This window comes from Rhodocista pekingensis (genome assembly GCF_042665545.1).
Taxonomy (GTDB): Bacteria; Pseudomonadota; Alphaproteobacteria; order Azospirillales; family Azospirillaceae; genus Rhodocista; species Rhodocista pekingensis.
The window spans coordinates 1-54,843 of the sequence record NZ_JBHTCM010000014.1 but is presented as its reverse complement, the minus strand read 5'-3'; the positions used below and the strand labels follow the sequence as shown (position 1 = coordinate 54,843).

At 70.2% G+C, this 54,843-nt stretch carries 52 protein-coding genes, 1 tRNA gene and 1 riboswitch (1 of these 54 only partly in view); of the genes, 36 read left to right on the top strand and 17 right to left on the bottom strand.

What is annotated here, in order from left to right:
- Nucleotides 1-731 carry the 3' portion of a trypsin-like serine peptidase gene (locus tag ACFQPS_RS13945; protein WP_377359827.1) on the top strand. Its footprint begins 100 nt before the window's first position, so only the last 731 of its 831 coding nucleotides appear in the window; its start codon lies off the left edge, out of view; its stop codon occupies nucleotides 729-731.
- 9 nt (nucleotides 732-740) lie between these two features.
- On the opposite strand, the gene ACFQPS_RS13940 is transcribed toward ACFQPS_RS13945, so the two are convergent.
- Nucleotides 741-1,607: an HpcH/HpaI aldolase/citrate lyase family protein gene (locus ACFQPS_RS13940; protein WP_377359826.1), complete on the bottom strand. Its 867-nt coding sequence runs from the start codon at nucleotides 1,605-1,607 to the stop codon at nucleotides 741-743.
- 80 nt (nucleotides 1,608-1,687) lie between these two features.
- Here ACFQPS_RS13940 and pdxY point away from each other — a divergent pair, with 80 nt between their 5' ends.
- Complete coding sequence (gene pdxY, locus ACFQPS_RS13935; RefSeq protein ID WP_377359849.1) at nucleotides 1,688-2,548, top strand: pyridoxal kinase PdxY; 861 nt, start codon at nucleotides 1,688-1,690, stop codon at nucleotides 2,546-2,548.
- A 109-nt stretch (nucleotides 2,549-2,657) separates the two neighbouring features.
- Nucleotides 2,658-3,077, top strand: coding sequence for a hypothetical protein (locus ACFQPS_RS13930; protein ID WP_377359825.1), 420 nt, complete (start codon nucleotides 2,658-2,660; stop codon nucleotides 3,075-3,077).
- A gap of 93 nt (nucleotides 3,078-3,170) precedes the next feature.
- Here the strand turns inward: ACFQPS_RS13930 and ACFQPS_RS13925 are convergent, their stop codons facing one another.
- Nucleotides 3,171-4,187: an aspartate-semialdehyde dehydrogenase gene (locus tag ACFQPS_RS13925; RefSeq protein ID WP_377359824.1), complete on the bottom strand. Its 1,017-nt coding sequence runs from the start codon at nucleotides 4,185-4,187 to the stop codon at nucleotides 3,171-3,173.
- A 138-nt stretch (nucleotides 4,188-4,325) separates the two neighbouring features.
- Between ACFQPS_RS13925 and ACFQPS_RS13920 the strand changes: the two genes are divergently transcribed.
- The 4 genes from ACFQPS_RS13920 (at nucleotide 4,326) to ACFQPS_RS13905 (ending at nucleotide 8,720) form a co-directional block, all read left to right on the top strand.
- Nucleotides 4,326-4,667 (top strand): Mpo1-like protein, encoded by a 342-nt coding sequence (locus tag ACFQPS_RS13920; protein WP_377359823.1) that lies wholly within the window; start codon nucleotides 4,326-4,328, stop codon nucleotides 4,665-4,667.
- A gap of 21 nt (nucleotides 4,668-4,688) precedes the next feature.
- On the top strand, nucleotides 4,689-4,949 hold the full coding sequence (locus tag ACFQPS_RS13915) for a hypothetical protein (RefSeq protein ID WP_377359822.1): 261 nt from the start codon (nucleotides 4,689-4,691) through the stop codon (nucleotides 4,947-4,949).
- 179 nt (nucleotides 4,950-5,128) lie between these two features.
- Nucleotides 5,129-6,421 (top strand): pentapeptide repeat-containing protein, encoded by a 1,293-nt coding sequence (locus ACFQPS_RS13910; RefSeq protein WP_377359821.1) that lies wholly within the window; start codon nucleotides 5,129-5,131, stop codon nucleotides 6,419-6,421.
- A gap of 160 nt (nucleotides 6,422-6,581) precedes the next feature.
- Nucleotides 6,582-8,720 (top strand): TonB-dependent receptor, encoded by a 2,139-nt coding sequence (locus tag ACFQPS_RS13905; RefSeq protein ID WP_377359820.1) that lies wholly within the window; start codon nucleotides 6,582-6,584, stop codon nucleotides 8,718-8,720.
- On the opposite strand, the gene ACFQPS_RS13900 is transcribed toward ACFQPS_RS13905, so the two are convergent.
- Nucleotides 8,717-9,490, bottom strand: a complete 774-nt coding sequence (locus ACFQPS_RS13900) for a GNAT family N-acetyltransferase (RefSeq protein ID WP_377359819.1) — start codon at nucleotides 9,488-9,490, stop codon at nucleotides 8,717-8,719. The genes ACFQPS_RS13905 and ACFQPS_RS13900 overlap by 4 nt on opposite strands.
- A gap of 294 nt (nucleotides 9,491-9,784) precedes the next feature.
- Between ACFQPS_RS13900 and sdhC the strand changes: the two genes are divergently transcribed.
- From sdhC to ACFQPS_RS13880, 4 genes are all read left to right on the top strand, one after another.
- Nucleotides 9,785-10,201 (top strand): succinate dehydrogenase, cytochrome b556 subunit, encoded by a 417-nt coding sequence (gene sdhC / locus ACFQPS_RS13895; protein WP_377359818.1) that lies wholly within the window; start codon nucleotides 9,785-9,787, stop codon nucleotides 10,199-10,201.
- Nucleotides 10,202-10,214: 13 nt separating this feature from the next.
- Nucleotides 10,215-10,613, top strand: coding sequence for a succinate dehydrogenase, hydrophobic membrane anchor protein (sdhD, locus tag ACFQPS_RS13890; protein WP_377359817.1), 399 nt, complete (start codon nucleotides 10,215-10,217; stop codon nucleotides 10,611-10,613).
- Between the two features lie 11 nt (nucleotides 10,614-10,624).
- Nucleotides 10,625-12,415 carry a succinate dehydrogenase flavoprotein subunit gene (gene sdhA, locus ACFQPS_RS13885; protein ID WP_377359816.1) on the top strand — a complete coding sequence of 597 codons (1,791 nt, stop codon included), beginning with the start codon at nucleotides 10,625-10,627 and terminating at the stop codon, nucleotides 12,413-12,415.
- Nucleotides 12,416-12,541: 126 nt separating this feature from the next.
- Nucleotides 12,542-13,324, top strand: coding sequence for a succinate dehydrogenase iron-sulfur subunit (locus ACFQPS_RS13880; protein ID WP_012569057.1), 783 nt, complete (start codon nucleotides 12,542-12,544; stop codon nucleotides 13,322-13,324).
- A gap of 98 nt (nucleotides 13,325-13,422) precedes the next feature.
- Here the strand turns inward: ACFQPS_RS13880 and ACFQPS_RS13875 are convergent, their stop codons facing one another.
- The 3 genes from ACFQPS_RS13875 to ACFQPS_RS13865 form a co-directional block, all read right to left on the bottom strand.
- On the bottom strand, nucleotides 13,423-13,821 hold the full coding sequence (locus ACFQPS_RS13875; protein WP_377359815.1) for a hypothetical protein: 399 nt from the start codon (nucleotides 13,819-13,821) through the stop codon (nucleotides 13,423-13,425).
- Between the two features lie 168 nt (nucleotides 13,822-13,989).
- Nucleotides 13,990-14,781 carry an SDR family oxidoreductase gene (locus ACFQPS_RS13870; protein WP_377359814.1) on the bottom strand — a complete coding sequence of 264 codons (792 nt, stop codon included), beginning with the start codon at nucleotides 14,779-14,781 and terminating at the stop codon, nucleotides 13,990-13,992.
- Nucleotides 14,778-15,464: a septation protein A gene (locus ACFQPS_RS13865; RefSeq protein WP_377359813.1), complete on the bottom strand. Its 687-nt coding sequence runs from the start codon at nucleotides 15,462-15,464 to the stop codon at nucleotides 14,778-14,780. The genes ACFQPS_RS13870 and ACFQPS_RS13865 overlap by 4 nt, the downstream gene beginning before the upstream one ends.
- Before the next feature lie 254 nt (nucleotides 15,465-15,718).
- On the opposite strand from ACFQPS_RS13865, the gene typA reads away from it, so the two are divergent.
- The 6 genes from typA to yddG all read left to right on the top strand — a co-directional run bounded on the left by typA (nucleotide 15,719) and on the right by yddG (nucleotide 22,909).
- The gene (typA, locus tag ACFQPS_RS13860; RefSeq protein WP_377359812.1) at nucleotides 15,719-17,542 is read left to right on the top strand and encodes a translational GTPase TypA; all 1,824 of its coding nucleotides are present in this window, start codon (nucleotides 15,719-15,721) and stop codon (nucleotides 17,540-17,542) included.
- A gap of 236 nt (nucleotides 17,543-17,778) precedes the next feature.
- Entirely contained in the window at nucleotides 17,779-19,239 is a 1,461-nt protein-coding gene (locus tag ACFQPS_RS13855) for a sensor histidine kinase (protein ID WP_377359811.1), read from the top strand.
- Between the two features lie 149 nt (nucleotides 19,240-19,388).
- Nucleotides 19,389-20,564, top strand: a complete 1,176-nt coding sequence (locus ACFQPS_RS13850; protein WP_377359810.1) for an acetyl-CoA C-acetyltransferase — start codon at nucleotides 19,389-19,391, stop codon at nucleotides 20,562-20,564.
- Between the two features lie 78 nt (nucleotides 20,565-20,642).
- Complete coding sequence (phbB, locus tag ACFQPS_RS13845; protein ID WP_377359809.1) at nucleotides 20,643-21,365, top strand: acetoacetyl-CoA reductase; 723 nt, start codon at nucleotides 20,643-20,645, stop codon at nucleotides 21,363-21,365.
- Between the two features lie 107 nt (nucleotides 21,366-21,472).
- Nucleotides 21,473-21,931 carry an NUDIX hydrolase gene (locus tag ACFQPS_RS13840; protein ID WP_377359808.1) on the top strand — a complete coding sequence of 153 codons (459 nt, stop codon included), beginning with the start codon at nucleotides 21,473-21,475 and terminating at the stop codon, nucleotides 21,929-21,931.
- 72 nt (nucleotides 21,932-22,003) lie between these two features.
- Nucleotides 22,004-22,909: an aromatic amino acid exporter YddG gene (gene yddG, locus ACFQPS_RS13835; protein ID WP_377359807.1), complete on the top strand. Its 906-nt coding sequence runs from the start codon at nucleotides 22,004-22,006 to the stop codon at nucleotides 22,907-22,909.
- A 25-nt stretch (nucleotides 22,910-22,934) separates the two neighbouring features.
- Here yddG and ACFQPS_RS13830 read toward each other — a convergent pair whose 3' ends face one another.
- Nucleotides 22,935-23,690, bottom strand: a complete 756-nt coding sequence (locus tag ACFQPS_RS13830; RefSeq protein WP_377359806.1) for a class I SAM-dependent methyltransferase — start codon at nucleotides 23,688-23,690, stop codon at nucleotides 22,935-22,937.
- Nucleotides 23,691-23,802: 112 nt separating this feature from the next.
- Between ACFQPS_RS13830 and ACFQPS_RS13825 the strand changes: the two genes are divergently transcribed.
- Together ACFQPS_RS13825 and ACFQPS_RS13820 are read left to right on the top strand one after the other, a co-directional pair.
- The gene (locus tag ACFQPS_RS13825; protein ID WP_377359805.1) at nucleotides 23,803-24,777 is read left to right on the top strand and encodes a radical SAM protein; all 975 of its coding nucleotides are present in this window, start codon (nucleotides 23,803-23,805) and stop codon (nucleotides 24,775-24,777) included.
- 171 nt (nucleotides 24,778-24,948) lie between these two features.
- Nucleotides 24,949-26,355: a porin gene (locus ACFQPS_RS13820; protein WP_377359804.1), complete on the top strand. Its 1,407-nt coding sequence runs from the start codon at nucleotides 24,949-24,951 to the stop codon at nucleotides 26,353-26,355.
- Between the two features lie 144 nt (nucleotides 26,356-26,499).
- Here the strand turns inward: ACFQPS_RS13820 and ACFQPS_RS13815 are convergent, their stop codons facing one another.
- Nucleotides 26,500-27,246, bottom strand: coding sequence for a UdgX family uracil-DNA binding protein (locus ACFQPS_RS13815; protein ID WP_377359848.1), 747 nt, complete (start codon nucleotides 27,244-27,246; stop codon nucleotides 26,500-26,502).
- A 144-nt stretch (nucleotides 27,247-27,390) separates the two neighbouring features.
- On the opposite strand from ACFQPS_RS13815, the gene ACFQPS_RS13810 reads away from it, so the two are divergent.
- Nucleotides 27,391-28,368, top strand: coding sequence for an SDR family oxidoreductase (locus tag ACFQPS_RS13810; RefSeq protein ID WP_377359803.1), 978 nt, complete (start codon nucleotides 27,391-27,393; stop codon nucleotides 28,366-28,368).
- Nucleotides 28,369-28,462: 94 nt separating this feature from the next.
- On the opposite strand, the gene ACFQPS_RS13805 is transcribed toward ACFQPS_RS13810, so the two are convergent.
- Genes ACFQPS_RS13805 through ACFQPS_RS13795 form a run of 3 tightly spaced genes read right to left on the bottom strand, consistent with a single transcriptional unit; the run spans nucleotide 28,463 to nucleotide 31,444 of the window.
- Entirely contained in the window at nucleotides 28,463-29,449 is a 987-nt protein-coding gene (locus ACFQPS_RS13805; protein WP_377359802.1) for a tripartite tricarboxylate transporter substrate binding protein BugD, read from the bottom strand.
- Between the two features lie 40 nt (nucleotides 29,450-29,489).
- On the bottom strand, nucleotides 29,490-30,989 hold the full coding sequence (locus ACFQPS_RS13800) for a tripartite tricarboxylate transporter permease (protein WP_377359801.1): 1,500 nt from the start codon (nucleotides 30,987-30,989) through the stop codon (nucleotides 29,490-29,492).
- A complete protein-coding gene (locus ACFQPS_RS13795; protein WP_377359800.1) occupies nucleotides 30,989-31,444 on the bottom strand; it encodes a tripartite tricarboxylate transporter TctB family protein in 456 nt (151 codons plus the stop codon). Before ACFQPS_RS13795 ends, ACFQPS_RS13800 begins: the two co-directional genes overlap by 1 nt.
- Nucleotides 31,445-31,835: 391 nt before the next feature.
- On the opposite strand from ACFQPS_RS13795, the gene leuD reads away from it, so the two are divergent.
- The 4 genes from leuD (at nucleotide 31,836) to ACFQPS_RS13775 (ending at nucleotide 34,518) form a co-directional block, all read left to right on the top strand.
- The gene (gene leuD, locus ACFQPS_RS13790) at nucleotides 31,836-32,447 is read left to right on the top strand and encodes a 3-isopropylmalate dehydratase small subunit (RefSeq protein ID WP_377359847.1); all 612 of its coding nucleotides are present in this window, start codon (nucleotides 31,836-31,838) and stop codon (nucleotides 32,445-32,447) included.
- A 72-nt stretch (nucleotides 32,448-32,519) separates the two neighbouring features.
- Entirely contained in the window at nucleotides 32,520-33,632 is a 1,113-nt protein-coding gene (gene leuB, locus ACFQPS_RS13785; RefSeq protein ID WP_377359799.1) for a 3-isopropylmalate dehydrogenase, read from the top strand.
- Between the two features lie 97 nt (nucleotides 33,633-33,729).
- Complete coding sequence (locus tag ACFQPS_RS13780; RefSeq protein ID WP_377359798.1) at nucleotides 33,730-34,149, top strand: GNAT family N-acetyltransferase; 420 nt, start codon at nucleotides 33,730-33,732, stop codon at nucleotides 34,147-34,149.
- Nucleotides 34,150-34,197: 48 nt separating this feature from the next.
- Nucleotides 34,198-34,518, top strand: a complete 321-nt coding sequence (locus tag ACFQPS_RS13775; protein WP_377359797.1) for a helix-turn-helix domain-containing transcriptional regulator — start codon at nucleotides 34,198-34,200, stop codon at nucleotides 34,516-34,518.
- 68 nt (nucleotides 34,519-34,586) lie between these two features.
- On the opposite strand, the gene gpmA is transcribed toward ACFQPS_RS13775, so the two are convergent.
- Nucleotides 34,587-35,273: a 2,3-diphosphoglycerate-dependent phosphoglycerate mutase gene (gpmA, locus tag ACFQPS_RS13770; RefSeq protein ID WP_377359796.1), complete on the bottom strand. Its 687-nt coding sequence runs from the start codon at nucleotides 35,271-35,273 to the stop codon at nucleotides 34,587-34,589.
- 215 nt (nucleotides 35,274-35,488) lie between these two features.
- Between gpmA and ACFQPS_RS13765 the strand changes: the two genes are divergently transcribed.
- Entirely contained in the window at nucleotides 35,489-37,111 is a 1,623-nt protein-coding gene (locus ACFQPS_RS13765) for an alpha-amylase family protein (RefSeq protein ID WP_377359795.1), read from the top strand.
- A gap of 20 nt (nucleotides 37,112-37,131) precedes the next feature.
- On the opposite strand, the gene ACFQPS_RS13760 is transcribed toward ACFQPS_RS13765, so the two are convergent.
- Nucleotides 37,132-37,914 carry a substrate-binding periplasmic protein gene (locus tag ACFQPS_RS13760; RefSeq protein WP_377359794.1) on the bottom strand — a complete coding sequence of 261 codons (783 nt, stop codon included), beginning with the start codon at nucleotides 37,912-37,914 and terminating at the stop codon, nucleotides 37,132-37,134.
- Nucleotides 37,915-38,180: 266 nt separating this feature from the next.
- Between ACFQPS_RS13760 and zapE the strand changes: the two genes are divergently transcribed.
- Nucleotides 38,181-39,305, top strand: a complete 1,125-nt coding sequence (gene zapE / locus ACFQPS_RS13755; RefSeq protein WP_377359793.1) for a cell division protein ZapE — start codon at nucleotides 38,181-38,183, stop codon at nucleotides 39,303-39,305.
- 203 nt (nucleotides 39,306-39,508) lie between these two features.
- Here the strand turns inward: zapE and ACFQPS_RS13750 are convergent.
- Nucleotides 39,509-39,582, bottom strand: a tRNA-Gln gene (locus ACFQPS_RS13750).
- A 346-nt stretch (nucleotides 39,583-39,928) separates the two neighbouring features.
- On the opposite strand from ACFQPS_RS13750, the gene ACFQPS_RS13745 reads away from it, so the two are divergent.
- The 9 genes from ACFQPS_RS13745 to ACFQPS_RS13705 all read left to right on the top strand — a co-directional run bounded on the left by ACFQPS_RS13745 (nucleotide 39,929) and on the right by ACFQPS_RS13705 (nucleotide 52,276).
- Nucleotides 39,929-41,056 (top strand): Ppx/GppA phosphatase family protein, encoded by a 1,128-nt coding sequence (locus ACFQPS_RS13745; protein ID WP_377359792.1) that lies wholly within the window; start codon nucleotides 39,929-39,931, stop codon nucleotides 41,054-41,056.
- 82 nt (nucleotides 41,057-41,138) lie between these two features.
- Complete coding sequence (locus ACFQPS_RS13740; RefSeq protein WP_377359791.1) at nucleotides 41,139-41,912, top strand: RlmE family RNA methyltransferase; 774 nt, start codon at nucleotides 41,139-41,141, stop codon at nucleotides 41,910-41,912.
- Nucleotides 41,913-42,125: 213 nt separating this feature from the next.
- Nucleotides 42,126-43,616, top strand: a complete 1,491-nt coding sequence (guaB, locus tag ACFQPS_RS13735) for an IMP dehydrogenase (RefSeq protein WP_377359790.1) — start codon at nucleotides 42,126-42,128, stop codon at nucleotides 43,614-43,616.
- A gap of 148 nt (nucleotides 43,617-43,764) precedes the next feature.
- On the top strand, nucleotides 43,765-45,138 hold the full coding sequence (locus ACFQPS_RS13730; RefSeq protein ID WP_377359789.1) for an RsmB/NOP family class I SAM-dependent RNA methyltransferase: 1,374 nt from the start codon (nucleotides 43,765-43,767) through the stop codon (nucleotides 45,136-45,138).
- Nucleotides 45,139-45,393: 255 nt separating this feature from the next.
- Nucleotides 45,394-45,999 (top strand): GNAT family N-acetyltransferase, encoded by a 606-nt coding sequence (locus ACFQPS_RS13725; protein ID WP_012569083.1) that lies wholly within the window; start codon nucleotides 45,394-45,396, stop codon nucleotides 45,997-45,999.
- Nucleotides 46,000-46,114: 115 nt separating this feature from the next.
- Nucleotides 46,115-46,245, top strand: a riboswitch (TPP riboswitch).
- A 64-nt stretch (nucleotides 46,246-46,309) separates the two neighbouring features.
- Complete coding sequence (gene thiC, locus ACFQPS_RS13720) at nucleotides 46,310-48,181, top strand: phosphomethylpyrimidine synthase ThiC (protein ID WP_377359788.1); 1,872 nt, start codon at nucleotides 46,310-46,312, stop codon at nucleotides 48,179-48,181.
- A gap of 108 nt (nucleotides 48,182-48,289) precedes the next feature.
- Complete coding sequence (locus tag ACFQPS_RS13715; protein ID WP_377359787.1) at nucleotides 48,290-48,982, top strand: DUF2987 domain-containing protein; 693 nt, start codon at nucleotides 48,290-48,292, stop codon at nucleotides 48,980-48,982.
- A gap of 165 nt (nucleotides 48,983-49,147) precedes the next feature.
- Nucleotides 49,148-50,725, top strand: a complete 1,578-nt coding sequence (gene guaA / locus ACFQPS_RS13710; protein ID WP_377359786.1) for a glutamine-hydrolyzing GMP synthase — start codon at nucleotides 49,148-49,150, stop codon at nucleotides 50,723-50,725.
- Nucleotides 50,726-51,019: 294 nt separating this feature from the next.
- Complete coding sequence (locus ACFQPS_RS13705) at nucleotides 51,020-52,276, top strand: tyrosine-type recombinase/integrase (RefSeq protein WP_209351215.1); 1,257 nt, start codon at nucleotides 51,020-51,022, stop codon at nucleotides 52,274-52,276.
- Here the strand turns inward: ACFQPS_RS13705 and ACFQPS_RS13700 are convergent.
- Nucleotides 52,251-52,526, bottom strand: a complete 276-nt coding sequence (locus tag ACFQPS_RS13700) for a helix-turn-helix transcriptional regulator (protein WP_209351216.1) — start codon at nucleotides 52,524-52,526, stop codon at nucleotides 52,251-52,253. The two genes, ACFQPS_RS13705 and ACFQPS_RS13700, sit on opposite strands and share 26 nt — an antisense overlap.
- 412 nt (nucleotides 52,527-52,938) lie before the next feature.
- Here ACFQPS_RS13700 and ACFQPS_RS13695 point away from each other — a divergent pair, with 412 nt between their 5' ends.
- Entirely contained in the window at nucleotides 52,939-53,937 is a 999-nt protein-coding gene (locus ACFQPS_RS13695; RefSeq protein WP_377359785.1) for a LysR family transcriptional regulator, read from the top strand.
- Here the strand turns inward: ACFQPS_RS13695 and ACFQPS_RS13690 are convergent.
- Nucleotides 53,855-54,109, bottom strand: coding sequence for a DUF2274 domain-containing protein (locus tag ACFQPS_RS13690; RefSeq protein ID WP_011579845.1), 255 nt, complete (start codon nucleotides 54,107-54,109; stop codon nucleotides 53,855-53,857). The genes ACFQPS_RS13695 and ACFQPS_RS13690 overlap by 83 nt on opposite strands.
- Entirely contained in the window at nucleotides 54,109-54,717 is a 609-nt protein-coding gene (locus ACFQPS_RS13685) for a TraB/TrbI/VirB10 family type IV secretion system protein (protein WP_465269620.1), read from the bottom strand. The genes ACFQPS_RS13690 and ACFQPS_RS13685 overlap by 1 nt, the downstream gene beginning before the upstream one ends.
- Between the last annotated feature and the right edge of the window lie 126 nt (nucleotides 54,718-54,843).

Sequence of the window (54,843 nt, the reverse complement as noted above, 5' to 3'; positions counted from 1 at the left end):
TCGGGACCGACGACCGCCAGCCGTTCGAGCCCGACGTCTGGCCCTACACCGCGATCGGCCGGGTGAACCGGGAGGCCGGCGGCTTCTGCACCGGCACGCTGGTGGCGCCGCGGCTGGTGCTGACGGCGGCGCACTGCCTGCTGCACCCCCGCACGCGGCTGTTCGTGCCGCCCCACACCCTTCATTTCGTGGCCGGCTACCAGCGGGGGGAGTTCGCGGTACACGCCCGTGGCGCCTCCTACGAGGTGGGGCCGGGCTACCGGCCCGGGCGCGGCGCCAGCCTTGCCACCGTCTCCCACGACTGGGCGCTGCTGCTGCTGGACGCGCCGGTGGCGCTGCGGCCGGTGCCGGTGCGCCCGCTCTCCGCCGCGGCGGTGGAGGCGGCGCTGGGCCGGCATACCCTGTCGCGCATCGGCTACGGCCAGGACCGGGCGCACCTGCCGATGCGGGCCGCCGGTTGCGGCCTGACCGGGATCGGCAGCGGCATCGCCACGGCGCAGGGCCGGGCCGACCCGGACCTCTGGCTGCACGACTGCGACGCCGTGCCGGGGGACAGCGGCTCCGCCATCCTCAGCGGCAGCGGCGACGACCTTGCCGTGGTGGCGGTGCAGGTTGCCGTCACCAGTGCCGGCTACAACGCCGCCGTCTCCGCCGGCGCCTTCGCGGAGGCGCTGGCACGGCTGTCCGCGGGGGGCAGTCCGCTCCCGCCGCCGCCCGCGGCCCCGCCCTGACGGCAGCTGTCAGGCGTCGATGCCCACGGCCTCCGCCAGCGCGACCAGCCGGCGGGCCTGCTCCACATGCAGCGCCTCGACCAGCTTGCCGTCCACCACCGTGATGCCCTTGCCGGCGGCGGTCGCCTCGGCATGGGCGGCGATCAGACGGCGGGCGCGGGCGACCTCGTCGGGCGTCGGGGCGAAGGCGCGGTTCGCCGCCTCGATCTGGTTGGGGTGGATCAGGGTCTTGCCGTCGAAGCCCAGCTCCCGGCCCTGCCGGCAGGCGGCCGCCAGCCCCTCGGCATCGTCCAGGTCCAGATGCACCCCGTCCAGCACGGCCAGTCCGTTCGCCCGGCCGGCCAGCAGCACGAGGCCGAAGCTCGTCAGGAAGGGCAGCCGGTCGGGCGTGTGGGCACAGCGCAGGTCCTTCGCCAGATCGGAGGTGCCCATCACCAGGCAGGCGAGGCGGGGGGAACCGGCGGCGACCTCCGCCACGTTCAGGACGCCGCGCGGCGTCTCCACCATTACCCAGAGGGCGAGGCTCTCCGGCGCCCCGGCGGCGGCCAGCACCCGCTCCGCCTGACGCAGGGCCTCCGCCGTCTCCACCTTCGGCAGCAGCACCGCGTCGGCGCCGCAGGTCGCGGCGGCGGTCAGGTCGGCGTGGCCCCAGGGCGTGTCCAGCCCGTTGACCCGCACCACCACCTCGCGCCGGCCGTAGCCGCCCGCCCGCACTGCGGCCACCACCTGCGCGCGGGCCTGCGGCTTCGCTTCCGGGGTGACCGCGTCCTCCAGGTCCAGGATCAGCCCGTCCGCGGGCAGCGTCCGGGCCTTCTCCAGCGCCCGGGCGTTCGCACCGGGCATGTAGAGGACGGAGCGGCGGGGGCGGTCGTGCATGGCGGATCTCCCGGGTCCAGGGTTCTCGGCGGGCATCCTAGGCGGTAGGGTCGGATCAGGAAAGCCTGACCCGGACCGTGATGACGACCATCCTGACCATCCAGTCCCACGTCGCCTTCGGCCATGTGGGCAACCGCGCCGCCGTCTTCCCCCTGGAACGGCTGGGCTGCGAGACCATCGCCGTGAACACGGTGCAGTTCTCCAACCACACCGGCTACGGCGCCTGGACGGGCACCGTCTTCCCGCCCGACCATGTGGCGGAGATCCTGGCGGGGGTGGCGGCGCGCGGCGGGCTCGCCGGCTGCGATGCGGTGCTGACCGGCTACATGGGCGATGCCGCCCTGGGGGCGGTCGTGCTGGACGCGGTGGTGCGGGTCAAGGGGCTGAACCCCAGGGCCGTCTGGTGCTGCGATCCGGTGATGGGCGATGTCGGCCGCGGCTTCTTCGTCCGTCCGGGCATTCCGGAGTTCTTCCGGGACCGGGCGGTGCCGCTGGCGGACATCATCACGCCCAACCAGTTCGAGCTGGAATACCTCTCCGGCCGTGTCGTGGAGGACCTCGCCGGGGCACTGGAGGCGACGGCGGCCGTGCGCGCCCTGGGACCGCGGCTGGCGCTGGTCACCAGCCTCGCCCGGCGGGATGCGCCGGCCGACCGGATCGAGATGCTGCTCGACACGCCGGACGGCGCCTGGATCGTCGCCACGCCGCGGCTCGACCTCACCCCGCCGGCGAACGGGGCGGGCGATGCCACCGCGGCGCTGTTCCTGGCGAAGCTGCTGGAGACGGGCTCCCCTGCCGAGGCGCTGGGCCATGCCGCTTCCGCCATCTATGCCGTCTTCACCGCCACGGCGGCGGCCGGCCGGCGGGAGTTGCAGCTCATCGCCGCGCAGGAGGAGCTGGTGCGTCCGCGCCGCCTGTTCGTGCCCGAGAAGGTGCGCTGACGTCGCCGGACCCGTCTTCCCTGCGCGGGACCGCCGCGGTCGCTTTCGCTTGTCACCACCCCTGTGCCCGCGCTACCCCCATCGGCAGCACGGTTTCCGGAGTCGCACCATGGTCCGTACCGCCTTCCTGCCGCTCGTCCTGCTCCTTGCGCTGCCAGCCCTGCCGGCCGCGGCCCAGGGGGGAGCCCAGGTCGGAGACGCACCCGCGGGGCCGACGGGGGAGTTCGGCTGCGAGGTCGGGCGGGAGAATCCCTGCCGCGGCCGGGTCGATTTCGAGCGCGGCCGCTCTTACGAGTTCCGCATCGCCGGTCCCGGCGAAGCGGTCTTCCACAATGAGGGCAACCGGCGCTGCGTGCTGGAATACAGCCTGACCGAATCCGCCCTCGCCACCACCGGCCGCCGGCTGGAGATGGCGCCGGGCCAGTCGACCACCCTGCCGGTCAAGGACGCCACCGGCATGATCGTGCGCTTCTTCAACCGCGGGCTCGGCACGCCGACCTGCGACCTGCTGGTGGAACTGCGCGGCTGATCCGCGGCCCCCGCCCCGGCGGAGGTTCCGCAGAAACGCGAACGGCGGCCCTCGGGCCGCCGTTGTCGCTTCCGGATGCCGTCCGGGCGGCGGTCAGAGATGACCGTCGCGGATCATCGTCTCGGCGATCTGCACGGCGTTCAGCGCAGCGCCCTTGCGCAGATTGTCGCCGACGATCCACATGGAGAGGCCGTTCTCCACGGTGATGTCCTCGCGCAGGCGGCTGACGAAGACATTGTCCTCCCCCGCCACCTCGACCGGGGTGACATAGCCCTCATCCACGCGGTGGTCGATGACGGAGACGCCGGGGGCGGCGCGCAGGGCGCGGCGGGCCTCGTCTGCCGTGATCGGGCGCTCGAACTCGACGTTCACCACCTCGGAATGGCCGATGAAGACGGGCACGCGCACGCAGGTGGCGGCGACCTTGATCTTCGGGTCCAGGATCTTCTTCGTCTCCACCACCATCTTCCACTCTTCCTTGGTGGCGCCGTCGTCCATGAAGGAGTCGATGTGCGGGATGACGTTGAAGGCGATCTGCTTGGTGAACTTCTTCCGCTCCACCGGATCGTTGACGTAGATGGCGCGGGTCTGGGTGAACAGCTCGTCCATGGCGTCCTTGCCGGCGCCGGAGACGGACTGGTAGGTCGCCACCACGACGCGCCGGATCGTCGCCAGATCGTGCAGCGGCTTCAGCGCCACCACCATCTGGATGGTGGAGCAGTTCGGGTTGGCGATGATGCCCTTCTTGCACCAGCCGGCGATGGCGCCGGGGTTCACTTCCGGCACGACCAGGGGCACGTCGGGGTCCATGCGGAACTGGCTGGTGTTGTCGATCACCACGGCGCCCGCCTCGGCGGCGCGCGGCGCGAAGGCGGCCGACACCTTGGCCCCCGGCGAGGACAGAACGATGTCGATGCCCTTGAAATCGAACCTCGACAGGTCCTGGACCCGCAGCTCGTCGTCCTCGCCGAAGGAGACGACCTGGCCGACGGAGCGCTCGGACGCCAGCGCCACCACCTCGTCGGCGGGGAAGCTGCGCTCCGCCAGGATCTGGAGCATTTCGCGCCCGACATTGCCGGTGGCGCCCACGACGGCGACCTTGTAGCCCATCTTCCCGTTCCCTGTTGACGGTTTCGACCGAAACAGTCCGTGGCTTGACAAGCCGCGGGTTGCATCCTGACTTATCCATCGGGCGTCGTCTTGACAAGAATCCGACGTCCGCGCTCAGGCGGCGGGAGGAATGCGTCCATGGCTGAACGCCTCTACACGACCTACACCGATTTCTGGCCCTTCTACCTGCGCGAACACAGCCGGCCAGCGACCCGTGCCTTCCATTATGCGGGCACGGCCCTGGGGCTGGCCTGTGTCATCTACGCGCTGGTGGCCGGGCGGCCGCTCTGGTTGCTCGGCCTGCCCCTGTGCGGTTACTTCTTCGCCTGGCTGTCCCATGCCACGGTGGAGCGGAACCGTCCGGCGACCTTCACCTATCCGCTGTGGTCGCTGGTCAGCGACTTCCGCATGTTCTTCCTGTTCCTGGCCGGCCGCCTGGACGGGGAACTGCGGCGGGCCGGGGTTTCGGCCGAGGCTTGATCTGAAAGGGGATGCGGTCCGGTGCCGTCGATCGTTGAGACCATCGCCCAGTCCATCAAGCGGGCGGACCGCACCCTGTTCAACGAGAACTACGTCAAGCAGGCCGAGGCGGTCGTCGAGGGGCTGCGCCGGGCGGGCTACGAGGTGGTGCCGCTGCGCCCGCCCGAGACGCTGGTGGAATACGCGGTCGAGAACATCCCCTTCGGTCGGCTGCGCCCGTCCGACCTGATCCGCACGCTCTACACCACCATGGTGTCGAACTGCCGCAGGTTCACCGGCTGACGCCGCAGGGTCACCGGCTTGCGCCGCAGGGTCACCGGCTGACGCCGCAGGGTCACCGGCTGACGCCGCCGGGCGGACGGATCGCATTTTGCTAAACTTCCCGCTTCCCAACGGCGTGGCCGTGCCGGTCTAATGTCCTCTCCGGGCGCACCTTGCGTCCGTGAAGGCCGGTTCCGTCCATGCATGTCTGTGTCGAGGGTGGTGACGAGTCCCCGATCTGGCGGCGGCCCTCCCTGCCGGAGGTGCTTCAGGCCGTCGCACGGCACCAGAAGCTGCTGGAGGGCCGGCCCGGCGGCCAGCGCGCGATCTTCGTCCTGTGCGACCTGTCGGAGATGCCGCTCTCCGGTGTCAATCTCTCCGACGCGGACCTTACCGGCTCCCGCTTCGACCGGGCGCTGCTGGCCCGGACCCGGCTCAAGGGCGCGAACCTGTTCGCCGCGGATCTGCGGCTGACGAACCTGCAACAGGCCGATCTCAGCCGCGCCGACATGCGCGGCATCATCCTGCGCGGGGCCGACCTGTCCGGTGCCCGCCTGCGCGAGGCGGACGTGCGGGAGGCGGTGCTGGCCGTCTATCGCGGCGGCCGGCCGCTGCCGCAGACCTTCGACGGGCGTATCCCGAACCTCACCGGCCTGATCGCCGCCAAGGCGGACTTCAGTGAGGTCCGCATGAACGGCGCCGTCGTCATGCGGGCGGACTTCACCGACGCCAACCTCGCGCGGGTCGATCTGCGCGACGCCGACCTGCGCGGCGCCAATTTCCGGGGCGCCAATCTGGAGGGGGCCAACCTCCAGGGCGCCCAGGTCCAGGAGGCGGACTTCGCCGGCGCCGTGCTGACCGATGCGCAGTTGCGCGACGTGCAGGCGGCGGGGGCCAACTTCCGCGGTGCCATCCTCGATCCGCGCGGGACCGCCGACCTGCGGGTCCGCGGCGCGCTGCTGCCCGGCGGGGCGGAGGTGGCGGAGGCGCTGTTCGACGTTCTGGATCAGCATGCCGCCTGGGTCCACACCGCCGGGCGGGAGGGACGGCGGGCCGACCTGACCGGCTGGGACATCTCCGCCAAGGATCTGCGCCACGTCACCCTCACCGCGGCGAATCTCTCCTGCGTGCTGGCCCGGCGCATCCTGCTGACCGGGGTCAATCTCGTGATGGCGGACCTGTCCTGCGCCGACCTGCACTCCGCAGCACTTGTCGGTGCCGACCTGCGCGGCGCCAATCTGGAGCGGGCGCATCTGGCCGGGGCCGACCTCCAGGGGGCCAACCTGGGTATCCTCGTCGGGCTGGGCGCCCCCGACCGGCGCTGGCCGACCCGTCTCAACCGCGCCCGGCTGGCCGGGGCCAATCTGCGCAACGCCGACCTGCGCGGCGCCCTGCTGGCCGACGCCGACCTGCGTCAGGCTGACCTGCGCGGCGCCCGGCTGGACGGCGCGGTCCTCGACGGGGCCAGCCTCCAGGGCGTCCGCCAGGACTGACCGGCCCCGCCACCTTCACCCGCTCCCGCTGTCTCCGCCGCCATCGGCCGGCCTTCGCTGGGCGTTGACGCGCGCCCGTCTTCCTGCCAAGAAGCGATACGTTATAACATCACATTTCGGGCCGCCGGGTGGCGGACCCGTTCTGCGAGGGGAGTTCCCGATGAAGGTCGCATGGGCAGCCGCGACGGTCGCGGCGCTGGGCGGTGGCGTGCTGGCGCCGGGTGTCGCGCAGGCGCAGACCCCCGAGGCCGATCCGCACGGGCGGACGGGGATCGAGGAGATCGTCATCACCGCCTCGCCCTTCGGCCAGCGGCGTTTCGACGTGCTGCAAGGCACGTCCGTCCTGGCCGGGGAGGCGTTGGAGCGGGCGCTGTCGGCCTCGATCGGTGAGACGCTGGACCGGCTGCCGGGTGTCAGCCAGACCGCCTTCGGCCAGGGCGCGTCCCGGCCCGTGATCCGCGGTCTGGGCGGCGACCGGGTGCGCGTGCTGGTCGGCGGTATCGGCACCATCGACGCCTCCACCACCAGCCCGGACCATGCCCCCGCCGTCGATCTCGCCACGGCGCAGCGGGTCGAGGTGGTGCGCGGGCCGGCGGCGCTGCTCTACGGTTCCAACGCGATCGGCGGCGTCGTCAACGTGCTGGACGGCCGCGTGCCGATGGCGCGGCCCGAGGGCGGCACGGCGGCCCTGGCCCGGCTGGGTTACGGCAGCAATGCGAACGAGCGTCTGGCCGCGGCGGGCGTGGATCAGGCGCTGGGCGACACCCTGGTGCTGCATGCCGACGGCTACTACCGCAAGGCCGACGACTTCGAGGTGGACGGTCATGCCTGGTCCGCCGCGCGGCGGGCCGAGGAGGCGGCGGAGCATGCCGGCCATGCCCACGAGATCGACCAGGGGCCGGTCGGGACCGTGGACAACAGTGACCTGGAGCAGAAGGGCGGCACCCTGGGTCTGAGCGCCGTCGGCGACTGGGGCTTCCTGGGCGCCAGCGTCGGCCGCACGGACTCCCGGTACGGTATCCCCGGCGGGCATTCCCACGGGCACGCCGAGGAGGAAGACCACGATCACGACCATGGTCATGACCATGACCATGACCACGATCATGGCGAGGAGGAGAACGTCCATATCGATCTGGAGCAGACCCGCCTGGACGTGATCGGGGAGATCGACCGCGACTTCCTGGTCTTCGATACCACCCGCCTGCGGTTCGGCTGGGCCGACTACAAGCACACCGAACTGGAGGGCGACGAGGTCGGCACCGTCTTCAAGAACAAGGGCTGGGAAGGCCGGGTGGAACTGGTGCAGCGGCCGGTTCAGGGACTGCTGGGCGGCAGCCTGGACGGCGCGTCCGGTGTCCAGGCCCAGCGCCGCGACTTCCGCGCCGACGGCGAGGAAGCCTTCGTACCGCCCAGCGTGACCGAACAGTACGGCCTGTTCACGGCGCAGCGGCTGGACCTCGGTCCTTGGGCGCTGGAGGCCGGTGCGCGCATCGAGCGGCAGTCGGTCGAGGCGTCGGACATCCGCTTCGACCGCGACTTCACGGGCCTCAGCCTCTCCGGCGGGGCGGCCTACCGTTTCGCGGACGGCTGGCTGCTGGGCGCCAGCCTGTCCCGCACCGAGCGGGCGCCGAACGCGGAGGAACTGCTCTCCGACGGGCCGCACCTCGCCACCGGGATCTACGAGGTCGGCGACCGGACCCTGGACGAGGAGACGGCCGTGGGCGTGGAGGCGACCCTGAAGAAGACCGGCGGTCCCGTCACCGGCGCCCTCAACATCTACCGCACCGACTTCGACGGCTTCATCTACGAGGCCTTCACCGGGGCGGAGGAGGACGGGTTGCCGGTGGCGCAGTATTCCGCCGCCGACGCCCGCTTCTGGGGCTTCGAGGTGGAACTGGGGGCGGCGGTCTGGCGCAGCGGCGACCAGGCCGTGCTGCTGGACGCCTCCGCCGAATATGTCCGGACCCGGAACAAGGATCTGGACGAGCCCCTGCCGCGCATCCCGCCGCTCCAGCTCCGCGGCGGCGTGTCTTACGAAACGCCCGTCTTCGCCGCCCGGGCGGAGGTGGTCTGGGCCGACGACCAGGACCGCACGGCGTCCTTCGAGCTGCCGACGGACGGCTACACCGTCCTGAACGCGTCGCTGGACTGGCACCCCTTCGCGGGGCGCGACATCAGCCTGCTGCTGGAGGCCCGCAACATCACCGACGAGGAGGTACGGCTCTCCACCTCCTTCCTGAAGGACCGCGTGCCGCAGCCCGGCCGCGACTTCCGCGTGCTGCTGCGGGGGGCGTTCTAGCCCCCGGCGGCAGGGGCCGGCCGCCAGTAGCTGTAGCCGTAGGCGGCGCGGAAGCCCAGGCGGGCATACAGGCGGTTGGCCGGGGCGTTGTCGCACCCGACCTGGAGGTAGGCGCCCCGCGCCCCCTCCCGGCGGGCGGCGGCAAGCACGGCCCGCACCGCGCGGCCGCCATGGCCGCGGCCGCGCAGGTCCGGCCGCGTCGCCACCTTGAACACCCCGACCCGGCCGCGGTCCACCACGCCCAGGGCGACCGCGGCCGCCTGCCCCTTGTCCCAGGCGGTGGCATAGAGGCAGGGCATCGGGATCGCCGCCAGGATGGCGCGCAGGAAGGGCAGTTCCGCTTCCGGCACCGGCACCATCGCCAGCCAGGCGCGGAGCCAGCCTTCCTCCAGCAATGGCGCGACGGCGGTCGCGGCGGGCGCATCGGCCGCAAGACCGTCCAGCACCTGCACGGCGTTGTCGCCCTGTCGGGCGAATCCCGCGGCCGTGAGCGCCCCCTCCAGGTCGTCGGGGCAGAGCGGCGTCGTCCGGAACAGCGGGGTCAGGCCCTGGGCGCGGTATTGCGCCGCAGCGAAGGCGATCTTCTCCGCCACCGGCAGCACGCCGGGCGCGATAACGTTCACCGAATTGGCCCGGCCCGTGTGCCCGCCGGAGAAGCGCAGCAGCCAGCCGTCATGGTGGACCGTCTTCAAGGCCGGCCACGCCGTCAGGCTCAGGTCTTCCAGCAGCGCGGTTTCGGCCGACAGCGTGGTCTGGTCAGGGGCGGCCACGGCGGTCCCCGGGGCTGGAGGGGAGGGACAAGCACCCAGGGTAACCGGGGGGCGGTGCCCGGGCAATGGTCATGCAGCCTAACCCTTTGGTCGGGCAACTCTGTTGCGGGGTGGCGCCGGCGCCGTTGACGAACCTCGGACCGGTCGGGTAACAACAAAACCACTCGCACTGCCTGCCCACCGCCGGCGGAGCCCGTTTCCCATGGCCGTCCGGCCGCTGGGGACCGTGGTCATCCGGCCGGCCAATCCGGACCGACAGAGCCGGACGCACCCGGAACCCGAGGATCGCCACCCATGACCGAGCAATCCGCGGCCACCACGCCCACGTCGGGGCGCCCCCGGCCGCTGTCCCCCCATCTCCAGGTCTACCGGCTGCCGCTTCCGGCCATCGCCTCCATCACCCACCGCGTCACCGGGGTGGGGCTGGCCGCCGGCACGCTGCTGCTGGCCTGGTGGCTGATCGCCGCCGCCATGGGTCCGGAGGCCTTTGCCACGGTGCAGGCTGTCGTCGGCTCGCCCCTGGGGCTGCTGTGCCTGCTCGGCTGGGTCTGGGCGTTCTGGTACCACGCCATGAACGGCGTGCGGCACCTGCTCTGGGACGCCGGCTACGGCCTGGAACTGGGGCCCGTCTACCGCGGCGGCTACCTCGTCTGGGGCGGCTCCATCGGCCTGACGGTCGCCACGGCGATCGTCGCCTTCTCCGTCATGTGAGGGGACTGAACCCATGTCCGCCAACCAGCCCGATGCCGGCTTCCGCACCCCGCTGGGGCGCGTCCGGGGCCTCGGTTCCGCCCGTTCCGGTTCCGCCCATTGGTTCGGCTACCGGATGCTGGCCGCGGCCAACGTGCCGCTGCTGCTCTGGCTTCTGGTGTCGCTGATCCCGCTCGCCGGGGCCGGCCATGCCGAGGTGGTGGCCTTCCTGCAACGGCCGTTGAACGCCGTCCTGATGCTGCTGACGATCGGCGCCATCTTCTACCACGCCGCCTACGGCATGATGGAAGTGCTGGAGGACTACGTCCAGGCCAAGCTGGTGAAGACCCTGGCCGCCGCCCTGGTCAAGGGCGGTTGCCTGCTGCTGGCCGTCGCCAGCGCCTTCGCCGTCCTCAAGATCGCTCTCGCCTGAAGGTCCACGACATGGCTACCGCCTACCCGATCACCGACCACTACTACGACGTCGTCGTCGTGGGCGCCGGCGGCGCCGGCCTGCGCGCCACCTTCGGCATGGCCGAGAAGGGGCTGAAGACCGCCTGCATCACCAAGGTGTTCCCGACCCGCAGCCATACCGTGGCAGCGCAGGGCGGCATCTCGGCGGCGCTGGGCAACATGGGCGAGGACGACTGGCGCTACCACATGTACGACACCGTGAAGGGGTCGGACTGGCTGGGCGACCAGGACGCCATCGAATACATGTGCCGTGAGGCGATCCCGGCCATCATCGAGCTGGAGCATTACGGCGTGCCCTTCTCCCGCACGGCGGAGGGCAAGATCTACCAGCGCGCCTTCGGCGGCATGACCACCCGTTACGGGGAGGGCCGGGCCTACCGCACCTGCGCCGCCGCCGACCGCACCGGCCACGCCATCCTGCACACGCTCTACCAGCAGTCGCTGAAGCACCAGGCCGAGTTCTTCGTCGAGTACTTCGCCCTCGACCTGATCATGGACGATGAGGGCGTCTGCCGCGGCGTGCTGGCCTGGAACCTGGACGACGGCACGATCCACCGTTTCCGCGCGCACCAGACGGTGCTGGCGACGGGCGGCTACGGCCGCGCCTACTTCTCCTGCACCTCGGCCCACACCTCCACCGGCGACGGCGGCGGCATGGCGCTGCGCGCCGGCCTGCCGTTGCAGGACATGGAGTTCGTGCAGTTCCACCCGACCGGCGTCTACGGCGCGGGTTGCCTGATCACCGAGGGCGTCCGCGGCGAGGGCGGCTATCTGACCAACGCCAAGGGCGAGCGCTTCATGGAGCGCTACGCGCCTTCGGCCAAGGATCTGGCCAGCCGCGACGTGGTCAGCCGCTCCATGACCATCGAGATCCGCGAGGGCCGCGGCGTCGGCGAGCATGCCGACCACATCCACCTGCACCTGGAGCACCTGGACCCGGCGATCATCCACGAGCGCCTGCCCGGCATCGCCGAGACGGCGAAGATCTTCGCCGGCGTGGACGTGACGAAGGAGCCGATCCCGGTGCTGCCGACCGTCCACTACAACATGGGCGGCATCCCGACCAACTATAAGGCCGAGGTGGTCGCCCCCCGCGGCGACGATCCGGACCGCGTTGTCCCCGGCCTGATGGCGATCGGCGAAGCGGCCTGCGTCTCCGTTCACGGGGCCAACCGCCTGGGCTCGAACTCGCTGCTCGACCTCGTGGTGTTCGGCCGCGCCGCCGCCATCCGCGCGGCGGAGATCGTCACGCCCGGCGCCCCGCACAAGGACCTGCCGGCCAGCAGCATCGACCGCGCGCTGGAGCGGCTGGACAGCCACCGCAACGCCAAGGGCGATGTGCGCGTGGCGCATCTGCGGCTGGAGATGCAGAAGGTCATGCAGAACAACTGCGCCGTCTTCCGCACCGGCGAGGTGCTGGAGGAGGGCGTGGAACTGATGCGCAAGGCGTGGGAGAAGCGCCCCTTCATCGGCGTCAGCGACCGTTCCCTGATCTGGAACTCCGATCTGGTGGAGGCGCTGGAGCTGGACAACCTGATGTACCAGGCCGTCGCCACCATCACCTCGGCGGCCAACCGCCAGGAGAGTCGCGGCGCCCACGCCCGCGAGGACTTCCCCGAGCGCGACGACGAGACCTGGATGAAGCACACGGTCGTGTGGGTGAAGCCGGACGGCGAGGTGGCCCTGGACTACCGCCCGGTCCACATGAACACCCTGACCAACGAGGTCCAGGCCTTCCCGCCCAAGGCGCGGGTGTACTGAGGGCCGGGGCGCCGGCGACGGCGCCCCACCCTTGCGAACCGCCTGTCACCCACCGCCCGCCCGGGCGGCACGACGAAATGGAACGCCGGCAGCACCGGACGCCGCCAGTCTGAGGACGGAACGACAATGGTCGAATTCACCCTTCCCGCCAATTCCCGGGTCAAGTCCGGCAAGACCGTCCGGTCCGCTTCCAAGGAGGCGAAGCGGACCCGCCGCTTCCGCATCTACCGCTACGATCCGGACTCCGGCGAGAACCCGCGGGAGGACGTCTTCGAGATCGACCTCGACAAGTGCGGGCCGATGGTCCTGGACGCGCTCAACCACATCAAGAACGACGTGGACAGCACGCTGACCTTCCGCCGCTCCTGCCGCGAGGGCATCTGCGGCTCCTGCGCCATGAACATCGACGGGCGCAACACGCTGGCCTGCCTGAAGCCGATCGACGAGGTGAAGGGCGACGTCAAGATCTACCCGCTGCCGCACCAGCCGGTGGTGAAGGATCTGGTGCCGGACCTGTCGCAGAACTACGCCCAGCTCGCCTCGGTGAAGCCGTGGTTGCAGACGCAGAGCCCGGCGCCCTCACGCGAGCGGTTGCAGAGCCCGGAGGAACGCGAGAAGCTGAACGGCCTCTATGAGTGCATCCTCTGCTTCTGCTGCACCACCGCCTGCCCCAGCTACTGGTGGAACGGGGACCGCTATCTCGGTCCGGCCGTGCTGTTGCAGGCCTACCGTTTCATCGCCGACAGCCGCGACGAGATGACGGGCGAGCGCCTCGACAATCTGGAGGACCCGTTCCGGCTCTACCGCTGCCACACCATCATGAGCTGCACCCAGACCTGCCCCAAGGGTCTGAACCCGGCCAAGGCGATCGCCGAGATCAAGAAGCTGCTGGTCGAACGGCGGAGCTGATCCCCGGGCCGCTCCGGCGGCCATGGGACGGAGACGACGAAGGGCGGACCCCGCGGGGCCCGCCCTTCTGCATTGTCGGGCAGGGCTGCCCGGCCGGTTCAGCGCACCGTCGCCACGTCCGTCAGCGCGCCGTCGGTGACCGTGCAGCGGATGGTCCGCGTCTCCTGGCCGCTGCGGCCGCGCTTCGGCGTCAGGGTGAAGGTCTGCGTCACCGTCTGCTTCGCCCCTTCCGTCCGCATCTCCGGCAACTCGAAGGCGACCCGGTAGTCGTCGTCGTAGCTGCGGTAGACCTCGCGGCGGCAGATGTCGGTGGCCGAGCGCGGCCGGTAGGCCCCGTCGCGCCACTCATCCGTCTCCCCGTTCACCTCGATGGCGCAGCCGGCCAGGAACAGCAGGGCGCCGAGCAGCGGCAGCAGGCCGAGCGTCAGGCGGGCGGCCGGCGTCCGGGCGGTCCGTGTGGCGAGAACGGCGGTTGGGCGGTCGGTCGGGGCGGGCATCCGTGTCTCCTCGGGTCTCGCGCCCGGACTGATCCTTCAGGGCGCACGGGAAGGGAGGATACGGTGCCGCCGCCGTCGCGCAACGACCGTTACCGCCGCGTTACCCGGCTTTACCGCGCGGCAATGCGCCGTCGCGGTCGGGTAACGGGGGCGGTCGGTGGGGTGAGGTCAGCGTACCCTGGCGCGGGCGATGGCGCGGGCGAACAGGCCGGGGAAGAAGCGCTTGAGCGCCAGAGCCGCCGCCTCGCGCCGGCCGCCGACATAGACCTCGTCCCGGCCGGCGGTGACGGCGTCCAGGATGCGCGCGGCACAGATGTCCGGGTCCAGGCCAGCGGCCAGCATGGCGTCCATGCTGCCCTGGGGCGTGCCGTCGCCGGTGAGCGCGTTCTGCGAGACGGCGGTGCGGATGAAGCCCGGCATCACCAGGGTGACGCCGATGCCCGTGCCCGCCAGCTCCGCCCGCAGGCTGTCGAAGAAGCCGTGCAGCGCGTGCTTGCTGGCGGCGTAGGTCGAGCGCAGCGGCGTGCCCAGCTTGCCGACCACGCTGGTGATGACGACGATGCGGCCGTCGCCGCGCTCCAGCAGGTGCGGCAGCAGGGCCTTGGTCACGGCGACGCTGCCGAAGAAGTTCACCTGCATGATGCGCTGGTCCACCTCCAGCGCCGTGTCCTTCGCCAGACTGCGCTGGCTGATGCCGGCATTGTTGACCAGCAGGTCGATGCGTCCGAAGGCGGCCACCGCTTCCCGCGCCTTCTCCGGCACCTCCGCCAGCGCGGCCACGTCCATCGGCAGCAGCACGATCTCGGCCCCGCCGCAGGCCGCGCGCACCCGCTCCAGCTCCGCCTGCCGGCGGGCGGAGAGCACCAGCCGCGCCCCGCGGGCCGCGAACGCCTTGGCCAGCGCTTCCCCGATGCCGGAGGAGGCACCCGTGATCCAGACGACGCGGCCCTGGACGCTCATGGCACCGGGCCCTTCTCCCCGGCCGGGGGCTCCGCCGCCTCCGGCACCTGATGCTTCATGATGACAGGGATCTGCGCCGCGCTGAAGACCAGCGTCAGCGGCAGGATGCCGAACACCTTGAAGGTCACCCAGTCGTCCGTGCCCAGGGTGCGCCAGACCACCTCGTTCAGCCCGGCCAGCAGCACGAAGAACCAGGCCCAGCGCACCGTCAGGATGCGCCAGCCGCGGTCCGTCAGCTCCATCACCGTGCCCAGCACCAGCTTCAGCAGGTTCCGGCGCAGCGCCAGCCCGGCGAACAGGGTGGCGGCGAACAGCAGGTTCACCACCGTGGGTTTGATCTTGATGAACAGGTCGTCATGCAGCCACAGGGTCAGGCCGCCGAACAGCATGACGAAGAAGCAGCCCACCACCGGCATCACCGGCAGCCGCCGCTCCAGATGCCAGTTCACAGCCAGCGCCGTGGCGGTGGCGGCCATGAAGACCGCCGTACCCGCCATGATGCCCTGGAGATTGTTGACGACGAAGAACACGGCCAGCGGCCCCGCCTCCAGCAGCAGGCGGAGGAGCGGCGGCAGCGGCCGGCGCGCCGCTGCCGTTCCGCCGGCGGGCGGGCCGGAGTCGGGGACGGAAGCGGGCGGGGCGGGGGCGTCGGCGGCGGGCGGGGCGGGGATCGTCTCAGGCATGCCCCTGATGTAGCGGTCCCGTGCCCGGGCCGCCAGAGCCGATTTCCGCCCGTTTCCCGACATCACCGGGCGCGCCCACGGCCCGGACAGGGCACCCATGCCGGGGTTTGCCCTTCCCGAAACGGGCGCAGGCCGCTATATATCCGCCCGACACCGCCCGGCCCCCTGCCTGATGCATGGAGCCGGGCCTTTTTCGTGCGCCGCTGCCGTCCCGGCCGAGGACCGCCGCCGCGCCCTGCTTCGGGACGGACCCCATGGAACTGCGCAATATCGCCATCATCGCGCACGTCGACCACGGCAAGACGACGCTGGTGGACATGCTTCTCAAGCAGTCCGGTTCGTTCCGGGAGCACCAGCAGGTCGCAGAGCGGGCCATGGACTCCAACGACCTGGAACGCGAGCGCGGCATCACCATCCTGGCGAAGTGCACCAGCGTCGTCTGGGACGGCACCCGCATCAACATCGTGGACACGCCGGGCCACGCCGATTTCGGCGGCGAGGTCGAACGCATCCTGAACATGGTGGACGGTGTCTGCCTGCTCGTCGATGCGGCGGAAGGTCCCCTGCCGCAGACCAAGTTCGTGCTGGGCAAGGCGCTGAAGCTCGGCCTGCGCCCCATGGTGGTGATCAACAAGGTGGACCGTCCCGACGCCCGCCCGGACGAGGTCCACAACGAGATCTTCGACCTGTTCGCCGCCCTGGACGCCAATGACGAACAGCTCGACTTCCCGACCCTGTTCGCCTCCGGCCGCAACGGCTGGGCGATCGAACACCTGGACGATGAGCGCAAGGACCTGAGGCCGCTGTTCGATCTGGTCCGCCGCCATGTGCCGCCGCCCAAGGTGGTGGCCGACGCTCCCTTCACCATGCTAGCGACGACGCTGGAGGCCAACCCCTATCTCGGCCGCCTGCTCACGGGGCGCATCCAGTCCGGCAAGGTCCGCCCGAACATGGCGATCAAGGCCCTGACCCGCGACGGCAAGCTGATCGAGGCCGGGCGCGTCTCCAAGGTGCTGGCCTTCCGCGGGCTGGAGCGTGTCGGCATCGACGAGGCGGAGGCGGGCGACATCGTGGCGCTCGCCGGCCTGACCAAGGCGACCGTGGCCGACACCATCTGCGACACCTCCGTCGAGGAGGCGCTGCCGGCGCAGCCGATCGACCCGCCGACCCTGGCCATGACCTTCGGCGTCAACGACAGCCCGCTGGCGGGCCGCGAGGGCGACAAGGTCACCAGCCGCATGATCCGCGACCGCCTGATGCGCGAGGCGGAGGGCAACGTCGCCCTGCGCATCCGCGAGACGGAGAACACCGACGCCTACGAGGTGGCGGGCCGCGGCGAGCTTCAGCTCGGCATCCTGATCGAGACGATGCGGCGCGAAGGCTACGAGCTGTCCATCAGCCGCCCGCGCGTGCTGTTCAAGCCCGATCCCACCACCGGCCAGCGGCTGGAGCCGATCGAGGAGGTGGTGATCGACGTGGACGAGGAATACTCGGGCGTCGTCGTCAACAAGCTGAACGAGCGCAAGGGCGAGATGCTGGAGATGCGTCCGTCCGGCGGCAACAAGGTCCGGCTGGTCTTCCACGTCCCCTCGCGCGGCCTGATCGGCTACCAGGGGGAGTTCCTGACCGATACCCGCGGCACCGGCGTGATGAACCGCCTGTTCCACGGCTACGCCCCCTACAAGGGTCCGATCCAGGGCCGGCGCAACGGCGTGCTGATCGCCAACTCCGACGGCGAGGCCGTGGCCTATGCGCTGTGGAACCTTGAGGACCGCGGCCCGATGATGATCGAGCCGGGCTGGAAGGTGTACCGCGGCATGATCGTGGGCGAGCACACCCGCGGCAACGACCTGGAAGTCAACGTGCTGAAGGGCAAGCAGCTCACCAACATCCGCACCACCTCGAAGGACGAGGCGGTGCGCCTGACCCCGCCGATCAACATGTCGCTGGAGAAGGCGCTCAGCTACATCGAGGACGACGAGCTGGTGGAGGTGACGCCGAAGTCGATCCGCCTGCGCAAGAAGCTGCTCGATCCGAACGACCGCAAGCGCGCCGAGAAGCAGGCCGAGGCGAGCTGAGCCGCGGCCCGGTTCCAGAGAGTCGGTCCTGAGAACCCCCGCCCGTAAGGGCGGGGGTTTTTCATCGGGACCATGGTGTCTGATCGAACTCCGCTTCCGCTGTGGGAGAGGGGCTTGCATCTCCATTGAGTCGGCGGTCCGTTTCAGCCACTGTCTCGCGCAGGCATGGAGCGGAGGGCGCGCGGACGGTCATGGGTGGGCCTTTGCACGGACGGCTCCTGGATACCGCCGGAACGATGGCGGACGGCCTGATCGACTGCTTCCTGCCGTCCCCGGTCCGCGATGGTGGGGAGGAACGCGCGCTGGTCCGCTACCGGAGCTGGGTGCGCACCGCTCTCGTCATCATCCTCGTCTCCAGCGGCTTCGCCGTCGGCTCCCTGTTCTGGGGCGGGGAGTCCGGTTTCGCCGCCTTCCTGGGTTTCCTGCTGTTCACCGTCGGGGTGGCCGTCCAGCTTCTTGCCATCCGCGATGGCTGGCCCCTGACCCAGGTGCATCTGGCCGCCATCGCCACCATGTCCGTGCTGGCCTGGCTGTTGTCGCAGACGGGGGGCGTCGCCTCGCCCTTCACGGTCCTGATGCTGGTCGGGGCCCTGGTCATCAGCAATTTCGGGCGGCCGCGGCTGATCGCCCTGATGTTCGGCGTCTTCACGGCCTACATCCTGCTGGTCCATGCCCTGGGACAGACGGGGCTGCTGCCCGCGGCGCCCGAGGTGCAGTCCGACGCCTGGCATCTGGCCGCGTTGCTGGGAGCGGTCGTGGTCGGGCTGGCCGGCAACATCTCCGCCCAGGCGGCCCGGCGCCAGGCCCGCAGCATGCTGCGTCAGGCCCGCGATACCGCGGAGGCCCGCCGTGCCCAGGCCGAGGAGGCGCACCGCGAGGCGGAGGCCGCGCTGGCCACGCTGCGCGCGGCGCAGGAACAGATCGTCTTGCAGGAGAAGCTCGCTTCCCTGGGCGGGCTGGTCACCGGGGTGGCGCACGAGGTCAGCGCCCCCGTCGGCATCGTCATCACCGGTATCTCCCAGATCCGCGACGAGATCGCTGTCCTGCGCGACGCCCTGGCCCGCAACGCCATGAGCCCCGCCGACCTGGAGGAGTTCCTCAGGTCCTCCGACGAGCTGTGCCGGCTGATCCAGGCCAACGGGCGGCGCGCGGCCGACCTGATCGGTGCCTTCAAGGAGGTGGCGGCGGACCAGTCGAGCGAGGGCCGCCGCAGCTTCGACCTTGCCGCCTATGTCCGCGAGGTGCTGGCCAGCCTGTCGCCGAAGGTGCGGGAGGCCGGGCACCGGGTCGAGGTGGCGATCGAGGACGGGCTGGTGGTGGACAGCTATCCGGGTCCGCTTGCCCAGGTGCTGACGAACCTTGTGTTGAACTCCCTGTTGCATGGCTATGAGGACGGCAGCACGGGAACCCTGCGGATCGAGGCGCGGCGGCGGGGCGGCGGCTGGGTCGAACTGGTCTACAGCGACGACGGCCGTGGCATTCCGCGGGCCCTGTGGCCGCGCATCTTCGAACCCTTCTTCACCACCCGGCGCGACCGGGGCGGCACCGGCATCGGCCTGCACCTGGTCTGGAGCATCGTCACCGGCACCCTGGGAGGGCAGGTGCAGGTGGGAGAGGCGCCGTCGGGCGGGGTGCGCTTCGTCGTCCGCTTTCCGTCCATCGCGCCCGAACTCAATCCCGCCAGCGCCGATCCCTGATTCCCCCGATCGCCGGAAGGGGCAACCGCGGCCTGCTCCTGCCCCTTCCGGCGATCGGGGCGACGGCGCCTTGCGCAGCACAACCGGCGCTCGTACTCTTGCCCCGGGACCGTCTCAACCATAAAGCAACCCATGGAGCGGAGGACTTAATGGTCGATGTTGTCATTGCCGGCGCAGCGCGCACGGCCATCGGTGCCTTCAACGGCGGTCTCAGCACCGTTCCTGCCCACTATCTGGGGGAAGTCGTCATCCGTGAGGCGCTGGCGCGCGCCCGGACCGACGCGGCCGAGGTCTCGGAGGTCGTGCTGGGCCAGATCCTGACGGCGGGTGCCGGCCAGAATCCCGCGCGGCAGGCGGCGGTGAACGCCGGCATCCCGGTGGAGCGGACGGCCTACGGCATCAACCAGCTCTGCGGCTCGGGCCTGCGCACGGTGGCGCTGGGCTATCAGGCGATCCTGCTGGGCGATGCCGAGGTGGTGGTCGCCGGCGGGCAGGAGAGCATGAGCCAGTCGCCGCACTGCGCCCATCTGCGGCCGGGCGTGCGCATGGGCGACGCGACCTTTGTCGATACCATGCTGAAGGACGGCCTGCTGGACGCCTTCAACGCCTACCACATGGGCAACACGGCGGAGAACGTCGCGGAGAAGTGGCAGATCACCCGCGAGCAGCAGGACGACTTCGCCGCCGCCTCGCAGCAGAAGGCGGAGGCCGCGATGAAGTCCGGCCGCTTCAAGGACGAGATCGTCCCGGTGAAGATCGCCACCCGCAAGGGCGACGTGATCGTCGATACCGACGAGCACCCCAAGGCCGGCACCACGGCCGAGGCGCTGGCGAAGCTTCGGCCGGCCTTCAGGAAGGATGGCACGGTCACGGCCGGCAATGCCTCGGGCATCAATGACGGGGCGGCGGCGCTGGTCCTGATGACGGCCGACAACGCCGCCCGCCGCGGCGTCGCCCCGCTGGCGCGCATCGTCTCCTGGGCCACCGCCGGCGTCGATCCGGCGGTGATGGGCTCCGGCCCGATCCCGGCCTCCCGCGCCGCGCTGAAGAAGGCGGGCTGGACGGTGGACGATCTCGACCTGATCGAGGCCAACGAGGCGTTCGCGGCCCAGGCCTGCGCCGTGAACAAGGACCTCGGCTGGGATACCGCCAAGGTCAACGTGAACGGCGGCGCCATCGCGCTCGGCCATCCGATCGGCGCCTCCGGCGCGCGGGTGCTGGTCACGCTGCTGCACGAGATGCAGAAGCGCGACGCGAAGAAGGGGCTCGCCACGCTCTGCATCGGCGGCGGCATGGGCATCGCCCTCTGTGTCGCCCGCGACTGAGCCTCACTTCCGGCGGGGCCGCGGTCCGCGGCCCGCTGTCCAGGTGTCAACCAACCGACCAATCGGGGGGAAACGAAGATGGGACGCGTTGCATTGGTTACCGGCGGTACCCGCGGCATCGGCGAAGCGATCTCCGTGGCGCTCAAGGATGCCGGTTATTCGGTGGCCGCCAACTACGGCGGCAATGACGATGCCGCCCGCCAGTTCTCGCAGCGGACCGGCATTCCCGCCTACAAGTTCGACGTCTCGGACTTCGAGGCGGTACAGGCCGGCGTTGCCCGCGTGGTCAGCGACCTCGGCCCGGTGGAGGTGCTGGTGAACAACGCGGGCATCACCCGCGACACCACCATCCACCGCATGACCTTCGAGCAGTGGGACGAGGTGATCCGCACCAACCTGACCTCCTGTTTCAACCTTTCCCGCGCCGTCATCGAGGGCATGCGCGAGCGCGGCTTCGGCCGCATCGTCAACATCGGCTCCGTCAACGGCCAGGCCGGGCAGTACGGTCAGGTCAACTACGCCGCCGCAAAGTCCGGCCTGCACGGCTTCACCAAGGCGCTGGCGCAGGAGGGGGCGGCCAAGGGCATCACCGTCAACGCCATCGCGCCGGGCTACATCGACACGGACATGGTCCGCTCGGTGCCGCCGAACGTGCTGGAGAAGATCGTCGCCCGCATCCCCGTCGGCCGCCTGGGCAAGGCGGAGGAGATCGCCCGCGGCGTGCTGTTCCTGGTCGGGGACGATGCCGGTTTCATCACCGGCAGCACCCTCTCCATCAATGGCGGCCAGCACATGTACTGATCCGGCGGACCCGGTTCCGCTCCGTCCGGACGGCCCCGGGGTTCCCCGGGGCCGTTCGCGTCGTGCTCCGCCTTGCGAGGCCCGGCCGGGGCGGCTACTCAGGACCGATGACAGATATCCAGCCCAGGCCGCCTGCCCACGCCTTTCCCGACCAGCCGCGCGTCGGCGTCGGCTGCATCGTCTGGAAGGACGACCGGATCCTGCTCATCCGGCGCGGCAAGCCGCCGGGGGAGGGGGAGTGGAGCCTGCCCGGCGGCAGCCAGGAGCTGGGGGAGACCCTGGCCGATACGGCTGCCCGCGAGGTGTGGGAGGAGACGGGCGTCGTCGTCCGCCCGACCGGCGTGCTGACGGCGGTGGACAGCATTCTCCGTGCCCCCGACGGTCGCATCCACTTCCATTTCACCATCGTCAACGTAGAGGCCGACTGGCTCTCCGGCGAGCCGGTGCCGGGCGATGACGCGCTGGAGGCACGCTGGGCGACGGCGGAGGAGTGGCGGTCGCTGGTGGCGTGGCCTGCGCTGCTGGAGGTGCTCGACCTCGCACGGATGCGGCGGACGCAGGTCTGACAGGCCGGCCGGCGGGGCGTCCGCCGGGTGCGGCCCCTTGCGGGCGGTGCGGCGCCCGCGTACCACCGTGGCATGTCCAGCCCTGCCGCCGTCCTCTCGCCCTCCGTCGCCACCGTCCGCCGCGCCACCCTGATCGGCGCGACGGCGATCCTCCTGTGGTCCACGCTCGCCAGCCTGACCGCGTTCGCCGGCCCGGTGCCGCCGTTCCAGATGGTGGCCATGAGCTTCGGCGTCGGCGGCGTCACGGGGCTGCTGGTCCAGATCGTCCGCGGCCGGCCGCTGTCGCAGGCGCTGCGCCAGCCGCTGCCGGTCTGGCTGCTGGGGGTGGGCGGGCTGTTCGGCTACCATTTCTTCTACTTCATCGCCATGCGTACCGCGCCGGCGGTGGAGGCGAACCTCATCAACTATCTCTGGCCGCTGTTCATCGTGCTGTTCTCCGGCCTGCTGCCGGGCGAGCGGCTGGGGCGCGCGGCACTGGCCGGGGCTGCGGCCGGGCTGGCGGGCACGCTGCTGCTGGTCGGCGGCGGGGCCGAGACGGGGGAGATGGGCGGCGGCCACTGGGCCGGCTACCTGTCGGCCCTGGCCTGCGCCCTGATCTGGTCGGCCTATTCTGTGGCGATGCGCCGGCATGGCGAGGTGCCGACGGAGGCGGTGACCGGATTCTGTCTCGGCACCTCGATCCTGGCGGCCCTTTGCCACCTGCTGTTCGAGGTGACGGTGTGGCCGCAGGGGGCTGCCTGGGTGGTGGTGCTGGCGATGGGGCTGGGGCCGCTCGGCATCGCCTTCTTCGTCTGGGACCACGGCATCAAGCGCGGCGACATCCAGACCCTGGGGGCGCTCAGCTATGCCGCCCCGATGCTCTCCACGGCGCTGCTGATCGCGCTGGGCCGGGGCGAGCCGACACCGACCCTGGGGCTGGCCTGCCTGCTGATCGTCGGCGGTGCCGTCATCGCCGGCCGCGGCCTCGCCCGCGGATAGCGCGCCTCCCGGCCGGGCCGGAGGGTTACTCTTCCGTCTCCCGGTGGCTTGCGCTGCGGCCGAAGACGGGCCGGGCAGCGGGGGCCAGCAGGCGGCTGCGTTCGGGCGCCTTCACCCGGCCGGCCGAGGCATAGATCTGTTTCGACGCCTCCACCACGATCACCCCGGCGAAGGCCTTGAACCAGCGCGCGCCGATCTCCTCCCAGGCGCCGGCGCCGGCCAGCAGGAAGCGCGACCGCGCCGGCGGCATGAAGAGGGCGCAGCTCTCCTTCTCCGGTACGAACAGGTTGGCCCGCAGCGTCTTCTTGAGCTGCGAGGAGGAGTAGGGGGAGCCGTTGCCGAACGGCGTGCGGTCGGACCGGGCCCAGATGCTGCGGCGGTTCGGCACGATGGCGATCAGCCGCCCGCCACCCGCTAGCACGCGCCAGACCTCGCGCAGCATCGGGCGCAGATGCTCGGTGTATTCCAGCCCGTGGATCAACAGCACCCGGTCCACCGACATGTCCGGCAGGGGCAGTTCCGCCTCATCCGTCAGTGTCACCAGCCCCGGCCCTTCCGACGGCCAGAAGACGACACCCTGGCTGGCCGGCATCATGGCCATGACCCGCTCCGCCTCGTCCCGGAACGGCCGCAGATAGGGCGTGGCGTAGCCGATGCCCAGCACCCGCTGTCCCGTCACGTCCGGCCACAGCTCGCGGATGCGGCGGCGGATCAGCCGCCGCACCACCTGGCCCAGGCTGCCTTCGTAGAATTCGCGCAGATCGACGACGTCGCTGTACATGGCCGCACGCTAGCACGAACGGGTCCCGGCCGGGGAGTGTAAGCGGTCCCGCAACGGACTACCTTTTCCCAGGACGGCCCCTGCGGGGCCCGCAGCCGCTACGGAAGACCGCATGACCGCCTCCGCCGCCCCCTCCTGCCCGACCGTTGCGACCACGCCGCTGGACCCGGCCAAGTTCCGCGATCCCGCCGTGACCGCCCGGGGGGAGCGGCGCGCCTCGGTGACGCTGACGGCGTTGCGCACCCTCTGGCTCAACACCGGGACGCTCTGCAACCTCACCTGCACCAACTGCTACATCGAGTCGAACCCGCGCAACGACGCGCTGGTCTATCTGACCCGCGCCGAGGCGAAGGCGTACCTGGAGGAGATCGCCACGGCCGGCTGGCCGACGCGGGAGATCGGGCTGACCGGCGGCGAGCCCTTCATGAACCGAGACGTCCCCGGCATCCTGGCGGACATTCTGGAGGGGGGCTTCCGCGCCCTGGTCCTGACCAACGCCATGCGGCCGATGCAGCGGCACCGGGCAGCACTCCTGCGCCTGCGCGAGCGGTACGGGGCGCGACTGTCGCTGCGGGTCTCCCTCGATCATTACGGCCGGGACGTGCATGAGGCGGAGCGGGGGCCGGGCGCCTGGGAACCGGCGTTGCGCGGGCTGCTCTGGCTGGCGGCCAACGGTTTCGACATCTCCGTCGCCGGGCGCGGCCTTTCGGGCGAAGGGGAGGACCGGCTCCGCGCCGGCTATGCCCGGCTGTTCGCGGAACAGGGACTCGGCATAGACGCCGCCGATCCTGCCCGTCTCGTCCTCTTCCCGGAGATGGACGCCCGCCGCGACGTGCCGGAGATCACGGAAGCCTGCTGGGGCATCCTGGGCAAGAGCCCGGACCAGATGATGTGCGCCGGCAGCCGCATGGTCGTGAAGCGCAAGGGGGCGGAGCGCCCGACGGTCGTCGCCTGCACCCTGCTGCCCCACGATCCGCGCTTCGACCTCGGCCCGACGCTGGCAGGCGCACACGGGCCGGTGGTGCTGAACCATCCCCATTGCGCCAGGTTCTGCGTGCTGGGCGGGGCATCATGCAGTACCGGCTGAGGTAACGCGCGCGGGTTGCACATCTGCAATCTGTGGCATGCAGGTCATACCGTCATCAAATCGTCATTCGCAGGACATATTGGACTCGTCCGCCACGCGGCTTCGGTTACGCTTCTCCTGCACCTGCCCGCTCGGGTCACGACCATAACAACGGAACAGAGGAGGAAGCGCATGAGGTCTCTCCCAGGGCTCTTGGCGACGACAGCGGCCGCGCTCGTGCTGGCGGCGCAGCCGGCAGTGGCGCAGGGCCAGCCGAGTCAGGCACAGATCGACGCCCTCAACCGGCAGATCCAGGCTCTTCAGAGCCAGCTCGAAACCCTGCGGGAGTCCGTCGAGAAGCAGATCCAGGCGGTGGACAAGCGGACCGCCGACATGCCGACCGTGACGGTGAATGCCGGACGGCCGCGCATCGTCTCCGCCGACAAGGCGTTCGACGTCGCGCTGCGCACGCGCTTCCATATCGACTACGGCAACTGGTTCCCCGACTCCGGCATCGCCACGGACCTGCCGGACGGCTTCAATGTCCGCCGCGCCTTCCTCGGCGTCGCCGGCACCGTCTACCGGGACTGGGCGTTCGAGTTCACGCTCGACGCTTCCGGCAGCCGCGGCAGCAGCACCCGGCTCCAGGCGGCGAACATCGCCTATACCGGCATTCCGGGCTGGCGGTTCGAGATCGGCCTGATGCAACCGCCCTTCACCCTGGACGACGCCACGGGCTCCAACGACATCCCGTTCATCGAACGGTCGGCCATCACCAACACGATCACCAACATCGTGGCCAGCGAAAGCCGCGCCGCGGTCGGTGTCCGCAAGACCGGCTCCAACTACATGGTGGCGGCCTATCTGACGGGCGATCAGGCCGCGATCAGCCCGGTCGGCGGGGACGACCAGCTCGCGGCCATCGGCCGGGGCGCCTTCCTGGTCCACAGTGCGCAGAACCAGGAGGTGGCGATCGGCGCCTCCGCCGGTACGGTGATCACGCCGCGCCAGGGCACCGGCCCGGGGGCGGCCCGGCCCTACCTCTTCGCCGATCGTCCGGAGAACCGGATCGGCGGCGGTACCCTGCTGGTCAGTGGCGGCACGCTGGATCTGGAGGACTACACGGTCTGGGGCGGCGACATCGGCGCCAGCTTCAACAATTTCTGGGCCGCGGCCGAGTACTATGCCCAGGATGTCGAGACGCGGGACAGCCCCGCCACCGTGGCGGACGAAGGGGCCGATCTGAGCTTCGAGGGCTACTACGTCTCGCTGGGCTACATCCTCACGGGTGAGCACCGGAAGTACAACATCGGCACGGGCGGTTGGTCCGGCGTCGTGCCTTCGGCACCGTTCAACTCCCAGGGCGGCATCGGCGCCTGGGAGCTGGGGGTCCGCTATTCCGTCAACGATCTCCAGGACCCCGATTACGTCACGCCGCTGGAAGGCAAGCAGACGGTCTGGACCTTCGGCGTCAACTGGTACGTCAACGCGGCCATCCGCTTCATGCTGAACTACCAGATGATCGACATCGAACGGCCGGCGCCCCTCGTGGATGCCGACGCCGATGCCATCATCGGGCGTTTGCAGTTCCAGTTCTGAGCCTCGGTTCCGACTGCCCCTTTTCGTCAGCAACCTCGGCCCCGCACCCTCCTGGTGCGGGGCCGCTTTCTGCCCGCAGCCGGTGGCCCGCAGCCGGTGGCCCGCAGCCGGTGGCCCGCAGCCGGTGGCCCGCAGCAGACGGGCCTACAGCAGACGTCCTTGCCCCATCCCCATGCGGGCGGGAGCCTCGGCCTCCAGCCGCCCGGCCAGCCGTCCGGCGATCCGGGCCAGATCGCCCACGAAGCGTTCGTAGGCGGCCCGCTGCGTCTCCCGGTCCTCGATCCGCAACAATGATGACGGATGCACCGTCGCCGTGATCCAGCCCGCCAGCGGCGTGCGCAGGAACTGGCCGCGCTCCTCCGTCACCTTGAAGGTCCGGCCGATCAGGGCCTGTGCCGCCGTGGCGCCCAGGCAGATGATGCCTTCCGGCGCGATGGCGGCGATCTCGTTCTCCAGCCAGGGCAGGCAGGCCAGGATCTCCAGCCGGCCGGGCTTCTCGTGCAGGCGGCGGCGGCCCCGCTGCACCCATTTGAAGTGCTTCACGGCGTTGGTCACGTAGACGCCGCGGCGGTCGATCCCCGCGGCGTTCAGCGCAAGGTCCAGGAGCTGTCCCGCCGGCCCGACGAAGGGGCGCCCCTGGGCATCCTCCCGGTCGCCCGGCTGTTCCCCGACCAGCACCAGCCGCGCCCGCTCCGGCCCCTCCCCGAACACGGTCCGGGTGCCGGTCTCGTGCAGCGGGCAGGCGGTACAGCCCGCCGCGGCCTCCCGCAGAGCAGGGATGGTGCGCGCCGGCGGCAGGAAGCGGGCGGCGGAATCGGGTGGGGCGCGTGACGGCATGGTCGCTTCTCCCTGACGGTTCCCGGCCCGGTTACGGGCCCTTTCCGGCTCAATTGCGCGAATCCGGGAAAGTTCCCGTTCCGCGCGTCCCAGTGCCGGACCTTGCAGTGCCGAAAGGCGCCACCGGCTGTTGGGGCGGCAGGATCGGCCGAAGGCGTATGGACCACGCGGGGGCCGGAACCGGAGAGGGAGAGGGGAATGCGTGCAGCGCAGCGGGACGGTGGTCTGGACGGCGCCACGGTGGTGATCGCGGGGGCGTCCAGCGGCATCGGGCGCGCCACGGCGCGGGCCTTCGCCGCCCAGGGCGCCCGCCTCGTACTCGCGGCCCGCCGGCGCGACATGCTGGAGGATGCGGCCGCCGAATGCCGTCGGGCGGGCGGTGACGCCATTGCCGTTCCGGCGGATGTCACCAGCCCGTCCGACATGCGCCACCTGCTGGATGCGGCCATCGACCGGTACGGCGGGGTCGATGTCTGGATCAACAACGCCGGCGTCGGGGCCGTCGGCTGGTTCGAGGACGTGCCGCTGGAGGCGCACCACCGCACCATCGAGACGAACCTGCTGGGGCCGCTGAACGGGGCGCATGCGGTGCTGCCGCATTTCATCGACCGTGGCCGCGGCGTGCTCATCAACACCAGTTCCATCGGTGCCTGGGTCTATCCGCCGGGGGCGGTCGCCTATGCCGCCGCCAAGGCGGGGCTGCACGGTCTGACCGAGGCGCTGCGCCACGAGATGCGGCGGCATTCCGGCGTGCATGTCTGCGCCATCTACCCGTCCTTCGTGGACACGCCGGGCCTTAAGCATGCCGGGAACTACACAGGGCGCACCCTGGACCCCCGGGGGCCGATGCAGTCGCCCGAGCGGATCGCCCGGCTGATGGTGGATCTGGCGGCGCATCCGCGGCCCCGGGTGCCGGTCGGGCTGCCGACCCTGCTGGGCCGCGTCGCCTATGCCCTGGCGCCGGACCTCGTGGGCCGCGCCATGCTGGCGGGGGTGGAGATGGCGCTCGCCCGGGCGACGCCGGGGCGGAACGGCTCGGGCAACCTGTTCGGTCCGCCGGAGGACCGGATGGCGGTGCGCGGCGGCGGGCAGTCGCTGCTGCCGCTGGCGGTCGGCCTGGGGGCGGCGGGTCTGCTGGCGGCCGGGGCGCTGGCCGCCGGCCGGCGCGCGGCCTGACGCCGGATCCGACCGGAAAGCGACCGGTCCGGGCAAGGGAAGGGGCCGCGACGTCGCCGCCGCGGCCCCTTGCTTGCGTCAACGGGCTGGCGTGTCAGTCGGCGAAGGTGCCAGCGCGCTGGATGACCGGCCGCCAGCGCTCGATCTCCTCCTTCAGGAAGGCGGCATGGACGTCCGGCGTGGCACGGTTCTGGGCCACGGGCTCGGTGCCCAGTTCGGCGAAGCGGGTCTTCACCAGATCGCTCTGGAGCGCCTTCTGCAAGGCTGCGGACAGCTTCTGCACCACCGCGTCGGGCGTGCCCTTGGGCGCGTAGATGCCGTGCCAGACGGCGACCTCGACCTCCGGCAGGCCCGCCTCGGCCGTGGTCGGCAGGTCGGGCAGGGAGGCGACGCGGGTCGGCGTCGTCACCGCATAGGCCTTGATCGCGCCGCCCTTGATCTGGCCGGTGGTGTTGGTGGTCTGGTCGCACAGGATGTCCACCTGGCCGCCGACCAGATCGTTGATGGCCGGGCCCGTGCCCTTGTAGGGCACGGTGTTCAGGGGCGTGCCCAGCGCCTCCTGGAACAGCATTCCGCACAGGTGCGACGCGGCGCCGACGCCGGCATGGGCCATGTTGATCTTGTCGGCATTGGCCTTCACATGGCCGACCAGCCCCTTCAGATCGTCGGCCGGGAAGTCCTTGCGGGCGACGATGGTCATCGGCACGTCGGTGACCAGCCCCACGGGGCTGAAGTCGGTCAGGGCATCGAAGGGCAGCTTGCGGTACAGCGTGGCCGAGGTGGCCATGCCGATATGGTGCAGCAGCAGGGTGTAACCGTCGGGATCGGCCTTCGCCACCCGCGCGGCGCCGATGGTGCCGCCGGCGCCGCCGACATTCTCGATGACGACCTGCTGACCCAGCGCACCGCTCATCTCCTGCGCGACCAGCCGGGCGACCGTGTCCGTCGGGCCGCCGGCGGAGAAGGGCACGACCATGGTGATCGGGCGGGTCGGATAGTCCTGGGCCGATACCGGCCCGGCCAGCACGCCCGCGGCCAGGACAGTGGCCGCGGCGGCGGCGATCACGGATGTAAGACGCATGGCTTCCCCCTTGTGGTCTGTCTGGTTGGTTGCACGCGACTCATTCCCTGAAGGCCTCGTCGCGCTTGCGGCGCAGCGAGGGCATCAGCACGACCAGCAGCAGCCCGACCGCCATCAGGAGCAGGGCGAGGCTCAGCGGCCGCTCCACGAAGATCATCGGATCGCCCCGGGCGATCAGGAAGGACCGCCGCAGATTCTCCTCCATCAGCGGTCCCAGCACGAAGGCCAGCAGCAGCGGCGCCGGCTCGAAGCCCAGCTTCGCCAGCCCGTAGCCGGCGAAGCCGAACACCGACAGCATCAGCACGTCCACATAGGAGCCGTTCACCGTGTAGACGCCGACGCAGCAGAACAGCAGGATCGCGGGATAGAGCAGCCGGTAGGGCATCCGCAGCAGCCGGACCCAGACGCCGACCAGCGGCAGGTTGATGACGACCAGCATGGCGTTGCCGATCCACATGCTGGCGATCATGCCCCAGAACAGGCGGGGATTCTCGGTCATCACCTGCGGGCCGGGGATGATGCCCTGGATCGTCATGGCACCGACCATCATCGCCATCACCGCGTTGGGCGGGATGCCCAGGGTCAGCAGCGGGATGAAGCTGGTCTGGGCGCCGGCGTTGTTGGCGCTCTCCGGCCCGGCCACGCCCTCGATGGCGCCGCGGCCGAAGCGGCTGGGGTCGCGGGCGAGCTTCTTCTCCAGCGTGTAGCTGGCATAGGGCGCCAGCACCGCGCCGTTGCCCGGCAGGATGCCCAGGATCGAGCCGATGCCGGTGCCCCGCAGCACGGCGGGGATGGACTGGCGGATGTCGGCCCAGGTCGGCATCAGCCCCTTGATGGGCTTGTCCAGCACGCCGCGCTGTTCGGGGTTCTCCAGGTTGCGCAGAATCTCCGCCACGCCGAACAGGCCGACGGCCAGGGTGGTGAAGTTGATACCCTCGGCGAACTGCGCGATGCCGAAGGTCAGCCGCGGCGTCCCCGTCTCGATGTCCGATCCGATCGACCCCAGAAGCAGGCCCACCAGGATCATCGCCACCGCCTTCACGAAGGAACTGCTGGCCAGCACGGTGGCGCCGATCAGGCCGAACAGCATCAGCGCGAAATACTCCGGCGGGCCGAAGGCCTGCGCCGCCTGCGCCAGCAGCGGCCCGATCAGGGCCACCAGCAGCGTCGCCACGGTGCCGGCGAAGAAGGACCCCAGGGCCGCGATCGCCAGCGCCGGGCCGGCGCGGCCCTGGCGCGCCATCTGGTGCCCGTCCAGCGTCGTCACCACGGCCGAGGTCTCGCCCGGCATGTTGACCAGGATCGCCGTGGTGGAGCCGCCGTACTGCGCCCCGTAATAGATGCCCGCCAGCATGATCAGCGCGCCCAGCGGGTCCAGGCTGAAGGTGATCGGCAGCAGGATGGCGATGGTGGCGATGGGGCCCAGGCCCGGCAGCACGCCGATCAGCGTGCCGACCAGAGCCCCCACGAAGCAGAGGCCCAGATTCGTCGGCGAGAAGGCGGCACCGAAGCCCAGGGCCAGATTGGCGAAGATGTCCATCAGAAACGCGGCCAGATCGAGAGCGGGAGCCCGAGCAGAATCGGGAACAGGATGACGGCGAAGAGGATGAGGCCCGCCCCGAAGATCAGCGTACCGCGCCAGCGGAAGTCGGGCGCCGCGACGGAGGCGACCAGCAGCAGCACCACGCTCGCCAGGACCAGCCCGGCCGGCCGGATCAGAAGGCTGAACAGGATGATGGCCAGCAGCACCGGCAGCAGCCGCCGCCAGCGGAACGGCGCGATCCCGTCACCGCGGACCCGCAGTCCGCGCAGCGCGATACCGCCCCCGAACAGGGCGATCAGCCCCGACAGCACGGTGGGAAAGTAGCCAGGCCCCATGCGGGAGGTCCGGCCCATGTCCAGATCCGCGGCCTGCCAGGCCGCAATGGCGGCCAGCACGACCAGAACCAGCCCGCCCGCCACGTCCTGCGGACTGCGGATGCGCAACGCTCTCACGGCACGGAACTCCCGGCGGCGGTCGCATGGCTGCCTGCCATCGCGTCATCTGCCAGGACGTTGCCCGTCCCGGTGCCCGGCACGGCATTGTCGGTATGCAGGCACGACGGCCGGCCCTGCCTGGCGGCGGAGCTGTTACCCATCCGGATTCCCCCGTTGCCCCCGTGTCGCCGCGTCTGGTCGGCAGCGATCACGCTATCGACCATAGCTTGTACATACTCGCCCGTGACCTTGCAATCAGCCACCCGCAGCGGGCATCGTGGCCTTCGGCACAGTCGGGTTGCGAATGAAAGTTTCCGTCAGGCGCATGACAGGGCAAGCAAATTGCCACTTCGCGCCCGCGTCCGTCTATGGCATGAAGTCAGCCGTTTCCGTCACGCCAGAGGCCGTCATGGAGAAGTTCACCGTTCTCACCGGGGTCGCCGCCCCCTTGCGCATCATGAACGTCGATACGGACATGATCATCCCCGCGCGCTATCTGAAGACGATCAAGCGCACGGGGCTCGGGACCGGCCTCTTCTCCTCCCTGCGGTTCGACGACAGCGGGGCCGAGCGGCCGGACTTCGTGCTGAACCAGCGTGCCTACCGCAACGCCACCATCCTGATCGCCGGCGACAATTTCGGCTGCGGTTCCAGCCGCGAGCATGCGCCCTGGGCGCTGCTGGACTACGGCATCCGTTGCGTGATCGCGCCCAGTTTCGCGGACATCTTCTTCAACAACTGCTTCAAGAACGGCATCCTGCCCATCGCCCTGCCCGAGCCGGTGGTGGAGAAGCTGATGGCCGCGGCGGACAACGGCGCCAACGCCACCTTCACCGTGGACCTTGAGGCGCAGCGGATCGCCACGCCGGACGGTGAGAGCATTCCCTTCGAGGTGGAGCCGTTCCGGCGCGAATGCCTGTTGAACGGCTGGGACGACATCGGGCTGACGCTGCGACAGTCCGACCGGATCGATGCCTATGAGGCGCGGCAACGCACCGAGCAGCCCTGGGCGCTCGGCTGAGGGGCCTGCCCCTTTCCAGGCACCGGCCGAGCGGCTAAGAAGAGACAACAAGAACACACCGGAGTAATCACCATGGCTGGCACCCGTTCCCTGCTTCTGCTTCCCGGCGACGGCATCGGCCCGGAGGTGATGCGCCAGGTCCGGCGCTACATCGACTGGATGGCCCGCAAGCGCGGCATCGAGTTCACCGTGGAGGAGGGGCTGGTCGGCGGCGCTGCCATCGACGCCCAGGGGGTGCCCCTGACGGACGCCACGCTGGAGAAGGCGAAGGCAGCGGACGCCGTGCTGTTCGGTGCCGTCGGCGGGCCGAAGTGGGACGGGCTCGGCTTCGACATGCGCCCGGAGGCCGGCCTGCTGCGCCTGCGCAAGGAGCTTGACCTGTTCGCCAACCTGCGCCCGGCCAAGGTGTTCGACGCCCTGGTGGACGCCTCCAGCCTGAAGCCGGACATCGTGCGCGGGCTGGACGTGATGATCGTGCGCGAGTTGACGGGCGGCATCTATTTCGGGGAGCCGCGCGGCATCGAGGACCTCGGCAACGGCCAGCGCCGCGGTGTGAACACCCAGGTCTACACGACGGCGGAGATCCACCGCGTCGCCCGCATCGCCTTCGAGCTGGCGCGCAAGCGCGGCAACAAGGTCTGCTCGGTCGAGAAGGGCAACGTCATGGAGTCCGGCCTGCTCTGGCGGCAGGAGGTGACGGCCCTGCACCGCGCCGAATACGGCGACGTGGAGCTGAGCCACATGCTGGCCGATGCCTGCTCCATGCAGCTCGTCCGCAATCCGGGTCAGTTCGACGTGATCGTCACCGACAACCTGTTCGGCGACATGCTCTCGGACGAGGCGGCGATGCTGACCGGCTCCATCGGCATGCTGCCCAGCGCCTCGCTCGGCGCGCCGGACGCGGACGGCAAGCGCCGCGCACTGTACGAGCCGGTGCACGGCTCCGCCCCGGACATCGCCGGGCGCGACATGGCGAACCCCATCGCCATGCTGCTGTCGCTGGGCATGGCGCTGCGCTGGTCGTTCGATCTGCACACCGAGGCCGACATGCTGGAACAGGCCGTGCAGAACGTGCTGCGCACGGGCATGCGCACCTCCGACATCATGCAGCCGGGGATGGCGCGCTGCTCCACCTCGGTGATGGCGGACACCATCCTGCGCGAACTGGACAAGCTTGCCGCCTGATCCGGGCGCGGAGACCGGGGGCCGCACGGACGGTCCCCGCCGGCCCCGTCCCCTGGTCCGTCCGGCCCGCCCGGAGGATGCGGAGGTGGCGGCGGCCATGATCGCCGCGCTGAGCAGCGAGGAGGGGATGCCCCCGCCCGCCCTGACTCCGGCCCTGTTCCGGCGTCAGGGATTCGGCCCTGCACGCCTGTTCGAGTCTCTGCTGGCCGAACTGGACGGACGCCCGGTAGGCATTGCCCTGCTGACCCGCGGCTATGACAGCCAGTCGGCCCGCGCCGGCCTCGTCGTCGAAGACCTCTATGTGGAACCGTCGTCCCGCCGGCGCGGGGTGGCGCGGGCGCTGGTCGCCGCCGCGGCGCGTCTGGCGCGGGCGGGTGGCGGCGCCTGGGTCGCCTGGCATGTCCGGCGGCAGAACCTGCGCGCCCAGCTCTTCTACCGCTCCCTCGGCGCCGCGGCGGAGACGGTGGACATCATGGGCCTCTCGGGCGAAGCCCTCGACATCCTCGCGCGGGAGTGACTGCAACGCGCAACCTGTGGTATGCTTCCGCTTTCTGGAGGGAACGCCATGACCCTGACATGCCGGTTCGAGCCGACGGTGAAGGCCCGCGCCGATCGGGACCCCGATTTCCGTCGGGCGCTGGTGGCCGAGGCCGTCAATGCCTTCGTGGAGGGGGACATCGCCACGATGAAGACCCTCCTGCGTGACTACATCAACGCGACGGACGGGTTCGAGGCCGTGGCCGGGACCCTCGGGAAATCGGCCAAGAGCCTGATGCGCTCCCTGGGGCCCAGGGGCAATCCCCAGATCGACACGCTTGCCCCGCTCATGGCCTATGCGGCGCGACGTGAGCGCATCGGCGGCTTCACCGTGGTCGCTGCCGAGTAGCCGTCATCAAGCAGCCGCCAGCCCGCCGGCGTGACCGGCGGGGCTGGCGCAGCCTTCACGGGTGCTGCTTACAGGAAGAAGCGGTCGGTCGGCTTCAGGTCGCCGTCCAGCTCGTAGACCAGCGGACGGCCGGTCGGAATCTCGAAGCCGGGGATCTCCTCCTCGGTCAGACCGGAGAGATACATGACCAGCCCGCGCAGGCTGTTGCCGTGGGCGGAGATCAGCACGCGCTGACCGGCCCGGATCTGCGGCGCGATGCTCTCATGCCAGTAGGGCAGCACCCGCGCCACGCAGTCCTTCAGGCTCTCGGTGCGGGGAAGCTGGTCCTTGCTCAACCCCGTGTAGCGCCGGTCGCCGTCCGGCAGGCGCTCGTCGCCCTCGGGCAGCGGCGGCGGCGGGATGTCATAGCTGCGGCGCCAGATGTGGACCTGCTCCTTGCCGTGCAGGGCGGCGGTCTGGGTCTTGTTCAGCCCCTGCAACCCGCCATAGTGCCGCTCGTTCAGGCGCCAGTCCTTCTGCACCGGCAGCCAGAGCCGGTCCATCGTCTCCAGCACCAGGTTGAGCGTCTTGATGGCGCGCTTCAGAACCGAGGTGTGGCAGGCGTCGAAGTCGTAGCCGGCCGCGAGGAGCTTCTCGCCCGCCGCCTTCGCCTCGGCCACGCCCTGCTCGGTCAGCTCCACGTCCGTCCAGCCGGTGAACAGATCCTGCTGGTTCCAGACGCTCTGGCCGTGGCGGATGAGGACGAGCTTGGTCATGGCGGTCTTTCCCTGGTTTCCCCGTGGCCGCGTCCTAGCACACCCGCCCGGTTGCACCAAGCCCCCGAAGGGCGGCCCTCTGCGGAACGGCCCTCTGCACAGCGGCCCTCTGCGCAGCGGCCCTCTGCGCCGTGGATCGTCGGCCGGCATGGCCTGTTGCCGCATCAGGGCGCCGCCATCCGGGCGGGCGCCGCCGGTTCCGCCAGGGAGGGGGCATGCAGAACATCTGGTACAAGAACGCCGTGATCTACTGCGTGGACGTCGAGACGTTCCAGGACAGCAACGGCGACGGCGTGGGCGATTTCCGCGGCCTGAAGGACCGGCTGGACTACATCGCCGGTCTGGGCGCCACCTGCATCTGGCTGCTGCCCTTCTTCGCCACCCCGAACCGGGACAACGGCTACGACATCTCCGACTACTACGCGGTCGATCCCCGCCTCGGCACGCTGGGCGACTTCGTGGAGTTCACCCGCCTGGCGAACGAGCGGGGCCTGCGGATCATCGTGGATCTGGTCGTCAACCACACGTCAGACCGGCATCCCTGGTTCGAGGCGGCGGTGTCGGACCGGCAGTCCGCCTGGCGCGACTGGTATCTCTGGTCCGACGAGCAGCCCGCGGACCATGCCGAGGGCATGGTCTTCCCCGGTCACCAGAAGACCACCTGGACCTGGGACGACCGGGCGGGCGCCTACTACTTCCACCGCTTCTATGAGTTCGAGCCCGACCTGAACATCGCCAACCCGGCTGTGCGCGAGGAAATCGAGCGCATCATGGGGGTCTGGCTGCAACTGGGCGTCTCCGGCTTCCGGGTCGATGCCGTGCCCTTCGTGATCGAGACCCGCCCGCGCGAGGGGGAATGGGTCCGGCACTACGACTATCTGGGGGAACTGCGGGCCTTCATGTCCTGGCGGCGCGGCGACGCCGTCATGCTGGCCGAGGCCAACGTGACGCCGGACGAGGTGGCGGACTATGTCGGCGATGGCGACCGCATGAACATGATGTTCAACTTCATCGTCAACCAACGCCTCTTCCTCGCTCTCGCCCGCGACGATGCGCGGCCGCTGGCGGCGGCGCTGCGGGACCTGCCCGGCCTGCCGCAGCGCTGCCAGTGGGCCAGCTTCCTGCGCAACCACGACGAGCTGGACCTCGGCCGCCTGGACCCGGCGGAGCGGGAGGCGTGCTTCGCCCGCTTCGCGCCGGACCCCGACATGCGCCTCTACGGGCGCGGCATCCGGCGCCGGCTGGCGCCCATGCTGGGCAACGACCGCCGCCGGCTGGAACTCGCCTACAGCCTGATGTTCAGCCTGCCGGGCTCGCCCGTCCTCTGGTACGGGGAGGAGATCGGGATGGGGGACGATCTCTGCCAGCCCGAGCGCAGCGCCGTGCGCACGCCGATGCAGTGGTCCGACGAACGACACGGCGGCTTCACCGCGGCCCGCGATCCGGTGCGCCCGGTCATCGCCGACGGCCCGTTCGGCTACGACAGGGTTAACGTGGCCGCGCAGCAGCGCGACCGCCGCAGCCTTCTGAGCTGGGTCCAGGCGGCGGCCCGGGTCCGCCGCGGCCTGCCGGAACTGGGCTGGGGCGGCTGCGAGCTGCTGGAAACCGGGGAGGATACGGTGCTGGCCCACCGGGCGCGCTGGCGCGGCCGCACCAGCGTGATCCTGCACAATCTCGGGCCCGACCCGCGGGAGGTGACGCTGCCCGACCTGAGCGACGGCGGCCGCCGGCTCCAGGACGTCTTCTCCGATGCCGACTATGACGGTCCGGTGGACAGCGACGGGCCGGTCCGGCTGTCCGGCTACGGCTACCGCTGGCTCCAGCTCACGGCGGCCTGACGGCTGGCGGATTCTGGGCGTCAGGGATAGGGGGCCGCGATGATGGACTCGCGGCTGCCGTCCGCAGCCATGGCGTCCAGGGCCGCATCGAACCGGCCGACCGTTTCCGGCGTCACGCTGCGCCGGCTGAACAGGACATAGGCGTCGTTCGCCAGGGACAGGGGGTGGGCCTCCATCCCCTCGACCCGACCGCTGGCGAGCAGCCGTTGCAGCACCAGCGCGCCGTCGAAATAGCCGTCGATCCGTCCCCGTTGCAGCATGGCGCGGGCCGTCTCCACCGTCGGGACCTGGACCGCGACGCGGGCCAGCCGGCCGCTCAGCAGCATCGTCTCGAATTCGCGACTGGGCATGGCGCCGAGGATGACGCCCAGGCGGAAATCCAGGCCGGCCAGCTCCTCCAGGGTGCGGCAGCGCCAGCGGCCGCTTTCGCCGCGGCGGACGACCAGCACGTTCGCCCCCTCCCGGTAGGGGTGGGAGTAGAGGCCGAACGCCTCCCGCTCGTCCGTGTGGGAGAGGCCGGCGATGGCGTCGATCCGGCCCTCGCGCAGCCGCGCCAGCAGCCGGCTGCGGGGACCTTCCTCCCATTCCAGGGCGCAGCCCATGCGCCGCGTCGCCTCCTTCACCAGTCGCAGGTCGATTCCCTCCAGGCGGCCGTCCTCCATGCGGTACTGATACGGCTCCCAGGAGGTCCAGCCGAACGTCAGATGGCACGGGCCGTCCGCCCGCACCGCGGATGCCGGGAGGAAGGACAGCAGCAGGCCGATCAGCAGGCCGGCCAGCCGGGTCGGAAAGGACGCGTTCAAATCCGGGTGTCTCTGCATCGCCGCTCAACCAATCGGGGGAGTCTGCCATCGCCGGCCGGACCGGTTCAAGCGTGCAGCGCTGTCCTGGTTAATCCGATGCGAACAGGTCTCCCGGCCGGACGCGGCCGGCGTCGCGCCGCCGCCCCGCTTGCGACCCCGTCCGGCCATCCGCTAAAGGATGAGCGGGCGCCGCGACAGAGGGTCCGGCGGACGGCGCCCCGCCTGCCGCCCCCGTTCCCCCCGTTCCCTTGTCCGGAAGCCTGCCGATGACCGAAGGACCGCTCGCCGCCTATCGCGCCCGCCGCGGCACGGGCACGCTGAAGGCCGATCCCTGCCAGGAGCTGGCGGCGGAGAAGCTCCAGAGCCTCTGGCACGCCCTGCGCGACTACCGTCCGGCCCTGGGGCAGGTCGGCTGGCGGGCGCGCTTCGGCCTGACCCGGCGGCCCGATCCGGCGCCGCAGGGGCTCTACATCTACGGCGATGTCGGTCGCGGCAAGTCGATGCTGATGGACCTGTTCTTCGAGACCGCACCCGTGGAGCCGCGGCGGCGGGTGCATTTCCACGCTTTCATGCTGGAGGTGCATTCCCGGCTGCACGCGCTGCGCAGCGGCGGCGGGGGCGCCCGCCACGCGGACGAGCTGCTGCCCGACCTCGCCCGGCAGATCGCGGAAGAGGCGTGGCTGCTCTGCTTCGACGAGTTCCACGTCACCGACGTGGCCGACGCCATGATCCTGGGCCGCCTCTTCACGGCGCTGTTCGACCTCGGTGTCGTCGTCGTGGCGACCAGCAACTGGGGTCCCGACGATCTCTACAAGGACGGGCTCCAGCGCGACCGCTTCCTGCCCTTCATCGCCCTGCTGAAGGACCGGCTGGACGTGCTGCACCTCGCCGGGCGGACCGACTACCGGCTGTCCCGCATGCTGGGGGCGAAGGTATTCCACTATCCGCCGGGGCCGGCCGCTGCCGCGGCGCTGGCCCGCGCCTTCGACGATCTGGCCGAGGGGGTGACCCCGCGCGCCTGCCATCTGCTGGTGCAGGGCCGGCGCGTGGAGGTGCCGAAGGAGGCGAACGGCGTCGCCTGGTTCCATTTCGACGCGCTGTGTCGGCAGCCGCTGGGGGCGGGCGACTACCTCGCCATCGCCACCCACTTCCACACCGTGATCGTGGAGGGCATTCCCCGCCTGCCGGCGGAGCAGCGCAACGAGGCCAAGCGCTTCATGACGCTGGTGGATGCGCTCTACGAGCACAAGGTGAAGCTGATCGCCTCGTCCGAGGTGGCGCCGGAGCGCATCTACGCCGACGGTGCCCACGCCTTCGAATTCCAGCGCACCGTCAGCCGCCTGATGGAGATGCAGAGCGAGGACTATCTGCGGGTGCCGCATCTGACGTGACCCTGACGCGGGCGCACGGAAACGGTGTCCCGCGTCGTACAGCGCGGAAGCGGCTTTCAGATCCCGGGCTGTCCGGTGGCGGAAATCATTGATGGCCTCTGGACCACCGCGATCTCAGACATGCTGTGCCATCTGCCCGGTATCAGATGGTACGGGCTTAGCCGGTGAAGCCTTGGGCAGAGTTTCAGGCTGAGATCAGAAGGTGGCTGGGGGACTAGGATTCGAACCTAGACTGGCGGAGTCAGAGTCCGCTGTCCTACCGTTAGACGATCCCCCATCCGGGCCTTCGTCGGTGGCGGCGTTGCCAGCGACCGTCGAAGTGGGCGGGCTTCTAACACAGGGTTCCGGGCTTGTGAACCCCTTTCTTCACGATCACCGCAAGATCGTGGGAGAGGTTCCCGTCTATGGTTCCCGTCTGCGGCCCCCGCCCGCGGCCGGTCGCGACCCGGCATGGCCCGGTGCAGGCCGGCGCGCTGCCACAGGAATGCCGCAGTGCGGTACTTGCCCCGGCCCGCCCATGCGGTACGATGGTTGCCGGTTACGGAATGTCGCCGGCCGCGCCCGGGGGCCAAGGGGCTGGCCCCGTTCCCCGGGTGCGTGCCAGGCCCGGAGGCAATCGATTCGTGGAGTCCGATCAGGTCCAGTCCGATCATTTCCAGTCCAGCCGGACCCGCCCCGGACGGGTCGCGTCCGCCGGCTTCGGTGCCGTCGGGTGCGACAGCCCCGACCATGGCGCCGTCGGGGCGGCGGCTGTCGGGCCGGAGCCGGCGGCCGAGGAGCGGGTTCTGCGGCCGGGGCCCGTGTTCGCCGCCTTGGATGTTGGCACCAACAACTGCCGCCTGCTGATCGCCCGCCCCGCCCGGGGCGGCTTCCGGGTGGTGGACGCCTTCTCCCGCATCGTCCGGCTGGGGGAGGGGCTGTCGCGCACCGACCGGCTGTCCGACGAGGCCATGGGCCGGACGCTCTCCGCGCTCAAGGTCTGCCGCTCCAAGATCCGCCGCCGCGGCGTCACCGCCCTGCGCGCGGTGGGAACCGAGGCCTGCCGGCGCGCCGGTAACGGTGCCGAGTTCCTGGAGCGCGTGGAGTCGGAGACCGGCATCCATGTCGAGATCATCAGCGCCGGGGAGGAGGCGCGGCTGGCGCTGGCCGGCTGCGCGCCGCTGCTCGATCCGGCCCTGCCACGCGCCGCCGTCTTCGACATCGGCGGGGGCTCGACCGAGCTGATGTGGCTGGAGCTGCGTCGCGGCCGGCCGTACCTGATCGACCAGGTGTCCGTGCCGCTGGGCGTCGTCGGGCTGACGGAGCGATTCGGCGGCGACCGCGTCTCTCCCGACTCCTACCGCGGCATGGTGGCGGAGGTGCGGGAGGCGCTGCGCCCCTTCGCCCAGCGCAACGCTCTGGCGCGCGAGGTGGCGCGGGGCCGGGTGCAGATGCTGGGCACCTCCGGCACGGTGACGACGCTGGCCGGCATCCGCATGGGTCTGCCGCGCTACGACCGCTCGCAGGTGGATGGCACCTGGCTGTCGCGGGCGGACGCGACCGCCATCGCCGGCGACCTGCGGGCGCTGGACTTCCAGGGTCGCGCCAGCCAGCCCTGCATCGGCCGCGACCGCGCCGATCTGGTGATCGCCGGCTGCGCCATCCTGGACGGCATCTGGGAGACGTTGCCGGTGCCGCGGTTGCGCATCGCCGACCGCGGCGTGCGCGAAGGCATCCTGGCGGAGCTGGCAGCCGCGGCGCGGCGGCCCTGATCGTCCGGCCTTCCCCGTCGGCAGGGCGGCCCGGCGCGCACCGCGCTTGCCTTTACCGGCCATCGGGTCGATATGGGGCGGCATGACTGGCAAGACTCCGAAGAACCCCGGCGGCCCCGCCGGCACCCGGCCCACCGGCCGGACGGCGGCCGTGCGGGTGAAGACCGCGCACCGCCGCTCCCTCTCCTCCACCCGCTGGCTGGAGCGGCAGCTCAACGACCCCTATGTGGCCGAGGCGCGCAAGCGCGGCTACCGCAGCCGCGCGGCGTTCAAGCTGTTGCAGCTCGACGAGAAGTTCCACTTCCTCAAGCGCGGTCAGCGCATCGTCGATCTGGGCGCCGCTCCCGGCGGCTGGACCCAGGTGGCGGTCGCCGTGGTGAAGCCGGGGGAGGGCAGCACCGGCAAGGTCGTCGGGCTGGACCTGCTGGAGGTGGAGCCCGTGCCCGGCGCCACCATCATCCAGCTCGACTTCCTGGACGCCAGCGCCCCCGACCGGCTGAAGGAACTGCTGGGCGGGCAGGCGGACATCGTGCTGTCCGACATGGCCGCCAACACGACGGGCCACCCGGCAACGGACCATCTGCGCATCATCGGACTGGCCGAGGCCGCCTACGACTTCGCGGCCGACGTGCTGGCCCCCGGCGGCGCCTTCGTCTGCAAGCTGTTCCAGGGCGGCGCCACGAAGGGGCTGCTGGACCTGTTGAAGCGCGACTTCGCCGCGGTGCGCCATGCCAAGCCGCCGGCCAGCCGCGCCGACAGTTCGGAGACCTATGTCGTCGCCACCGGCTTCCGCGGCGGGGCCGACCGTAACGGTGCCGACACTGGCGGGGCCGACCGGGGTGCCGCGGAGGCGTAGCGGACGGAAGCAGGGACCGGCCCGTCCTCCCCCTGTCCCGTGCATAGCCGTCCTTCAATATCCTGTGCCTTCCTTTCGGACGGCCCGCGTGTATAGTGCGGCGAACCTCGAACCCTGGGATTTCCCCTCCGCCCCTGCCGGGCGGAGCGGGTTTCCCGTATTTTCATCGGACGCGAGCGGCGCCGTCCCCCAGGCGCCCGGGAGAGACGGTTCATGACGAGCATCGGCGGCAGAATTTCCAGCGGCGACCGCTTCCGCGAGGCGCTGACCTTCGACGACGTGCTGCTGGTGCCGGCGGAATCGTCGGTGATGCCGGCCGAGGTCAGCACCCGGACGCGGCTCACCCGGTCCATCGAACTGGGCATCCCGCTGCTCTCCGCCGCCATGGACACCGTCACGGAATCGGCCCTGGCCATCGCCATGGCCCAGGCCGGCGGCATCGGCGTCGTCCACCGCAACCTGGACATCGCGCGCCAGGCGGAGGAGGTGCGCAAGGTCAAGCGCTTCGAATCCGGCATGGTGGTGAACCCGATCACCATCCATCCCGAGGCGACCCTGGCGGATGCGCTGGATCTCATGGCGCGCCACCGCATCTCCGGCATTCCGGTGACGGACGCGGCCGGCCACCTCGTCGGCATCCTGACCAACCGCGACGTCCGCTTCGCCACCAACCCGCAGCAGCCGATCTCCGAACTGATGACCAAGGACCGTCTGGTCACGGTCAAGGAGGGCGTGGACCGGGCCGAGGCCAAGCGGCTGCTGCACCAGTACCGGATCGAGAAGCTGCTGGTGGTGGACGAGGCCTACCGCTGCGTCGGCCTGATCACGGTGAAGGACATCGAGAAGGCGCAGCTCCACCCCAACGCCTGCAAGGACGAGAAGGGCCGCCTGCGCGTCGCCGCCGCCACCGGCACCGGGCCGGACGGGCTGAAGCGCGCCGAGGCCCTGTTCGATGCCGAGGTGGACGTGCTGGTGGTGGACACCGCGCACGGCCACTCGACCAAGGTCGCCGCCGCCGTGACGGCTGCCCGCAAGCTCAGCAACTACACCCAGATCGTCGCCGGCAACGTCGCCACCGCGGAAGGCGCGCGCAGCCTGATCGACGCCGGCGCCGACGCGATCAAGGTCGGCATCGGGCCGGGCAGCATCTGCACCACCCGCATCGTGGCGGGCGTCGGCGTGCCTCAGCTCACCGCCATCATGGACGTGGTGGAGGAGTGCCACCGCCAGGGCATTCCCGTCATCGCCGACGGCGGCATCAAGTATTCCGGCGACCTTGCCAAGGCCATCGCCGGCGGGGCCGACGTCGCCATGCTGGGCAGCCTGTTCGCCGGCACGGACGAGAGCCCGGGCGAGGTGATCCTGTACCAGGGCCGCAGCTACAAGTCCTACCGCGGCATGGGCAGCGTGGGCGCCATGGCTCGCGGCAGCGCCGACCGCTACTTCCAGGCCGAGGTCAGCAACACGCTCAAGCTGGTGCCGGAGGGCGTGGAAGGCCGCGTCCCCTACAAGGGGCCGATCGGGGCGGTGATCCACCAGCTCGTCGGCGGCCTGCGCGCGGCCATGGGCTACACGGGCTGCGCCACGATCCAGGAGATGCAGACGAAGACCCGTTTCGTCCGCATCACCAACGCCGGCCTGCGCGAGAGCCACGTCCACGACATCACCATCACGAACGAGGCGCCGAACTACCGGCCGGGCTGATCCCCGCCCCGACGGGGCCGGGTCCCGCACGGGCCGGCCCCGGCCCGTCTCCTTCCTGTCCGCGGGCGGATCGGCGTGATGCCGGCCCGCCCGCGCTCCGCCTTTCCAGGGCCGGTTTCCCGCCCTGCCTTTCTCCGGACGTCCGCCCATGACCCCCGCCGCGCGCATCCAGGCCGCCATCGACCTGCTGTCCGAGATCGAGGCGACGCCGCGCCCGGCCGACGCCCTGGTCAGCCAGTTCTTCCGCAACCGGCGCTACATCGGGGCCAAGGACCGGCAGGGCGTGGCCGGGCTGGTCTATTCCGTGCTGCGCCACCGCGGCCGGCTGGGCTGGTGGCTGGACCGCTGCAACGTGATGCCGACGCCGCGGGCGCTGCTGCTGGCGGAGGCGGTGCTGGTGCAGGGGCGGCGGGCCGATTCCGTGTCCGGCCTGTTCAACGGCGCCAAGTTCGGGCCGGAGCCGCTGAACGACAGCGAGCGGCGCCTGCTGAAGGCGGTCGATACCCACACCATCGACCATCCGAAGCAGCCCGAGGCCCTGGCGCTGGAGGTGCCGGAGTGGGCCGAGGCGCCGCTGCGCGCCGCCTTCGGCGACCGCTTCCATGCCGAGATGGCGGCCATGCTGGGGGAGGCGCCGCTGGACCTGCGCGCCAACCCGCTGAAGGCGACCCGCGAGCAGGTGCAGGCGGTGCTGGCCGAGGCCGGCGTGGCGGCCGCGCCGACGGGCCTGTCGCCGCTGGGCCTGCGGGTGCAGGGGCGGGCGCCGGTCTCGGCCCTGCCGGTCTTCCGCGACGGGCTGTTCGAGATCCAGGACGAGGGCTCGCAGCTCGTCGCCCTGCTGGCCGATCCGCGGCCGGGCATGCAGGTCGTGGATTTCTGCGCCGGCGCCGGCGGCAAGACGCTCGCCATCGCGGCGATGATGGACAACAAGGGCCGCGTCGTCGCCAGCGACGTGCTGGAGGGCCGCCTGACCCGCGCCAAGGAGCGTTTCCGCCGGGCCGGGCTGCACAATATCGAGACGCGCGCCCTGTCCAGCGAGCGCGACCCCTGGGTCAAGCGGCACAAGGGCAAGTTCGACCGCGTCGTGGTGGATGCGCCGTGCTCCGGCACCGGCACCTGGCGGCGCAACCCGGACAGCCGCTGGCGCCCCCTGGGGCCGGGGCTGGCCGAGCTGCTGCCGTTGCAGGCCGCCATCCTGGACAGCGCGGCGCGGCTGGTCCGGCCGGGCGGGCGACTGGTCTACGCCACCTGCTCCCTGCTGCCGGAGGAGAATGAACGGCAGGTCGAGGCGTTCCTGGCCGGCCATCCGACCTTCCGCCTGCTGCCCGTCGCTGAGGCCTGGCCGGAGAGCCTCGGCGCCACGCCCGTGACCGGGGACACGCTCCGCCTGACCCCCGCCCGCCACGATACCGACGGCTTCTTCGCCGCCGTCATGGTGCGGGAGGAGGCCGTAGAGGGCACGGAGGAGGCTACGGTGGCGGCGGATGCCGCCGCCGCGGAGCCGCCCGCCGCCGACGTCTGACGGCGGGCCCCGGCAGTCCCGCCGGCCGACTTTCCATTCTTGTGTCCGCTCCGCGGCATCCCTGCCGCCCCCTCTCCCTCCGTCGGGTTGGAGTTGCGGGAGAATTGCGGCAGGATGGTCATCCGAAGCCGGGAGCCGAAGGATGCAGCCGTCGCCCCAGTCGCCTGTCCCAGTGCCGCCGACCCTTTCCGGGCGCGGTTCCGCCTGCCGTCCGGAGAGGCCTTCCCCCGGTGCGGTCCCGCCCGGAGGGATGCCATGAGCGGCGACGCGCCGGATACCCCCCGCCGCGCCAGACCGGGTGCGGGCATCCGTCCGGCGATCCCGGCGGATGCCGCGGGCATCGCGCGGGTGCATGTCACGAGCTGGCGCTCCACCTATCCGGGGATGCTGCCCGACCGCTATCTGGTCGGGCTGTCGCCGCCCGCCTATGCCGCCCGCTGGCGCACCATGCTGGCGGCCGAGGGGCGCGGCCGGCGCACCTTCGTCGCCGTCGATCCGGACGATCCGCACGCCCGCAACGGCGTCATCGGATTCGGCTCCTGCGGCCCGCAGCGGACCTCGCTGGAGGGGTATGGCGGGGAGTTCTACGCCCTCTACATGCTGGACCACATGCAGGGGATGGGCTGGGGCCGCCGCCTGATGGGCGCCATGGCCCAGGAACTGCTGGAGTGCGGCATGCGCTCCGCCGTCGTCTGGGTGCTGCGCGACAACCCCTCGCGCTGGTTCTATGAACGGATGGGCGGGACGCGGCTGGCGGAGCAGCCGATCAGCTTCGCCGGCGCCCGCCTGACGGAGATCGCCTATGGCTGGACCGACCTGGTCCCGCTGGCGCGGCAGGCCGCCGACCCGCATGTGGGCTGACCGGCCTGCGGGCTGACCCGGGCCTGACGGGTCCGCTCCTGCCGCCTGACGGTGCCATCACGGCGCCATCGTCCCTTCGCCCGGTTGACAGGACGGCCGGAACGCCCCACCGTCCGCTGGTTTCCAGGGGTGCCCCGGCAGGGGCTGAGACACCGCAGGCCGGCCGCCAGGGGCGGACAGGCGCGCGGGAACCCTTCGAACCTGATCCGGGTCGTACCGGCGTAGGGATGGAACCGGCGGATGCCCTGCATCCGCTCCGGCCGCTTCGCGCAGCGCCCGGATCTCCGCAACCCAGACGGTGGAGATCCCAGTGCCCGACATTCACAGCCCGCTTTCCGCCCCCGACGGCTTCGCCGTGACCACGGGGCCGCTGCCATCCTCCCGCAAGGTCCATGTCGAGAGCCCGCGGCTGGCCGGCGTCCGCGTCGCCCTGCGGGAGATCGACCTGACCGAAGGCTCCGGCGAGCCGCCGGTGCGGGTCTACGATACCTCCGGCCCCTACACCGATCCGGCCCATGCGGCCGATATCCGCACCGGCCTGCCCGCCCTGCGCCAAGCCTGGATCGAGGCGCGCGGCGACGTCGAGCTCTATGGCGGCCGCGCCGTGCGGCCGGAGGACAACGGCCTGAAGGACGGGGAGGTCAGCCGCGTGCCCGTCTTCGACCGCAGCGGGCGCCGCCCCTTGCGGGCCATCGGCGGCCGGGCCGTCACCCAGCTTGCCTACGCCCGCGCCGGCATCGTCACGCCGGAGATGGAATATGTCGCCATCCGCGAGAATCTGGGCCGGGAGACGCTGCGCGAGCAGGGCCGCACGGTCCGCGACCTGGGCGGGGAGAGCTTCGGGGCCGTCCTCCCGGACCATGTGACCGGCGAGTTCGTGCGCGACGAGATCGCCCGCGGCCGCGCCATCATCCCGGCCAACATCAACCACCCGGAGACCGAGCCGATGATCATCGGCCGGAACTTCCTGGTGAAGATCAACGCCAACATCGGCAATTCCGCCGTCACCTCCAGCGTGGCGGAGGAGGTGGACAAGCTGGTCTGGGCCATCCGCTGGGGGGCCGACACGGTGATGGACCTCTCCACCGGCCGCAACATCCACACCATCCGCGAATGGATCATCCGCAACAGCCCGGTGCCCATCGGCACCGTGCCGATCTATCAGGCGCTGGAGAAGGTGGGCGGTCAGGCCGAGGAGCTGACCTGGGAGATCTTCCGCGACACGCTGATCGAGCAGTGCGAGCAGGGGGTGGACTACTTCACCATCCATGCCGGCGTGCGGCTGCCCTACATCCCGCTGACGGCGCGGCGCGTCACCGGCATCGTCAGCCGCGGCGGCTCGATCCTGGCGAAGTGGTGCCTGGCCCACCACAAGGAGAACTTCCTCTACACCCACTTCGAGGAGATCTGCGAGATCATGAAGGCCTACGACGTGGCCTTCTCCCTGGGCGACGGGCTGCGCCCCGGCTCCATCGCGGACGCCAATGACGCCGCCCAGTTCGCGGAACTGGAGACGCTGGGCGAGCTGACGAAGACCGCCTGGAAGCACGATGTCCAGGTGATGATCGAGGGGCCGGGCCATGTGCCCATGCACCTGATCAAGGAGAACATGGACAAGCAGCTCCGCGAATGCGGGGAGGCGCCGTTCTACACGCTGGGGCCGCTCACCACCGACATCGCGCCGGGCTACGACCACATCACCAGCGGCATCGGGGCCGCCATGATCGGCTGGTTCGGCACGGCCATGCTCTGCTACGTGACTCCGAAGGAGCATCTGGGCCTGCCCGACCGCGACGACGTGAAGGTGGGCGTGGTCACCTACAAGATCGCCGCGCACGCCGCCGACCTCGCCAAGGGGCACCCGGCCGCGCGGGAGCGCGACGACGCGCTCTCCCGCGCGCGGTTCGAGTTCCGCTGGAAGGACCAGTTCAACCTGTCGCTGGACCCGGAGACGGCGGAGCGGTTCCACGACCAGACCCTGCCGGCGGAAGGGGCCAAGCTGGCGCACTTCTGCTCCATGTGCGGGCCGAAGTTCTGTTCCATGAAGATCACGCAGGAGGTGCGGGACTACGCCGCCCGGCAGGAGGCGGAGGCCGGCATGGCCGCCATGTCGGAGACCTTCAAGGAGAAGGGCGGGCAGATCTATCTGTCCGACCGGCCCGTCCCGGCAGACCATCACTGACCGGAGACGGCGGGCAGGGGGACCAGGGGCGGCGCCGGTGACGGGACGCACAGCGCGGGGCGGCGGATGTGCTAGGATGACGCATCCGGAATTGCCACAGCGTGCGTCATGCCCTTCAGCCGCTTCCTGACGATTCTCCGTACTGGCCTTCTCGCCTGTCTTCTCGCCGGACCGGTCCTGGCCGGTCCGGCGGCCGCCTTCGAGGTCCCCTACAAGGACTTCTACGACGAGCTGAAGCGCTTCGAGCCCCGGCCGGGGACGGAGCGTCTGGCGCTGCGCACCTCGCTCCGCGCCAAGGACCGGGACACGGAGCTGGGACCGGTGGAGATGCGTATCCTCACGGCGGACGGCCCGCAGACCGTGCCCGTGGACAAGGAGAACGCCTTCACCCTGCCGATGAACCCCGCCTGGGTGGAGGAGGGGGCGCGGATCGAGCTGAACCAGGACCCGGAGCGGTTCGCGATCCGGGTCCAGGTCGGCATGAAGCTCGACGATCCGACCCGCTTCCCCTATGCGGACGTCGTCGCCGCGTTCGGCCAGTTCGATGCCGTGATCGGGAAGGAGGCGGGGTTCTTCGCCTTCGCCGTGCCGTCGGCCAAGGTGCTGCGCGTCCAGTGCGGCACCGGCTGCACGGCCACCCTGGCAGGCCCCAAGGGTGAGAGCACGATCGCGGCCGACGACCGCGGCCGGGTCAACATCCCCAAGGAGCGGCGGCTGCTGAAGGAGAACCCGACCATCATCCTGTCGCAGCCGGCGCTCTGGACCTCCATCAGCACGAAGGACACCGGGACCCGGGACTGATAGACCGCCCGGGGGCGACCGGACCGGCGGGGGCGCCCTGCGCCGGGCGCGCTTGCGGCCCCCGGCGCCCTGGGATAGGTTGCGGCGCACTTCCCAGCGCCCATCCACAAGCGCCGGTGTCCCGCAAGCGGGGACGCGGGCGCCCCGCCGCAGGTCAGTGCATCCATGCCGAACACTCCCGCCCCCGCCGCCCTCACCAACGACCGGGTCCTGATCCTGGATTTCGGCTCGCAGGTGACGCAGTTGATCGCCCGCCGCATCCGCGAGGCCGGCGTCTACTGCGAGATCCTTCCCTTCAGCGTCGGGGACGAGCGGGTGCGGGCCTTCGCCCCCCGCGCCGTGATCCTGTCCGGCGGCCCGGCCAGCGTGACCGAGGCCGGCAGCCCCCGCGCGCCCGAGGCGGTGTGGACCCTGGGCGTGCCGGTTCTGGGCATCTGCTACGGCCAGCAGACCATGTGCGAACAGCTCGGCGGCAAGGTGGAGCCGGGCGACACGCGGGAGTTCGGCCGCGCCTTCGTGGACGTGCGGGAACCCTGCGCCCTGTTCGACGGCGTCTGGACGCCCGGCGCGCGGGAGCAAGTGTGGATGAGCCATGGCGACCGCGTCGCCCGCCTGCCCGACGGCTTCCGCACCGTCGCCACCAGCGAGGGCGCGCCCTACGCCATCGTGGCCGACGATGTGCGCCGCTTCTACGGCGTGCAGTTCCACCCGGAGGTGGTCCACACCCCGCACGGCGATGCCCTGATCCGCAACTTCCTGTTCGGCGTCGCGGGCCTGTCCGGCGGCTGGACGATGGCCGCCTACCGCGCCCAGGCGGTGGAGAAGATCCGCGCCCAGGTCGGCAGGGGCAAGGTGATCTGCGGTCTGTCCGGCGGCGTGGACAGCTCCGTCGCCGCCGTGCTGATCCATGAGGCGATCGGCGAGCAGCTCACCTGCATCTTCGTCGATACCGGCCTGATGCGGGCCGGGGAGGCGCAGGAGGTGGTGACGCTGTTCCGCGACCACTACAACATCCCGCTGGTGCATGTGGACGCGGCCGACCTGTTCCTGGGCGAGCTGGAGGGCGTCAGCGACCCGGAGGTCAAGCGCAAGACCATCGGGCGGCTTTTCATCGAGGTGTTCGACCGCGAGGCGGCGAAGATCGGCGGGGCGGAGTTCCTGGCCCAGGGCACGCTCTACCCCGACGTGATCGAGAGCGTCAGCTTCACCGGCGGCCCGTCGGTGACGATCAAGTCGCACCACAATGTCGGCGGCCTGCCCGAGCGCATGAAGCTCAAGCTGGTCGAGCCGCTGCGCGAGCTGTTCAAGGACGAGGTGCGGGCGCTCGGTCGCGAGCTGGGCCTGCCGCACAGCTTCGTCGGCCGCCACCCGTTCCCCGGTCCCGGCCTCGCCATCCGCGTGCCCGGCGAGATCACGCGGGAGAAGCTGGAGATCCTGCGCAAGGCGGACCAGGTCTATCTGGAGGAGATCCGCAACGCCGGCCTCTACGACGCCATCTGGCAGGCCTTCGCCGTGCTGCTGCCGGTGCGCACCGTGGGCGTGATGGGCGACGGCCGCACCTACGACTATGCCTGTGCCCTGCGGGCGGTCACCAGCGTGGACGGCATGACGGCCGACTACTACCCGTTCGACCACGGCTTCCTGGGCCGCGTCGCCACCCGCATCATCAACGAGGTCCGCGGCATCAACCGGGTGACCTACGACATCACCTCGAAGCCCCCTGGCACCATCGAGTGGGAATAATTTTTGCCCATCCGAGGGTATCCGAAACTACGCCGGAATACGCTCTAATACACTGAAAAACAAAAATAATTGAGCCAAGGTCTATCGAGGTCTATCGGTGGGCATAGAACGCGTCTGTCGGGTCTGGTGACGGACCCGCCCCCCGTTGATCATCCGGAAAATCGAAAGTACCGTCAGAGCGACCGAGGCCAATGACGGTACTTTTTTCAGCCTTACACGCTGAAATTAAACAGATTTCTCCGCCTGACGCCTCCAAAAACCGCGTGACGGTCCTTTTTCCGCGAGGAGGCCCAAATGTTGACGGACGCAGCACTCAAGTGCCTGAAACCAAAAGCCAAAATGTACAAGGTGACCGATCGTGACGGCATGTATGTGCGCGTCGCGCCGACAGGCGGCATCTCGTTCAGGCTCGACTACCGGCTGAACGGCAGGCGGGAGACCGTCCATCTCGGCAAGTATGCCCGAGATGGGATCTCACTCGCCCGGGCGCGCGAGCTGTGCCTGGACGCGAAACGGATGATCGCCGAGGGGCGGTCCCCCGCCATAGAGAAGCAGCGGGAGAAGCGCCGGATCAAGGAGGCTAAGAGCTTCGGCGAGTTCGGCGAGAAGTGGCTGACGGGCGCCCCGATGGCCGACAGCACACGAGCCATGCGCCGCGCGATCTTCGAGCGTGAACTCAAGCCCGTCTGGCGAAACCGTTTGCTGACCGAGATCACGCCTGACGACCTGCGCGCCCACTGCGCCAAGATCGTCGAACGGGGCGCGCCGGCGACGGCCATCCATGTGCGGGATATCCTGAAGCAGATCTACGCCTTCGCCATTCTCCACGGCGAAAAGGTCGCGAACCCGGCCGATGACGTTGGTCCTGCCTCGATCGCCACCTTTACGCCGAAGGATAGGGCGCTGTCGCCGACCGAGATCCGCATCATGCTCAAGCAGCTCGAGCATGTCGCGACGCTGCCGACGATCCGTCTCGGCATGAAGCTCTACCTCCTCACCATGGTCCGGAAGAGCGAATTGCAGGACGCGGTCTGGGATGAGGTGGATTTCGAGAACGCCGTCTGGACGATCCCGAAGGAGCGCATGAAGCGGTCGAAGCCGCACAATGTCTACCTGTGCCGGCAGACCCTCGACATCATGATTGCGCTCAAGACCTGCGCCGGCAATTCAAGGTATCTGCTGCCGTCCCGCTACGATGCGGATGCGCCGATGTCGCGGGCGACCTTCAACCGGGTCACCTACGCTGTCGTCGAACAGGCCAAGAAGGAGGGGCTGCCACTGGAGCCGTTCACCGTGCATGACCTGCGCCGCACGGGCTCGACGCTGCTCAATGAGCTGGGCTTCAACCGCGACTGGATCGAAAAGTGCCTGGCGCACGAGGACGGGCGTTCATCACGCGGCGTCTACAACAAGGCTGAATATGAGGTTCAGCGTCGCCACATGATGCAGGAATGGGCTGACACCGTCGATGCCTGGGTCGAGGGCCGGAAGTATGTTCCGACGCTGCTGCCGACAGCCATGCCGTCTATCGCGCTTGATCCTGCCCTTTGACCGGGCGGGACTTGCGCTTGGTGACGTCGGGATGCTGTGCGCGAGGGATTGGCTTCGCGCGCCGCGCCAGCAACCAAGCGTGGACCTCGGCGAGGTCCCAGACGATGCAGCGCGGCGACAGCGCGAAGCGGCGTGGGAATTCGCCGCGCTGCTCCATCTCGTAGATTGTGCTGTCGGCTAGGGGCACCATCTCGCGCAGTTGGTGCCGCCGGATTGTCTTCCTGATCTCCAAAGGCTCGCGGTGACCCATACCCAATCTCCTTAGCGGCTGTCGCTGGCGATTGAGAACGATAGGTGCCGATGCCGGAAGTCCCTCCCGAGTGGCGTGCGGCAATTTCGGGCTCTGGCGTGGAAAACGGCGGGTCATTTTCAGTCCTGACAGCGCGGCCGGACATCCGTCAGCCCACAGAATCTGCACGACTCGCCGCACGCGTTCCGCGCCGTAATTGCGCTGTTCAGATCACGCACCATTTACTGCTTGCACCGGCGAGATGCGATCCGGAAGTCCGCTAGCGACGTAGCAACAGTCGAATGTGTGACACTTAAGGATTTCGTGGGCGGCGGTAGCGAGGAGACGGAGAAGACCCATAATCTGATCGGGACAGTTCTCGGGGGCTGACGGGGCTACGTTTGCAAAGACCTTTGCATCATGGGGAACCATCGTGCCGAGATCGAAGATCGAGCTACGCCATGTGCGTTACATCATCGCTGCTGCGGAAAGCGGCAGCTTCCGGCGCGCGGCGCAAGATCTCGGCGTCGAGCAGTCGGCGATCAGCCGCCGCATCCGGGATGTCGAGGATGAGATCGGCGCACAGCTGTTCCGCCGTCATCCTGCCGGCGTCGACCTGACAGACATCGGCAAACAATTTCTGAATCAGGCCGCCCCTGGGGCGCGCCAGATCGGATCGGCGCTCGACGGCGCAAGAACGGTGGCGAACAGAGGACGGCATCTTCGGATCGGCGTGTTCGGGCCTCTGACCATGGGCTTTCTGTCTGAGCTCTTCGGGGCCTTTCGGGGTGACCGCCCGGGGGTCAGGCTGTGGTTCAGCGAGGGCAGCTGTCCCGAACTCATCGCGGCCGTGCGGCGGGAGCAGCTTGATGTCGGTGTCGTCGCCGAAGCATCGCCCGGGAAGGGCTTTGACGTGACGCATTTGTGGGCTGAGCCCGTGTACGTGGCATTGCCGGACGGCGACCCACTCGCCGATCAGAAGGCGCTCCGGTGGAATGACCTGCGTGATCGGCATTTTGTGGTGACTGATTTACCGACCGGCGATTTCGCGAAGGGTTACCTGATGCGAAACCTCCAGACTTCGACCGGAGACCTCCAGATCGAGCAATTGTCCGTCACTCGGGAATCTCTGATGCAGATCGTCGCGCATGGGGACGGCGTCACCATCGCAGGCAGCGCGCATGTCCGTCACGGACTGCCAGGCATTGCTTTTCGCCGGATCGAGGATGCTGTTCTCCGCTATGGTGCTGTCCACCCGCGAGGGGCGCTCCATCGGAACCTCGAGCGCCTGTTGGCGCTGGCAAAGTCTTTCTCGGAGCGAGATGACGCTTGGTTCGCCCGGCAACGGCTCATGCGCCCTGAGCATCGGCGCGTGCCGCACGTTGACTCCCATCGCGGCGCGCGCGGGCGAACCCCCGATCGGTTGCAATGAAGCGCTCGAGCATTGGCACGATCAGCTTGGTCGGGTCGCCGATGGTCTGGCCTTGTTCGCGGCCGAGTGCTGCGGCGTAGGCGACGAGGTCGCGATGCAGTGGCGCAGGGAGTTCAATCGTCACCTTCACCGGCTTGTCGTCGATGATCGGGCCGAGCTTCAGCTTGGTCATCACAACCCTCCATAAGGTTCGAGCACGAGGTCGCGGGTGACGATAACGCGCACGGGGAACCCCGGTCTGATCGTCAGGGTCGGCGCGACATTCAGTTGCCGACGGATGATCTCCTGGCCTGCGTCGTTGATGGTGTCCTGCCCGCCGTTGCGGATCGCCCGGAGCAGCCGATCCTGATCGTCAACGGCGAGTTCGGCACCGACCGACAGCAGTGTCGACAGGCCGGCAGCCTTGGCGAGATCCCACCAATGATAGTCGACGCCATCCTGAAGCCCCGCATAGCCTTGCGCGTCGGCTCCGGGTTGACGTTCCAGGACGATCGAACGACCATTCGGGAGGATGAGCCGCTTCCAGACAAGCAGCACCCGGCGCTGACCGAAACCGACATCGTTGCTGTACTCGCCGATCAGCCGCGTACCCTGTGGGACGAGCAGGATGCGCCCGGTCGGGCTGTCGTAGACATGCTCCGTAACCTGCGCGGTGATCTGGCCCGGCAGGTCGGATCGGATGCCGGTGATGAGGGCCGCGGCGATGACGGCGCCGGTCTGAAGCACATAGGGTGATGCCGGACCCATCACGAGATCTGGCGAGACCGTGCGGCGGTCCACGCCCGCATTCAGGAACGCGAGCTGGCGATCCTGCGCCGTCGCTGCACCTGGCTGGCCCGGAAGACCTAGAGCATTTCCGTTTTATACGGAAGCATATCCTGAGTTGCTGAGATAGTTGGCGCATTC

Excerpts from the sequence above, each read along its gene's own strand:
- ACFQPS_RS13925 (WP_377359824.1), bottom strand. The coding sequence starts at position 4,187 with ATGGGCTACAAGGTCGCCGTCGTGGGCGCCACCGGCAATGTCGGGCGC.
- guaA (WP_377359786.1), top strand. The coding sequence starts at position 49,148 with ATGCCGAACACTCCCGCCCCCGCCGCCCTCACCAACGACCGGGTCCTG.
- ACFQPS_RS13920 (WP_377359823.1), top strand. The coding sequence starts at position 4,326 with ATGGCTGAACGCCTCTACACGACCTACACCGATTTCTGGCCCTTCTAC.
- ACFQPS_RS13940 (WP_377359826.1), bottom strand. The coding sequence starts at position 1,607 with ATGCACGACCGCCCCCGCCGCTCCGTCCTCTACATGCCCGGTGCGAAC.
- gpmA (WP_377359796.1), bottom strand. The coding sequence starts at position 35,273 with ATGACCAAGCTCGTCCTCATCCGCCACGGCCAGAGCGTCTGGAACCAG.
- ACFQPS_RS13725 (WP_012569083.1), top strand. The coding sequence starts at position 45,394 with ATGAGCGGCGACGCGCCGGATACCCCCCGCCGCGCCAGACCGGGTGCG.
- ACFQPS_RS13805 (WP_377359802.1), bottom strand. The coding sequence starts at position 29,449 with ATGCGTCTTACATCCGTGATCGCCGCCGCCGCGGCCACTGTCCTGGCC.
- leuD (WP_377359847.1), top strand. The coding sequence starts at position 31,836 with ATGGAGAAGTTCACCGTTCTCACCGGGGTCGCCGCCCCCTTGCGCATC.
- ACFQPS_RS13930 (WP_377359825.1), top strand. The coding sequence starts at position 2,658 with ATGGTCCGTACCGCCTTCCTGCCGCTCGTCCTGCTCCTTGCGCTGCCA.
- ACFQPS_RS13700 (WP_209351216.1), bottom strand. The coding sequence starts at position 52,526 with ATGGGTCACCGCGAGCCTTTGGAGATCAGGAAGACAATCCGGCGGCAC.
- pdxY (WP_377359849.1), top strand. The coding sequence starts at position 1,688 with ATGACGACCATCCTGACCATCCAGTCCCACGTCGCCTTCGGCCATGTG.
- ACFQPS_RS13730 (WP_377359789.1), top strand. The coding sequence starts at position 43,765 with ATGACCCCCGCCGCGCGCATCCAGGCCGCCATCGACCTGCTGTCCGAG.
- yddG (WP_377359807.1), top strand. The coding sequence starts at position 22,004 with ATGTCCAGCCCTGCCGCCGTCCTCTCGCCCTCCGTCGCCACCGTCCGC.
- ACFQPS_RS13800 (WP_377359801.1), bottom strand. The coding sequence starts at position 30,989 with ATGGACATCTTCGCCAATCTGGCCCTGGGCTTCGGTGCCGCCTTCTCG.
- ACFQPS_RS13765 (WP_377359795.1), top strand. The coding sequence starts at position 35,489 with ATGCAGAACATCTGGTACAAGAACGCCGTGATCTACTGCGTGGACGTC.
- ACFQPS_RS13880 (WP_012569057.1), top strand. The coding sequence starts at position 12,542 with ATGGTCGAATTCACCCTTCCCGCCAATTCCCGGGTCAAGTCCGGCAAG.
- ACFQPS_RS13690 (WP_011579845.1), bottom strand. The coding sequence starts at position 54,109 with ATGACCAAGCTGAAGCTCGGCCCGATCATCGACGACAAGCCGGTGAAG.
- ACFQPS_RS13775 (WP_377359797.1), top strand. The coding sequence starts at position 34,198 with ATGACCCTGACATGCCGGTTCGAGCCGACGGTGAAGGCCCGCGCCGAT.
- ACFQPS_RS13840 (WP_377359808.1), top strand. The coding sequence starts at position 21,473 with ATGACAGATATCCAGCCCAGGCCGCCTGCCCACGCCTTTCCCGACCAG.
- leuB (WP_377359799.1), top strand. The coding sequence starts at position 32,520 with ATGGCTGGCACCCGTTCCCTGCTTCTGCTTCCCGGCGACGGCATCGGC.
- typA (WP_377359812.1), top strand. The coding sequence starts at position 15,719 with ATGGAACTGCGCAATATCGCCATCATCGCGCACGTCGACCACGGCAAG.
- ACFQPS_RS13810 (WP_377359803.1), top strand. The coding sequence starts at position 27,391 with ATGCGTGCAGCGCAGCGGGACGGTGGTCTGGACGGCGCCACGGTGGTG.
- sdhA (WP_377359816.1), top strand. The coding sequence starts at position 10,625 with ATGGCTACCGCCTACCCGATCACCGACCACTACTACGACGTCGTCGTC.
- ACFQPS_RS13780 (WP_377359798.1), top strand. The coding sequence starts at position 33,730 with ATGATCGCCGCGCTGAGCAGCGAGGAGGGGATGCCCCCGCCCGCCCTG.
- phbB (WP_377359809.1), top strand. The coding sequence starts at position 20,643 with ATGGGACGCGTTGCATTGGTTACCGGCGGTACCCGCGGCATCGGCGAA.
- zapE (WP_377359793.1), top strand. The coding sequence starts at position 38,181 with ATGACCGAAGGACCGCTCGCCGCCTATCGCGCCCGCCGCGGCACGGGC.
- sdhC (WP_377359818.1), top strand. The coding sequence starts at position 9,785 with ATGACCGAGCAATCCGCGGCCACCACGCCCACGTCGGGGCGCCCCCGG.
- ACFQPS_RS13825 (WP_377359805.1), top strand. The coding sequence starts at position 23,803 with ATGACCGCCTCCGCCGCCCCCTCCTGCCCGACCGTTGCGACCACGCCG.
- ACFQPS_RS13820 (WP_377359804.1), top strand. The coding sequence starts at position 24,949 with ATGAGGTCTCTCCCAGGGCTCTTGGCGACGACAGCGGCCGCGCTCGTG.
- ACFQPS_RS13910 (WP_377359821.1), top strand. The coding sequence starts at position 5,129 with ATGCATGTCTGTGTCGAGGGTGGTGACGAGTCCCCGATCTGGCGGCGG.
- ACFQPS_RS13705 (WP_209351215.1), top strand. The coding sequence starts at position 51,020 with ATGTTGACGGACGCAGCACTCAAGTGCCTGAAACCAAAAGCCAAAATG.
- ACFQPS_RS13850 (WP_377359810.1), top strand. The coding sequence starts at position 19,389 with ATGGTCGATGTTGTCATTGCCGGCGCAGCGCGCACGGCCATCGGTGCC.
- ACFQPS_RS13855 (WP_377359811.1), top strand. The coding sequence starts at position 17,779 with ATGGCGGACGGCCTGATCGACTGCTTCCTGCCGTCCCCGGTCCGCGAT.
- ACFQPS_RS13875 (WP_377359815.1), bottom strand. The coding sequence starts at position 13,821 with ATGCCCGCCCCGACCGACCGCCCAACCGCCGTTCTCGCCACACGGACC.
- ACFQPS_RS13865 (WP_377359813.1), bottom strand. The coding sequence starts at position 15,464 with ATGCCTGAGACGATCCCCGCCCCGCCCGCCGCCGACGCCCCCGCCCCG.
- sdhD (WP_377359817.1), top strand. The coding sequence starts at position 10,215 with ATGTCCGCCAACCAGCCCGATGCCGGCTTCCGCACCCCGCTGGGGCGC.
- ACFQPS_RS13740 (WP_377359791.1), top strand. The coding sequence starts at position 41,139 with ATGACTGGCAAGACTCCGAAGAACCCCGGCGGCCCCGCCGGCACCCGG.
- ACFQPS_RS13715 (WP_377359787.1), top strand. The coding sequence starts at position 48,290 with ATGCCCTTCAGCCGCTTCCTGACGATTCTCCGTACTGGCCTTCTCGCC.
- ACFQPS_RS13830 (WP_377359806.1), bottom strand. The coding sequence starts at position 23,690 with ATGTACAGCGACGTCGTCGATCTGCGCGAATTCTACGAAGGCAGCCTG.
- ACFQPS_RS13870 (WP_377359814.1), bottom strand. The coding sequence starts at position 14,781 with ATGAGCGTCCAGGGCCGCGTCGTCTGGATCACGGGTGCCTCCTCCGGC.
- ACFQPS_RS13905 (WP_377359820.1), top strand. The coding sequence starts at position 6,582 with ATGAAGGTCGCATGGGCAGCCGCGACGGTCGCGGCGCTGGGCGGTGGC.
- guaB (WP_377359790.1), top strand. The coding sequence starts at position 42,126 with ATGACGAGCATCGGCGGCAGAATTTCCAGCGGCGACCGCTTCCGCGAG.